This is a genomic window from Falsiroseomonas sp. HC035 (genome assembly GCF_050563525.1).
Classification (GTDB): Bacteria; Pseudomonadota; Alphaproteobacteria; order Acetobacterales; family Acetobacteraceae; genus Falsiroseomonas.
Window position 1 is genome coordinate 1 of the sequence record NZ_JBNXUN010000021.1, and the last position, 56,521, is coordinate 56,521.

At 67.1% G+C, this 56,521-nt stretch carries 51 protein-coding genes and 2 pseudogenes (1 of these 53 cut by a window edge); 40 read left to right on the top strand and 13 right to left on the bottom strand.

Annotated elements, in window-relative coordinates; all coding sequences use genetic code 11:
* The coding region (locus tag ACLF3G_RS25790; protein WP_430672272.1) for a tetratricopeptide repeat protein at positions 1-771 on the top strand (771 nt) is incomplete at its 5' end.
* A 470-nt stretch (positions 772-1,241) separates the two neighbouring features.
* Here the strand turns inward: ACLF3G_RS25790 and ACLF3G_RS25795 are convergent.
* Both ACLF3G_RS25795 and ACLF3G_RS25800 read right to left on the bottom strand, forming a co-directional pair.
* A complete protein-coding gene (locus ACLF3G_RS25795; protein WP_430672273.1) occupies positions 1,242-1,886 on the bottom strand; it encodes a hypothetical protein in 645 nt (214 codons plus the stop codon).
* Entirely contained in the window at positions 1,883-2,401 is a 519-nt protein-coding gene (locus tag ACLF3G_RS25800; protein WP_430672274.1) for a hypothetical protein, read from the bottom strand. Before ACLF3G_RS25800 ends, ACLF3G_RS25795 begins: the two co-directional genes overlap by 4 nt.
* A gap of 612 nt (positions 2,402-3,013) precedes the next feature.
* Here ACLF3G_RS25800 and ACLF3G_RS25805 point away from each other — a divergent pair.
* A complete protein-coding gene (locus ACLF3G_RS25805; protein ID WP_430672275.1) occupies positions 3,014-4,054 on the top strand; it encodes an AraC family transcriptional regulator in 1,041 nt (346 codons plus the stop codon).
* A gap of 536 nt (positions 4,055-4,590) precedes the next feature.
* Complete coding sequence (locus tag ACLF3G_RS25810; protein WP_430672276.1) at positions 4,591-5,451, top strand: helix-turn-helix domain-containing protein; 861 nt, start codon at positions 4,591-4,593, stop codon at positions 5,449-5,451.
* Between the two features lie 333 nt (positions 5,452-5,784).
* Here ACLF3G_RS25810 and ACLF3G_RS25815 read toward each other — a convergent pair.
* Positions 5,785-6,874, bottom strand: a pseudogene (locus tag ACLF3G_RS25815) (IS3 family transposase).
* Between the two features lie 832 nt (positions 6,875-7,706).
* Between ACLF3G_RS25815 and ACLF3G_RS25820 the strand changes: the two are divergent.
* The 13 genes from ACLF3G_RS25820 (at position 7,707) to ACLF3G_RS25880 (ending at position 21,178) form a co-directional block, all read left to right on the top strand.
* Positions 7,707-8,909 carry an MFS transporter gene (locus tag ACLF3G_RS25820; protein ID WP_430672277.1) on the top strand — a complete coding sequence of 401 codons (1,203 nt, stop codon included), beginning with the start codon at positions 7,707-7,709 and terminating at the stop codon, positions 8,907-8,909.
* Positions 8,910-9,028: 119 nt separating this feature from the next.
* The gene (locus ACLF3G_RS25825; RefSeq protein ID WP_430672278.1) at positions 9,029-10,726 is read left to right on the top strand and encodes an efflux RND transporter periplasmic adaptor subunit; all 1,698 of its coding nucleotides are present in this window, start codon (positions 9,029-9,031) and stop codon (positions 10,724-10,726) included.
* Between the two features lie 2 nt (positions 10,727-10,728).
* Positions 10,729-13,842 carry an efflux RND transporter permease subunit gene (locus ACLF3G_RS25830; RefSeq protein ID WP_430672279.1) on the top strand — a complete coding sequence of 1,038 codons (3,114 nt, stop codon included), beginning with the start codon at positions 10,729-10,731 and terminating at the stop codon, positions 13,840-13,842.
* Positions 13,843-13,860: 18 nt separating this feature from the next.
* Complete coding sequence (locus tag ACLF3G_RS25835) at positions 13,861-14,256, top strand: hypothetical protein (RefSeq protein WP_430672280.1); 396 nt, start codon at positions 13,861-13,863, stop codon at positions 14,254-14,256.
* A gap of 10 nt (positions 14,257-14,266) precedes the next feature.
* Positions 14,267-14,818, top strand: coding sequence for a hypothetical protein (locus ACLF3G_RS25840; protein WP_430672281.1), 552 nt, complete (start codon positions 14,267-14,269; stop codon positions 14,816-14,818).
* Positions 14,781-15,566, top strand: a complete 786-nt coding sequence (locus tag ACLF3G_RS25845) for a response regulator transcription factor (RefSeq protein WP_430672282.1) — start codon at positions 14,781-14,783, stop codon at positions 15,564-15,566. Before ACLF3G_RS25840 ends, ACLF3G_RS25845 begins: the two co-directional genes overlap by 38 nt.
* Positions 15,563-16,912, top strand: a complete 1,350-nt coding sequence (locus ACLF3G_RS25850; RefSeq protein ID WP_430672283.1) for an ATP-binding protein — start codon at positions 15,563-15,565, stop codon at positions 16,910-16,912. Before ACLF3G_RS25845 ends, ACLF3G_RS25850 begins: the two co-directional genes overlap by 4 nt.
* A gap of 134 nt (positions 16,913-17,046) precedes the next feature.
* Entirely contained in the window at positions 17,047-17,379 is a 333-nt protein-coding gene (locus ACLF3G_RS25855; RefSeq protein ID WP_430672284.1) for a DUF411 domain-containing protein, read from the top strand.
* A gap of 99 nt (positions 17,380-17,478) precedes the next feature.
* Complete coding sequence (locus ACLF3G_RS25860) at positions 17,479-17,682, top strand: heavy-metal-associated domain-containing protein (protein ID WP_430672285.1); 204 nt, start codon at positions 17,479-17,481, stop codon at positions 17,680-17,682.
* Positions 17,683-17,888: 206 nt separating this feature from the next.
* Positions 17,889-18,296, top strand: a complete 408-nt coding sequence (copM, locus tag ACLF3G_RS25865; protein WP_430672323.1) for a CopM family metallochaperone — start codon at positions 17,889-17,891, stop codon at positions 18,294-18,296.
* A gap of 1 nt (position 18,297) precedes the next feature.
* Positions 18,298-18,489 carry a hypothetical protein gene (locus ACLF3G_RS25870; protein ID WP_430672327.1) on the top strand — a complete coding sequence of 64 codons (192 nt, stop codon included), beginning with the start codon at positions 18,298-18,300 and terminating at the stop codon, positions 18,487-18,489.
* Positions 18,468-18,890, top strand: a complete 423-nt coding sequence (locus ACLF3G_RS25875; RefSeq protein ID WP_430672324.1) for a DUF2933 domain-containing protein — start codon at positions 18,468-18,470, stop codon at positions 18,888-18,890. Before ACLF3G_RS25870 ends, ACLF3G_RS25875 begins: the two co-directional genes overlap by 22 nt.
* Positions 18,809-21,178, top strand: coding sequence for a heavy metal translocating P-type ATPase (locus ACLF3G_RS25880; RefSeq protein ID WP_430672286.1), 2,370 nt, complete (start codon positions 18,809-18,811; stop codon positions 21,176-21,178). Before ACLF3G_RS25875 ends, ACLF3G_RS25880 begins: the two co-directional genes overlap by 82 nt.
* A gap of 159 nt (positions 21,179-21,337) precedes the next feature.
* Here ACLF3G_RS25880 and ACLF3G_RS25885 read toward each other — a convergent pair whose 3' ends face one another.
* Positions 21,338-21,673 (bottom strand): hypothetical protein, encoded by a 336-nt coding sequence (locus ACLF3G_RS25885; protein WP_430672287.1) that lies wholly within the window; start codon positions 21,671-21,673, stop codon positions 21,338-21,340.
* A 262-nt stretch (positions 21,674-21,935) separates the two neighbouring features.
* Here ACLF3G_RS25885 and ACLF3G_RS25890 point away from each other — a divergent pair, with 262 nt between their 5' ends.
* The 4 genes from ACLF3G_RS25890 (at position 21,936) to ACLF3G_RS25905 (ending at position 24,727) form a co-directional block, all read left to right on the top strand.
* On the top strand, positions 21,936-22,919 hold the full coding sequence (locus ACLF3G_RS25890) for a Bug family tripartite tricarboxylate transporter substrate binding protein (RefSeq protein ID WP_430672288.1): 984 nt from the start codon (positions 21,936-21,938) through the stop codon (positions 22,917-22,919).
* 316 nt (positions 22,920-23,235) lie between these two features.
* Complete coding sequence (locus ACLF3G_RS25895) at positions 23,236-24,030, top strand: DUF3489 domain-containing protein (RefSeq protein ID WP_430672289.1); 795 nt, start codon at positions 23,236-23,238, stop codon at positions 24,028-24,030.
* A complete protein-coding gene (locus ACLF3G_RS25900) occupies positions 24,030-24,377 on the top strand; it encodes a recombinase family protein (protein ID WP_430672290.1) in 348 nt (115 codons plus the stop codon). Before ACLF3G_RS25895 ends, ACLF3G_RS25900 begins: the two co-directional genes overlap by 1 nt.
* The gene (locus ACLF3G_RS25905) at positions 24,377-24,727 is read left to right on the top strand and encodes a recombinase family protein (protein WP_430672291.1); all 351 of its coding nucleotides are present in this window, start codon (positions 24,377-24,379) and stop codon (positions 24,725-24,727) included. Before ACLF3G_RS25900 ends, ACLF3G_RS25905 begins: the two co-directional genes overlap by 1 nt.
* 548 nt (positions 24,728-25,275) lie before the next feature.
* On the opposite strand, the gene ACLF3G_RS25910 is transcribed toward ACLF3G_RS25905, so the two are convergent.
* The gene (locus ACLF3G_RS25910) at positions 25,276-25,704 is read right to left on the bottom strand and encodes a response regulator (RefSeq protein ID WP_430672292.1); all 429 of its coding nucleotides are present in this window, start codon (positions 25,702-25,704) and stop codon (positions 25,276-25,278) included.
* A gap of 328 nt (positions 25,705-26,032) precedes the next feature.
* On the opposite strand from ACLF3G_RS25910, the pseudogene ACLF3G_RS25915 reads away from it, so the two are divergent.
* Positions 26,033-26,197: pseudogene (locus ACLF3G_RS25915) on the top strand (helix-turn-helix domain-containing protein); the annotation flags it as partial.
* Between the two features lie 23 nt (positions 26,198-26,220).
* On the top strand, positions 26,221-27,351 hold the full coding sequence (locus tag ACLF3G_RS25920) for a tyrosine-type recombinase/integrase (RefSeq protein ID WP_430672293.1): 1,131 nt from the start codon (positions 26,221-26,223) through the stop codon (positions 27,349-27,351).
* A 426-nt stretch (positions 27,352-27,777) separates the two neighbouring features.
* Here the strand turns inward: ACLF3G_RS25920 and ACLF3G_RS25925 are convergent, their stop codons facing one another.
* The 5 genes from ACLF3G_RS25925 to ACLF3G_RS25945 all read right to left on the bottom strand — a co-directional run bounded on the left by ACLF3G_RS25925 (position 27,778) and on the right by ACLF3G_RS25945 (position 34,459).
* Positions 27,778-30,696, bottom strand: a complete 2,919-nt coding sequence (locus ACLF3G_RS25925) for a PAS domain-containing protein (RefSeq protein WP_430672294.1) — start codon at positions 30,694-30,696, stop codon at positions 27,778-27,780.
* Between the two features lie 308 nt (positions 30,697-31,004).
* Complete coding sequence (locus tag ACLF3G_RS25930; protein WP_430672325.1) at positions 31,005-31,877, bottom strand: isocitrate lyase/PEP mutase family protein; 873 nt, start codon at positions 31,875-31,877, stop codon at positions 31,005-31,007.
* A gap of 19 nt (positions 31,878-31,896) precedes the next feature.
* Positions 31,897-32,859: a tripartite tricarboxylate transporter substrate binding protein gene (locus ACLF3G_RS25935; RefSeq protein ID WP_430672295.1), complete on the bottom strand. Its 963-nt coding sequence runs from the start codon at positions 32,857-32,859 to the stop codon at positions 31,897-31,899.
* Between the two features lie 71 nt (positions 32,860-32,930).
* Positions 32,931-33,605 carry an RraA family protein gene (locus tag ACLF3G_RS25940; RefSeq protein ID WP_430672296.1) on the bottom strand — a complete coding sequence of 225 codons (675 nt, stop codon included), beginning with the start codon at positions 33,603-33,605 and terminating at the stop codon, positions 32,931-32,933.
* A gap of 14 nt (positions 33,606-33,619) precedes the next feature.
* Positions 33,620-34,459, bottom strand: coding sequence for a Bug family tripartite tricarboxylate transporter substrate binding protein (locus tag ACLF3G_RS25945; RefSeq protein WP_430672297.1), 840 nt, complete (start codon positions 34,457-34,459; stop codon positions 33,620-33,622).
* 277 nt (positions 34,460-34,736) lie between these two features.
* Here ACLF3G_RS25945 and ACLF3G_RS25950 point away from each other — a divergent pair, with 277 nt between their 5' ends.
* Both ACLF3G_RS25950 and ACLF3G_RS25955 read left to right on the top strand, forming a co-directional pair.
* Positions 34,737-35,846: a LacI family DNA-binding transcriptional regulator gene (locus ACLF3G_RS25950; RefSeq protein WP_430672298.1), complete on the top strand. Its 1,110-nt coding sequence runs from the start codon at positions 34,737-34,739 to the stop codon at positions 35,844-35,846.
* Positions 35,847-36,088: 242 nt separating this feature from the next.
* Positions 36,089-37,066 (top strand): Bug family tripartite tricarboxylate transporter substrate binding protein, encoded by a 978-nt coding sequence (locus ACLF3G_RS25955; protein ID WP_430672299.1) that lies wholly within the window; start codon positions 36,089-36,091, stop codon positions 37,064-37,066.
* Between the two features lie 59 nt (positions 37,067-37,125).
* On the opposite strand, the gene ACLF3G_RS25960 is transcribed toward ACLF3G_RS25955, so the two are convergent.
* Positions 37,126-38,169 carry a LacI family DNA-binding transcriptional regulator gene (locus ACLF3G_RS25960; protein ID WP_430672300.1) on the bottom strand — a complete coding sequence of 348 codons (1,044 nt, stop codon included), beginning with the start codon at positions 38,167-38,169 and terminating at the stop codon, positions 37,126-37,128.
* Positions 38,170-38,384: 215 nt separating this feature from the next.
* Here ACLF3G_RS25960 and ACLF3G_RS25965 point away from each other — a divergent pair, with 215 nt between their 5' ends.
* The 12 genes from ACLF3G_RS25965 (at position 38,385) to ACLF3G_RS26020 (ending at position 48,946) form a co-directional block, all read left to right on the top strand.
* On the top strand, positions 38,385-39,362 hold the full coding sequence (locus ACLF3G_RS25965) for an ABC transporter substrate-binding protein (RefSeq protein ID WP_430672301.1): 978 nt from the start codon (positions 38,385-38,387) through the stop codon (positions 39,360-39,362).
* Between the two features lie 12 nt (positions 39,363-39,374).
* On the top strand, positions 39,375-40,127 hold the full coding sequence (locus ACLF3G_RS25970) for an ABC transporter permease (RefSeq protein ID WP_430672302.1): 753 nt from the start codon (positions 39,375-39,377) through the stop codon (positions 40,125-40,127).
* Positions 40,124-40,894, top strand: a complete 771-nt coding sequence (locus ACLF3G_RS25975; RefSeq protein ID WP_430672303.1) for an ABC transporter ATP-binding protein — start codon at positions 40,124-40,126, stop codon at positions 40,892-40,894. Before ACLF3G_RS25970 ends, ACLF3G_RS25975 begins: the two co-directional genes overlap by 4 nt.
* Positions 40,891-41,667: an ABC transporter permease gene (locus ACLF3G_RS25980; RefSeq protein WP_430672304.1), complete on the top strand. Its 777-nt coding sequence runs from the start codon at positions 40,891-40,893 to the stop codon at positions 41,665-41,667. Before ACLF3G_RS25975 ends, ACLF3G_RS25980 begins: the two co-directional genes overlap by 4 nt.
* Positions 41,660-42,544 carry an isocitrate lyase/PEP mutase family protein gene (locus tag ACLF3G_RS25985; RefSeq protein ID WP_430672305.1) on the top strand — a complete coding sequence of 295 codons (885 nt, stop codon included), beginning with the start codon at positions 41,660-41,662 and terminating at the stop codon, positions 42,542-42,544. The genes ACLF3G_RS25980 and ACLF3G_RS25985 overlap by 8 nt, the downstream gene beginning before the upstream one ends.
* A gap of 1 nt (position 42,545) precedes the next feature.
* Positions 42,546-43,466, top strand: coding sequence for a DUF6282 family protein (locus ACLF3G_RS25990; protein ID WP_430672306.1), 921 nt, complete (start codon positions 42,546-42,548; stop codon positions 43,464-43,466).
* A gap of 3 nt (positions 43,467-43,469) precedes the next feature.
* Positions 43,470-44,744: an aconitase/3-isopropylmalate dehydratase large subunit family protein gene (locus ACLF3G_RS25995; protein WP_430672307.1), complete on the top strand. Its 1,275-nt coding sequence runs from the start codon at positions 43,470-43,472 to the stop codon at positions 44,742-44,744.
* Entirely contained in the window at positions 44,741-45,250 is a 510-nt protein-coding gene (locus ACLF3G_RS26000; protein ID WP_430672308.1) for a 3-isopropylmalate dehydratase small subunit, read from the top strand. Before ACLF3G_RS25995 ends, ACLF3G_RS26000 begins: the two co-directional genes overlap by 4 nt.
* 127 nt (positions 45,251-45,377) lie before the next feature.
* A complete protein-coding gene (locus ACLF3G_RS26005; protein ID WP_430672326.1) occupies positions 45,378-46,352 on the top strand; it encodes a Bug family tripartite tricarboxylate transporter substrate binding protein in 975 nt (324 codons plus the stop codon).
* 5 nt (positions 46,353-46,357) lie between these two features.
* Positions 46,358-47,089, top strand: coding sequence for a Sua5/YciO/YrdC/YwlC family protein (locus ACLF3G_RS26010; protein ID WP_430672309.1), 732 nt, complete (start codon positions 46,358-46,360; stop codon positions 47,087-47,089).
* Between the two features lie 367 nt (positions 47,090-47,456).
* Positions 47,457-48,254, top strand: a complete 798-nt coding sequence (locus ACLF3G_RS26015) for a DUF3489 domain-containing protein (protein WP_430672310.1) — start codon at positions 47,457-47,459, stop codon at positions 48,252-48,254.
* Positions 48,254-48,946, top strand: a complete 693-nt coding sequence (locus ACLF3G_RS26020) for a recombinase family protein (RefSeq protein WP_430672311.1) — start codon at positions 48,254-48,256, stop codon at positions 48,944-48,946. The genes ACLF3G_RS26015 and ACLF3G_RS26020 overlap by 1 nt, the downstream gene beginning before the upstream one ends.
* Before the next feature lie 102 nt (positions 48,947-49,048).
* Here ACLF3G_RS26020 and ACLF3G_RS26025 read toward each other — a convergent pair whose 3' ends face one another.
* Both ACLF3G_RS26025 and ACLF3G_RS26030 read right to left on the bottom strand, forming a co-directional pair.
* Entirely contained in the window at positions 49,049-50,890 is a 1,842-nt protein-coding gene (locus ACLF3G_RS26025) for an NAD(P)-binding protein (protein WP_430672312.1), read from the bottom strand.
* 572 nt (positions 50,891-51,462) lie between these two features.
* Positions 51,463-52,086, bottom strand: coding sequence for a GntR family transcriptional regulator (locus ACLF3G_RS26030; RefSeq protein ID WP_430672313.1), 624 nt, complete (start codon positions 52,084-52,086; stop codon positions 51,463-51,465).
* A gap of 190 nt (positions 52,087-52,276) precedes the next feature.
* Here ACLF3G_RS26030 and ACLF3G_RS26035 point away from each other — a divergent pair, with 190 nt between their 5' ends.
* The 4 genes in view from ACLF3G_RS26035 to ACLF3G_RS26050 are tightly spaced (at most 4 nt apart) and all read left to right on the top strand, a layout consistent with a single transcriptional unit that may run on beyond the window.
* The gene (locus ACLF3G_RS26035) at positions 52,277-53,392 is read left to right on the top strand and encodes an ABC transporter substrate-binding protein (RefSeq protein WP_430672314.1); all 1,116 of its coding nucleotides are present in this window, start codon (positions 52,277-52,279) and stop codon (positions 53,390-53,392) included.
* Between the two features lie 4 nt (positions 53,393-53,396).
* Positions 53,397-55,121: an ABC transporter permease gene (locus ACLF3G_RS26040; protein WP_430672315.1), complete on the top strand. Its 1,725-nt coding sequence runs from the start codon at positions 53,397-53,399 to the stop codon at positions 55,119-55,121.
* Positions 55,114-56,214, top strand: a complete 1,101-nt coding sequence (locus ACLF3G_RS26045) for an ABC transporter ATP-binding protein (protein ID WP_430672316.1) — start codon at positions 55,114-55,116, stop codon at positions 56,212-56,214. The genes ACLF3G_RS26040 and ACLF3G_RS26045 overlap by 8 nt, the downstream gene beginning before the upstream one ends.
* Positions 56,201-56,521, top strand: partial view of a CaiB/BaiF CoA transferase family protein gene (locus tag ACLF3G_RS26050; protein WP_430672317.1) — the beginning only. The gene runs 915 nt beyond the window's last position; only the first 321 of its 1,236 coding nucleotides appear in the window; its start codon is at positions 56,201-56,203; its stop codon lies off the right edge, out of view. The genes ACLF3G_RS26045 and ACLF3G_RS26050 overlap by 14 nt, the downstream gene beginning before the upstream one ends.

Consider the following 56,521-nt stretch of genomic DNA (forward strand, 5'->3'; position numbering starts at 1 on the left):
ATTGAGGCCGACCCTGGCGACGCCTGGTGCCAGTTCCAGGTGTCGAATGTGCTGCTGGCGGCCGGCGACCTCGATGGGGCCGACCAGGCGGCGCAGGAGGCGATCCGGCTGGCGCGGGTGCCGTCCGTGCATTTCTACCGCCGCCGTGCCGAGATTGAGGCCCGCCGGCGCAACTACACGGCCGGTCTGGAGTTCCTCGACCAGGCGCTGGTGATCGATCCGAAGGATCCTTGGGTCCTGCTGGAACTGTCGTCGCAGCGCATGGCCCAAGGCGACCTGAACGGCGCCGAGGAGGCCGTGACGAAAGCCCTGGCAGGACCGCTCACCAACCCCGTGCATTTCCTGCGCCGGCAGTCCGAGATTGCGTTCCGCCGCAACGACACCGCGGCCGCAACCGACTGGCTCAATCAGGCGATGGTCGCCGACCCGAACGACCCGTGGTGCCGGATGGAGGCTGCGAACCAGCTGATGCTCCAGGGTTCCAACGAGGAGGCGCTGGCCAAGGTCCAGGAGGCAATGGCCCTGCGGCCGGAGCCTTCGCCGGTGTTCCTGCGCCGCGCCGCTGAAATCGAAATCCGCCGCGGCAACTTCGACATGGCGCGCGACTACCTGACGCAGGCCATGGCGGCCGCGCCCGAGGACCCGCAACCTTGGATGGACCTGTCCAACCTGCTGACTGGCCGCGGCGACCTGACCGGGGCCCAGGCGGCCGCGGAAAAGGCCATGGAGCTGACCACCGAGGCGCGCGAGCGCATGCTGTCCGCGGCGTAGGACAAGGCTCCGGCGTTCCGTCCCGGCACCGGCAGGTGCTTCTGCCGGCACGCCAAGGTGGCTGCACTCCGCGGACTCGTGCAGCACCGGGCGATCTTGGGGATGGGCCGACCAGAAGGCAGGATCCTTGGCGGCGTCGGTTGCGTGCTGCCCATTGCAACGCAACCGGCTCCGCCATCACTGCGGAGGACCTGCGAGGCGCTGTCATGCCGCACCGCGCAAGAATCGTTCAACAACGCCATGTCCAACACGCCCACCGCATCTGCCCGCAAGGCCGAGGCCAAAATCCGGACATGGATCAGGTCCGAGTGGCAGCTTTGCCCCGAACCGGGTGAGTTCTCGGCAGCGCTCAACGCGGTGGACCATCTGCGACGTCGCATCCGGGCGGCGGCGTGGATGGCGGCCACAGCGACGTTCCTGGCGATGATCGTCGTGGCCCTTCGGCACGGTGTTGTCGCCTTCCACCTGGATCAACCGAACCACCGGAGGCGCAGCATTCCCGCCGCCATCCCAACAAGCACCGCCGCCGACACCAGGCAGGCAAGCCGGTAGCGGCGCCGCATCAACTGCCGCACGGCGGGCCGCGCGAACAACGCGGCGAGGAGTCCGTTGCCGACCAGCGCCAGCAGCGGCACCAGGGCCAGGACCATGGGCATCGCCTGTCCGGCGCCCACGGCGCCAAGGAACTGCGCTGTGAAGAAGGTGGCGGTGGCGGGATTGCAGGCGGCGACGAAGAGCCCGGTCACGAAGGCGAGCGCACCGTCGCGTGCGGACGGGGCTGCCGCACCCGGGCCGTCGCAGACTGCCGGTGCTGGTGCCAGCGCCACCCGGATCGCCACCAGCAACAGAAGCAGCGCGGCGATCTTTCGCCCCGCATCCTCCCATCCGGAGTCGTGGCCCAGGAGGTCGAAAGCCAGGGCCAGGGCCACGGCCAGCGCACCCGCGCCCGCGGCGATGCCCAGGCACAGCGGCAGCGCGCCCTGGAAACCGCGGAGTGACGCGATCGAGCCGATGGCGAACATGTTCGGCCCCGGCGCCGCGATCAAGGCAAGGTATCCAAGCGCGAAGCCGACCAGCGCAGCAGCCGGGCCGAGCGTGACATCCCCCTGGATCATCGCCCGCCCCCCTGCGGACCGGTCCATGCCAGCAGCGGCGACCCGGCCATGCCAAGCGCCGCGATGAGGGCGAGCGGCAGCGCCTGCCCGGCGAGACTGGCTACGCCGTGGACAGGCAATGGCGGTCGCCACCGAAACGCGACGGCAAGCGCGAAGCGCCCGGTGATGGCGCCGAGCCCAAGAAGGGCGAGCAGCGCGAGCGCGTCCTGCCGCGCCAGCCCGATGTCCAGCGCCGTCGCCACCAGCAGCACGTGCGCCAGCACCCGCGCACCGAAGCCGTCGGCCAGCTGGCCTGTCAGCGTGCTGACGACGAAGCAACTGCTTCCGCTCAGCACGCAGATGATCATGGCCGAGGTGCGGGAGGAGCCAAGGATAGCAGCCATCTCCTCGGTGAAGGCAGCATGGGATTGGATCGCGCCATGACCGGCGATCAGCACGACGATGCTGCCGGTCACGGCCGGGCGGACCTGCAAGCCGGCAGGTTGCGCCCCGCGCCGCACCGATGCCGGCGGCATCGACGCCAGATCGTGGGCGGCGGGCGCCGGCCGCTTGCTGAGAGGGTGGGTCAGGACGCCACCTGCCGCGGCTTCGCCGAGCCGCGTCCTGCCAGGCCAGCCGGCGCAGGCAGCGCAATCAGGCAATGGCCACGGCATGGCAAGGCGACGGGGTGGGCGGCATGCATATGCGTTTCCGGCGCCGCGATCGGCGCAGCGCATGCACATCGGAAGCCCGCCAGCGCCGCAGCGGGGCTGGGCGCCCTGCCTGGCGGCATCACGGCCGAAACCCGCTCCACGTTGGTGCGCGACAGCGGCAGCACTCCGGCAGGGCACTGCGATGGCCATCAGCGGCAGGGCAGCGCCACGCGGGGCTGGACCTGTGGGGCTGGCCTGCGTTGGCCGATGGGTTGCGGGCTGCGCGGAAGTAAGGGTTCAGGCCCAGTTCGCTCATGGCTGGCGTGCTCCGGAGACCACCCCTGATTGCATGCCCCGGACACGCGGATGAGGCCCGACTCAGCGACGGCATCGGCTTTCCCGCCGGAATTGTCCTGCCGATGCCGAAACTGTCCAGGATGGGCGTGAGCCAGGGCTGGCGCGCGTGCATGGTTGCGCCTTACGAGGGAGCCAGCCATGCCCCTGACCGCACTGCCGACGCACTTCGACAGGCTCACGACGTTCAGCGTCGTTCGTACGAACGACCCGGCGGAGCTTGATGGCCGTTCGCGCGTCAGCAATCGTCTTGCTGGATCAGGCCGTGCCTACCGGTATCAGCTTCGCGACCGTTCGCTCTGGCGCATGCGCTTCAACGAGCCGATCTTCAGCCTCGCGACACGCAGCGCCGGTGCGATCGTCGCGAGCCACGGTGGAAGCCGCTTCGCGACGGAGGTGTCGATCGAGGGCGATGGCGACTTCTTCTGCTTCGCCACGCTTCTCCACGGCGACGTGACGCTGATCGGGCAGGGGCAAGCGGCAACCGGCACCGCATCGCGCGGCCTCGTCTTCCGTCCCGGCCAGGACACGCGCCTGGTGACCAGCGACGACAGCCTGCGCACCAATGTCTTCATCAAGGTCGCGGAGGTCGAGCAGGCGCTGGAACACATGCTCGACGCCCGCCTTCGCAAGCCCCTCGAGTTCCGGCCCAGCCTGGCCTGGAGCGATGGGCTCGCGGGAAGTCTAAAGTTCCAACTCGATCTGGTGATGCGAGAATTTGAGCGGCCCGACGGCATCGCCGACAACGTCGTCGCCCTCGCCTCGACGACCGACCTCCTCGTCGCGCTGATCCTGCGCGGCGCACCGCACAGCCATTCCGAGCATTTGCATCTTGGCGCTGATGGCGCTGCGCCCGCCTATGTCCAGCGTGCCGAGGAGTTCATGCGCGTGCACGGCGCCGAGCCGCTGCGTATACCCGACATAGCGGCCGCGGCAGGATGCAGCGTACGGACCCTGGGCGCCGTGTTCAAGCGGTTCCGCGGCCGCACGCCGCTGGCGGCGTTGCACGCCATTCGGCTGGAACAGGTGCATGCCGAACTGTGTCGCGACGCGGCCGATACCCAGGTCGGGGCCGTCGCGCGCCGATACGGTTTCACCAACGCGTCCCGGTTCGCCAGTGCATTTCGTCGCCGCTTCGGCGAAACGCCACTGGACGCAATGCGCCGCGCTTCCAGGGCATGATCCGCTGCGCTTCGGCGGACTGCCAAAACGGGTTGCGAGCCAGGAAATGCAGGATGGCGCAGATTCCGCGGTCGATCGAGAGGGTCCGGCGCCGGATCGGAGGGCACGGAAGACCCACCAGCAGCCGCACCTGGCATGCACTGGCTGTGCGCTTCGTATCGTAGGGGATCACCACCGGCTAGGATCGTATTACAGGTCGACAAACATGGTCGCCTTTGCACGGAGGGTGACGGATTCGGTGACTCGAATCAGGCCCGTCGCAGTGTTCGTACGGTCCAATCCCGCGGTTCAATGAGCAGGTCTGTATTTTCAAGTTTCCGAAGGGCCAGCATTCACGCACAATCAGTGTTCATTCGTTTTGGATCGCTGCCATGCTGCTTTCCGCGCTTCCCCCCCATGCTGCCTCGCGGACCATGTTTCACACCACTCACGTCAGCGATCCGGCCGAGCTTGATCATCGGTCCAGGGTGAGCAGTCGCCTTCCGGGCTCGAGCCGGCACCTCCGGTACGAACTCCGGGACCGCGCTCTGCTGCGAATGCAGTTTGGCGAGCCCATCTTTGGCGTGGCCATCCGCTCCGCGGGGGCCATCATGGCCAGCTACGGTGAGAGTTGCTTCGAGACAGCCGTCTCCGTCGAGGGGGAGGACGATGAGTTCTTCGGCTTCCGGATGCCGTCGAAGGGCACACTGACGCTGATCCGGCGCGGTGATCGCACGACGGTGACCGCATCCGGCGGGCTCGTCTACCGGCTTGGCCCCGACACGCGTCTGGTGACCAGCGACGAGAGCGTCCGAACCAATGTCTTCGTCAAGGCCACGCAAATCGAGGGGGCGCTGGAGCAGATGCTGGACAGGCGCCTGCGCCAGCCCATCGAGTTCCGCGCTTCGGTGGGATGGGATGGCGGCCTGGCGGTCAGCCTCAAGGCGCAGCTCGACTTCGTCGTCCACGAGTTTGGGCGGCTGGACGGCGTGGCCGGGAACCCGATCGCGCTTGCCGCAACCACCGACCACCTGCTGGCGCTGATCCTGCGCGCCGTGCCGCACAACTACACGGACCAGTTGGACGTCGGACAGGGAGCGGCGGTGTCCGCCTATGTCCGGCGCGCGGAGGACTTCATGCGCGAGCGCGCTGCCCATCCGGTTCGCATCGCCGAGGTCGCAGCGGCAGCGGGATGCAGCGTGCGAACGCTGAACGCAGCATTCAGGAAGTTCCGGGGGCTGACGCCGCTTGCCGTGCTGCACGGGTTTCGCCTGGAGGCAGCCCACGCGGAGCTGAGCCGCCACAGGGGCGCCGTGCCTGTCGGGCTGGTCGCAAATCGATACGGCTTTACCAATTCCGCCCGTTTCGCTGCGGCATTCCGCCGCCGGTTTGGCAAAGCGCCGGCCGATTTTGGCTGAGCGACATTGAGCCGATAGGGGACTCGCGCTCGTTGCTCGCCTCGGCGCGGTCACGCGTCCCGGCATGTGGTGGTACGGTTCATGAGCGCTGCGGCTTGATCGCCCGGGCCTTGCAGATGAACTTCTCAGCTTTAATGCCGCGGAGGCAACTGAGCCTGCAGCCGAAGTTGTAGGCCGCGGCGAAGTCGCTGGCGTGCGTTGGAGTTGCTCGCCAATACCGGCACGGCACATCCGCTGGGCGCCGATGACCTGCCTCCGATCGGGGGCCACGGACTATGAGAGACTTGGCCCGTGTTGTGGCCTGGGGCCGGCTAGCCCTGCCGGAGCGGCAGCCTAGGCGGGGCCAGACGGCCAGGGCAACACCGCTTCCGGCGCCGGCGGCCGGTAGCCCAGCGCGCTGTGCGGCCTGACCGTGTTGTAGTGCCGTCGCCAACGCTCGATCAGCACCTCCGCCTCTCGCAAGGAATAGAAGATTTCCCTGTCCAGCAGCTCATCCCGCAGCTTGCCGTTAAATGACTCGTTGTAGCCGTTCTCCCAGGGGCTGCCGGGCTCGATGAACAGCGTCGTCACACCGACGCGGCCGAGCCAACCGCGCACCACCTTCGCCACGAACTCCGGCCCGTTGTCAGAGCGGATGTGCCCAGGCGGTCCGCGCTCGACAGACAGATCCGTCAGCACCTGCAGCACGCCGCCTGACGTCAGTCGCCGCGCCACCACGATCACCAGGCACCCACGCGTGTACTCGTCGATCACCGTCAGCATGCGGAACCGCCGGCCGTCATGCCTCCGGTCCTGCACGAAGTCATACGCCCAGACATGTCCCGGCCAGCACGGCCGCAGCCGAACGCAGGACCCGTCGTTCAACCATAGCCGGCCCCGCTTCGGCTGCCGCCGCGGCACCTTCAGCCCCTCGCGCCGCCAGATGCGCTCCACGCGCTTGGCGTTCACCCGCCAGCCCTCCGCCCGCAGCAGCGCGGTGATCCGGCGGTAGCCGTAGCGGCCATACTACGCCGCCAACGACACTACCGCATCAGTCAGCGCGGTCTCGTCGGATCGCACATCCGAACCTTGCGCTGCGTCAAGCGTGGCTGGCCCAGCGTGCGGCAGGCCCGACGCTCCGATACCCCGAGCGCCGACTGCACATGCCGCACGCCAGCACGCCAGCGCTCGGGGCCTAGAAGTTTCCCTCCGCAGCTTCTTTCAGGATCTGCTTGTCGAGCGTCAGCTCCGCTACCGCACGCTTCAGCCGCGCGTTCTCGCGCTCAAGGTCCTTCAGTCGCCGCGCCTAATCCACGTTCAGGCCGCCGTACTCAGATCGCCAGCGATAGAAGCTCGCCTCCGACACCCCAAGCCCGCGACAGATCTCGCCCATCGGCCGGCCCTGCGCCAGTTCCACCTCCGCCTGCCGCAACAGCCTGATGATCTGCTCCTCCGTACCTGGGCATTCCTGCCTCCTTCCAAGAAGGCCAACTCTCTCATCACAGGTGGATCCCGGTCAGGGGGAAAGGTCAGGCTGGTGCATGCCGAGCTTGAGGGCGAGGAGAAAGTTGAGCGGTACCACCCCCATCAGTGAGAAGGCACAACACTGCAGCAGGTTCCGCCAGGAACGATTCGCGATCAAGGGTTTAAGCTTGTTGGGTAAATCGCCCAACCCTCAAGGTCCGGAGAGTCTCCGGCATTGCGGAGAGATAGCAAGCCCTCGTTCCGAATTCGCACCATCAAGGTGGCGGCCGGAAACCGCAGAAAACCTGCGCCTTAGCGCGATGGCCTGATCAGGAGAGACAGGTTGTGATGAGGCCGAATGGAGCAGCGGTAGGAACCGGAATCCAACCTGCTCTGGTGTTCGTGAGACGCATCTCGTCGGCCGACAACATTTGCCTGCGGTGACGCAACTCGACCTTGACCCTGAATTTCGTGCTGCGCATCATCTCCGTGAGGGGGTCATCCGCGATCGCCCCGTGCGGCTTGGCCCAAGAATCGCGTCCAAGCTCCCGCGCTTCGCGCATCAGGAGGGGACGCATTGTGCCAAGTCCCGAAGCCATAACATTTGCGCAACTCAAGCGACTGGCCGGGACACCCTGTTTACGCGACGGCGTTCGCGCTGGCGCAAAGCGCGTGGAGGTGGACCCGTGGGATGATACCGCGCTCTGCTTCGGCTTAGGCAAATCGTCGAAGCGCATCGCCGCCACGGCGCTCGGCATGTTGTGGCCCACCGCGCCATGACCCCGTTTCCGGAGCACGAAGCCAGACCCGCCATGCGCCGCATTCTTTGGGCGCGCGGCTTCCGCGATTTTGGTGACGGCCTGGTCGCCGTGTTGCTGCCGGCCTGGTTCTTGGCGCTGGGCTATGGCGCGGCGGAGATCGGCGCGGTTTCGACCGTGGCGCTACTCGGATCGGCGCTGATGACGCTGGGGGTGGGTCTGCTCGGAGCGCGGGCTGATCCGCGCGTGCTGTTGCTGCTCGCAGCCGGGCTGATGACAGCGACGGGCCTGGGCTTCGTCTTCGCGACCGGCCTCGGCGTGCTGATGGTCATTGCCCTGGTCGGCACCATCAACCCCTCGGCGGGCAGCGTGAGCATCTTCGCGCCGCTGGAGCAGACGATGCTGACGCGAGCAGCACAGGACGGCACGCGCACCGCCGTCTTCGCACGCTACAGCTTCGTGGGATCCTTCGCCGCTGCCGGCGGCGCCCTGTCCGCAGGCGGGGCGGATGGTCTCAAGGCGCTTGGCCTGGGTGAGCCAGCGGCATTCCGTTCCGCCTTCCTGCTCTACGCCGTGCTCGGCCTTGCCTGTTGGTTAGCCTATCGGGCGCTGCCGCGCCTGGCGCCCGAGGCGCGGCAGGCCGCCCATGCACCGCTCGGCCCTTCGCGAGGTATCGTGCTGCGGCTCGCGGCCCTGTTCAGCGTGGACAGCTTCGCTGGCGGCCTTGCCGTTCAGGCGCTGCTGGCGCTGTGGCTCTTCGAGCGCTTCGACCTCTCGCTGGCCCAGGCGGGCCTATTCTTCTTCTGGGCGGGGGTGCTGTCGGCCTTCTCATTCCCGGTGGCGGCATGGCTCGCCGGGCGGATCGGGCTGATCAACACCATGGTCTTCACCCACATCCCGTCCAGCCTTTGCCTGATCGCGGCTATGTTCGCGCCTGGCGTGGAGTGGGCGCTGGGGCTTCTGCTGCTCCGCTCGGCGCTGTCGCAGATGGATGTGCCGACGCGGACCTCCTACGTCATGGCCGTGGTAACGCCGGCAGAGCGCACCGCTGCGGCCAGTTTCACGGCCGTGCCGCGCAGCTTGGCGGCGGCGGTGGGCCCGGCGATGGCCGGAGCGATCTTCGCGGCCGGCTGGCAGGCGACGCCCTTCATCATCTGTGGCGTGCTCAAAATCGCCTATGATTTCGCACTGCTCTGGGCCTTCCGGCACATTCGCCCACCGGAGGAGCAGGCGAGAACTGCTGGGGGTGTCCGATAGGCAGGGCTCCCCAGGTCAGGCCCTTACCGTTGCAATGTTTTGTCGTAATCGGGCAACGCCCACGACGCCCTGCGCCGCCAGATTGAAGTGGTCGTGGTTCGGACTCAGGGGGCGCGCGCGTGCTGATTCGTATCTTGTTGCTCTTCGCGCTGCTGGTCGCACCGGGCCTTCGCCCTACCTTGAGCCACGAAGGCCATGCGCACGGCGACGAACCCGCGCCGCCGGCCGCCGCCGCACCGCGCGCCGAAGCGCACTCCGACCTGTTCGAGATCGTGGCGGTGCTGGGACCGGATCGACGCCTCTGGCTTTACCTCGACCGGCACGCAACGTCGGAGCCAATCGACGGCGCCACGGTGCAAGTCACTGTTGATGGCGAGGCCATCGGAACGGCCACCCGCGCGAGCGAGGCGGTGTATGGCCTCGCGGCTCCGGCGTTGGAGCGTCCTGGCCAGCGGAACCTGATCTTCACCATCACCGCCGGCGAAGATATGGACCTGCTGCCGGCCACGCTTGTGATTCCCCCGGTGGCCGCCGCTGCGACAGCGGCATCGGGTTCGGCAGATTTACTCGCGATCGCGTTGCGCGAGCCTTACTTCTGGGCGGCGGGGCTGTCCCTGCTGCTGCTTGGTGCCGCCATCGGCCGTGCCGCCGCACCTCGACCACTTCCGCCGCTCGTCGTCGTTGAGCCGCCCTCAATCGCCACGCGCCCCCATGCCTTGCCCTCCGCCGCGCCGATGCCTGAGCGCGTGGCTGCCGCGCCGGCCGTGGTGGTGCTATTGGGGATCCTGCTCGTGCCGATGCTTGCCGGCGCGCAGCCGATGGACGCGCCCCGGCGGCAACCCGATGGCAGCGTCTTCGTGCCGAAACCCTCGCAACGCCTGTTGGGACTGCGCACTGGCCCCGCCGAGCTTGGCGAGGCTTCCATTGCCATCACCCTCACCGGACAAGTCGTAGCGGACCCCAACGCCTCCGGCCGCGTCCAGGCCTCCGAAGCCGGCCGTATCGAGCCCCCGGAAGGAGGCTTCCCGGTGCTTGGGCAGCGCGTGGCGCGCGGCGAGATTCTGGGCTTCGTCGTGCCCATCATGGCGGCCCGGGATCGGGTAGGCGTGCGCTCCAACATCGCCGAGCTCGACGCCCTCATCGTGATCGGTGAGGCACGGGTCCGCCGCCTCACCGCGCTGACCGGCACCGTCTCCGCGCGCGAGATCAGCGACGCCCGTGCCGAATTGGAAGGGCTGCGCCAGCGCCGCGCCGCGAACCTGCCGGCGGTGACAGGACGGGAGCCGATTGTGGCCCCCTCCGCCGGCCTGATTAGCGTGGTGCGCGTCGCCGCCGGCCAGGTGATCCAGGCGCAGGAGCCGCTGTTCGACATTGTCGATCCCGCCCGGCTTTGGGTCGAGGCCATCACCTTCGACCCGGCCGCCGTCGCCGAGGTTTCGGCCGCTTCGGCCGTCACGGCAAGCGGCCAGGCGCTGCGGGTTGGCTTCGTGGGCCGCGGCATGACGCTCCGCCAGCAGGGTCTGCCCCTACATTTCCGCATTGAGGGCGGCGCGACGGGCCTCGCTGTGGGGCAGCCCGTGACCGTGCTGGTGGAGACCCCGCGCCGCACCCCAGGCATCGTGCTGCCTGCCGAAGCTGTGGTGCGCAACCCCGAGGGGGGCCAGGTGGTCTATGAGATGCCGAGCGCAGAGCGCTTCCTGCCGCGACCTGTGCGGGTCCAGCCCCTCGACGGCCAGCGTGTGCTGGTCACCGCGGGGCTGGAGCGTGGGGCGCGGGTGGTGACCAGTGGCGCAGGACTGATCGCGCAGGTCCGCTAGCCGTGTTCAACATCCTCGTCACCGCCAGCCTGCGGAACCGGATCTTCGTGTTGGTCGCGGCGGCGATCCTCGTGGTCTATGGCGCCTTCACGCTGCAGCGCCTGCCGGTCGATGTCTTCCCCGACCTCAACAAGCCCGTCATCACCCTGATGACGGAGGCCGAGGGCCTGGCGCCGGAGGAGGTGGAGCTTCTCGTCTCCTATCCTATCGAGACGGCGATGAACGGTATGCCAGGTGTGACGCGCGTCCGCTCCGTGTCCGGTGTCGGGCTCTCCATCGTGTTCGTCGAGTTCGATTGGGGTACAGACATCTGGGTGAACCGCCAGCAGGTGGCGGAGCGCCTCTCGCTGGTGCGGGCGCAGCTGCCGGCGAATGTCGCGCCCCAAATGGCGCCGATCTCCTCCATCATGGGCGAGATCATGCTGGTGGCGATGTCGACCGATGGCCGCGCCAGCCCGATGGAGCTACGGGAGCTGGCGGATTGGGTGGTGCGGCCGCGGCTACTGACCATCCCCGGCATTTCGCAGGTGATCCCGATCGGCGGCGAGGTGCGGCAGTATCGCGTGACACCGGATGTCGCGCGGATGCATGCACTGGACGTGACCGAGGCGCAGGTGGTCGCTGCCCTTCGGCAGTTCGGCGGGAACACCGGGGGCGGCTACGTGGATCAGGCTGGGCGGGAGTACCTGATCCGCAACATCGGCCGCACCACGCGGCTGGCCGACTTGGCCAATACGCCAGTGGCCGTGCGGGCTGGCCAGCCAATCCCGCTGCGCCAGGTCGCCACGATCGATTACGCCGCGCGCCTCAAGCGGGGCGAAGCCGGCAGCATGGGCCGGCCGGCTGTGATCCTGTCGATCCAGAAGCAGCCCGCAGCCGACACGGTGGCACTGACGCGGCAGGTCGAGGCGGCACTTGCAGAGTTGCAGCGCGCCATGCCGCCGGGCGTCACCGCCAACAACGTGCAGTTCCGCCAAGCCGATTTCATCGCCGCGTCGATCGGAAATGTGGAGAAGGTACTGCTGGAGGCGGTGGCGGTGGTAGCCGTGGTGCTGTTCCTCTTCCTGCTGAACGGACGCACCACCTTCATCTCACTCACCGCGATTCCGCTGTCGGTACTGATCACGGTCGTGGTTTTCCAGCTGCTCGGCCTTTCGATCAACACCATGACGCTGGGCGGCCTTGCCATCGCCATCGGCGAGCTGGTCGATGACGCGGTGGTGGATGTGGAGAACGTCTTCCGCCGCCTACGTGAAAATCGAGCGCGGCCGGACCCGCTCCCCGCTATCGTCGTGGTCGCGAAGGCGAGCCAGGAAGTCCGCTCAGGTATCGTCTATGCGACGATGATCGTGATCCTGGTCTTCGTGCCGCTGTTCGCGTTGACCGGCATCGAGGGCCGCTTGTTCGCGCCGCTCGGCATCGCCTACATCGTCTCGATCCTGGCGAGCCTCATCGTCTCCATCACCGTCACCCCCGTGCTCTGTTACTACCTGTTGCCGCGCATGAAACGGATGGACCACGGCGACAGCGCGCTGGTGCGCGTGCTCAAGCGCTGGAATGAGCGTGCGCTGCTGTGGGCCTTTGCCCGCACGCGTCTGGTGTATCTGATGGCAGGCGTTGGCGTGGCGGGCGCACTGGGGACCGTGCCCCTCCTGCCGCGCTCCTTCCTGCCGCCCTTCAACGAGGGCACTCTGACCATCAGCCTGCAATTCCAGCCGGGCATCAGCCTGGCTGAAGCCAACCGGCTCGGCCGCGAGGCCGAATTGCTGATCATGCAGGTGCCGGAGGTCCGCACCGTGGGCCGCCGCACCGGCCGCGCCGAGCTGGATGAACATGCCGAGGGTGTGCATTCCTCGGAGATCGACGTCTCGCTCCACACATCCCAGCGCGGCAAGCAGGCGATCTCGGCCGATATCCGCGCGCGCCTCAGTGTGCTGCCCGGCAGTGCCAATGTCGGCCAGCCGATCGGGCACCGCCTGGACCACATGCTTTCCGGCGTGCGCGCCGAAATTGCGCTCAAGATTTCCGGCGACGACCTGGACACCCTTCGCGCCCTGGCCGAAGGGATGCAGCAGCGCCTGGCCGCCATCCCCGGCCTGACGGATCTGCAGGTGGAGCGCCAGGTGCGTGTGCCGCAGCTTCAGGTGGCGGTGAATCATGAGCGGGCGGCGCTGTATGGCGTCTCCGCCGCCTCGGTGGCCGAAGCCCTGCAATCCCTGTCGGGCGGCCAGGTCGTCAGCCAGGTCGTGGACGGCGCGCGGCGCTTCGACGTTGTGCTGCGCCTCGGCGATGCCGACCGCACCGGCGCCGGACTTGCCGCCGTGATGATCGAGACGCCGGGCGGGCGCGTGCCGCTGTCCCTGTTGGCGGAGCTGCGCGACACCGATGGCCCAAACCAGATCCTGCGGGAGAATGGCCGCCGCCGCATCGTGGTGCTGGCCAACACCGATGGCAGCGACATGGCTGCGATCGTGGCGCGCATCCGGACCGAGATGGAGCCGGCAACCTTGCCGCCCGGCTATTTCTTCACGCTGGAAGGCACCTTCCAGGCGCAGGAGGAGACGGCACGGCTGATCGCGGGCCTCTCGCTCGTATCCTTGGCGCTGATCTTCATGGTGCTCTACAGCCGCTACAAGTCGGCGGTACTGGCGCTGATCATCATGGGCAATGTGCCGCTCGCGCTGGTGGGCGGCATCGCGGCGCTGTGGATCGCCGGCCAGCCGCTCTCCGTCGCTTCGATGATCGGCTTCATCACACTGGCCGGCATCGCATCGCGCAACGGCATCCTGAAAGTCAGCCACTATCTGAACCTGGCCTTGCTGGAAGGCGAGCGTTGGGGGCTGGCGTTGGTGATCCGCGGCAGCCTAGAACGCCTGACGCCAGTGCTGATGACCGCGCTCTCGGCCGGTTTCGCGCTCATCCCCCTGATGATCGGCGCGAGCGCGCCGGGCAAGGAGATCCTGCACCCCGTCGCCGTGACCATCTTCGGCGGGCTGATCACCGCGACGCTGCTCGACACCTTCCTGACGCCGCTGCTGTTCCATCGCTTCGGTCGCCCGGCCCTGGAGCGCCTGCGCGTCGTGCAGCAGGAGCTGAAGGTGGCCGAGGCCTATTGATCCATGAGGAGCCCGACCATGATTACACGCCGCCTGCTGCTCGCCAGCCTGACCCTCGCCCTCTTGGGCGCCCCCTTCGCCGCGCGCGCGCATGAGCCGCGGCGTGGCCCGAATGGCGGGCAGAAGGTGGATATCGGAACCAACCATGCCGAACTGCTGGCGGCAGGGAACATGCTGCGGCTGTTCCTCTTCGACGGCGCCGACCGGCCGATCCCAGCCACAGGAGCGACGGCGCAGGTGGTGATTCTTGCAGGCGGGCGCCAGGCCACCGTGGCACTCGCGCCCTCCGGCGATAACGTGCTGGCCGGCACCGGCGACTTCCTGGCCGCGCGCGGCATCCGCGCGGTTGTCACGCTGACGCTCCCCGGCCAACGTCCCGTTCAGGCGCGCTTCACGCCCATGGACCAGAACTGAGGAGACCCCGATGCGCAGGATACTGATGGCCTTGGCCCTGCTCGTCGCGGGCCCGGCCTGGGCCAATACACCCTCGCCCCATGCCGGCATGACGGACCGCCCGATCCGCGCGCTGTCGGAGGAGCAGCAGGCCGATCTGCTGGCCGGTCGCGGCATGGGCTTGGCGCTGGCCGCCGAGCTCAATGGCTGGCCTGGCCCGGCCCATGTCATGAAACTGGCTGGTGCGGTGCAGCTCACACCCAGGCAGCTCGCGGCCACGCAGCGCCTCACAGCGGAGATGCAAACCGCGGCAAGTGCGCTTGGCGCCCGCGTGATCGAGGTGGAGCGCGCCCTCGATATCGCCTTCCGCGACCGCAGTGTCACACCATCCGACCTTTCGGCGCGCACGGCCCGCATCGCGGTCCTGCCGGGCGAGATCCGGGACGTGCATCTGCGCACGCATCTGGCGCAGGTGGCGTTGCTGACCGCCGGGCAGATCGCGGCCTATTCGCGCTTGCGAGGCTATGCCGGCAACGCGCCGCAGCATGGCGGCCCGATGCCGGACGGCCACCGGCATCATTGACGTGACGCCACCCGACGGCCTGCCGCAGGAAGCCCATATCCTCGTCGTCGAGGATGATGGGGAGATGCGCACGCTGATCGCCAAATTCCTGCGCCAGAACGGCTTTCGCGTCACCGGCGCGCGTGACGGCCGCGAGATGTGGGAGGTGCTGGCCGGCGCGCCGGTCGATCTCGTGCTGCTCGATGTGATGCTGCCCGGCGCCTCCGGCCTCGATCTGTGCCGGGCGCTGCGTGCCAAGTCGGGTGTGCCGATCATCATGGTGACGGCGCGCGGCGAGGAGACCGATCGCGTCCTCGGGCTAGAACTCGGCGCCGACGACTACATCCCGAAACCCTTCGGCCGCGCCGAGTTGCTGGCCCGGGTGCGCGCGCTGCTGCGGCGCTCGCGCGGCGAGGCGGGTGAGCCGATGGCGGGCCAGGCGGGCGAGCGCATCCTCTTCGCCGGCTGGAGCCTGGACACGCGGCGCCGCGAACTCAGTGCGCCCGATGGCACGGCGGTGGATCTTTCGGGCGGCGAGTACGACCTGCTGCTGGCCTTCTGCGAACATGCGCAGCGCGTGCTGAACCGCGACCAACTCCTCGATCTCGCCCGCAACCGTATGGCCTTCAACGGCACCGAACGCTCAGTCGATGTCATGGTCAGCCGGCTTCGGCGCAAGCTGGAGCCGACCGACGAGAGCCCTTCCATCATCAAGACGGTGCGTGGCGCTGGCTACATGCTGGTCCCTCCCGTGAAGCGCGGGGCATGAAACAGCTGCGCCGCCCGCTGCCGGACACGTTAGGCGGGCGCATCGTTCTTGTGCTGCTGGTCGGTTTGATGGCCTTCCATCTCGGCAGCTTATGGCTGCACCAGATCGGCACCGAAGCGGTACTTGGCACCACGCGGGAAGCGCAACTCGCAGAGCGCTTGGTGGCAGCCAAGCGCGCGGTCGCCGAACTGCCGACCGAGGAACGTGACCGAACCGCGCATGCGCTCTCCACCGCGAGCCTCGACATGCACTGGACTCGCGCGGCGACCGTGCAACCGATGCAGGCCAGCAGCGCCCGTATCGAGGCGTTGCGCAGCCGGCTCGGCGAGCTGGTGCCGGAATTCGACATCACAGGCCTGCGGCTCGGCTATGGCGAGGATGGCGTGGCGGGGCACCAGCTGCTAGGCGCGCTGCCGCTGCCGGATGGCAGCTGGCTCAATTTCTCCGCCGCCTTGTTCCGCCCGCCTGCGCCGGAGCACGCCACGCTGCTCTCCACCACGGCCATGGGAGTCGGGATCCTACTGCTCGGGCTGCTTGTGGTACGACTGATCGGGCGGCCCTTGCGGGCGCTCTCCGATGCGGCGGATCGCTTTGGCGGCCCGGGCTCCGTGGTGCCCGTGCCCGAGGAGGGTCCACGCGAGGTGCGCCACGCCGCGCAGGCCTTCAACCGCATGCAGGGCCGTATCGACCGCCTGATCGCCGACCGCACCCAGGCCTTGGCTGCGGTCAGTCATGATCTGCGCACGCCGATCGCGCGGCTGCGACTGCGGGCCGGCTTTGTCGAGGATGGCGAGGCGGCGCGTGCCATCGATGCCGACCTCGACGAGATGGAGGCCATGATCGATTCGACGCTGGCCTATCTGCGTGGCGAGACCGAGAGCGAGCCCCGCAAGCCGGCCGATCTTGTCGCGATGATCGAGACGTTATGCGATGCGGCCGCCGACGCGGGCGCGGACGTTGTCTACGCCGGCCCTTCGCAGGCCAAGTTGGTCTGCAGCCCGGTGGCGCTGAAACGTGCCTTCTCGAATCTGATTGATAACGCCGTGAAATATGGGGGCGGCGCGCGGGTCAGCCTCGACGACCAGGGGGATGAACTGCTGGTGCGGATCGAGGATGACGGTCCGGGCATTCCGGAGGCTGACATGGAGGCAGTGTTCGAGCCATTCCGGCGTCTCGAGACGTCTCGCAATCGCGGCACGGGCGGGAGCGGGCTGGGTCTTACCATCGCGCTACGCGCCGTCGAACAGCTCGGCGGTACGTTGCAGTTGAGCAGCAAACCAGGCGGCGGACTGCAAGCCTTGGTCTACCTGCCGAGGCCACAGAACGGAGGGAGCATATCGCGATGATGGTTCGACGGAATTTTCTGATGGCAGGCTTGGCTGCGATGACTCTGCCCACGAGGGCTTGGGCGGAGGGACTTCCACGCCTACAGGTTTGGCGTGACGCAGATTGTGAATGCTGTGTCGGGTGGGTGCACCACATGCGGGCGGCCGGCTTTCCGATCGAAGACAATGTCGTGCGCTCGGTTGCGGCTGCGCGACGCCTGCTCGGCACGCCGCCTGATCTGCTGTCCTGCCATGCGGGCCTTGTCGGAGGCTATGCGCTTGAGGGTCATGTTCCGGCAGCGGCGGTGACACGTCTGCTGGCGGAGCGACCTGCTGGAATCCGCGGGCTCGCAGTGCCGGGCATGCCGGTGGGCTCGCCGGGTATGGAGGTCCCTGGTCAGGCGCCTGACAGCTATGACGTCCTGGCCTTCGATGCCCGCGGTGGTCGCTCGGTGTTCATGCGCTTCCGCGGCGGCACGCCGACGTAAGGCGGCCCCGGAGCCAATAACGGCCGCTGTGAAGCCCTTGACCCTCCCATAGGGGGAATCACCACCTCCTTGGTCACACAAACCCATGAGGAGGGCGTGATGCATCGCTTTCGGATCGCGAACATGAACTGCGGCGGCTGCGCGAAGGGCGTTACGGCGTCACTCCGCCAGGCCGATCCGCACGCGGAGATCGACATCAAGCTGGACATGAGGGAAGCGGCCGTGACGTCGGCCTTGGACGCCGCGCGCCTGGAGCAGGTGCTGCGCGATGGCGGTTGGCAGGTCGAGCGTATCTCAGCCTGATCCCGCGCTGACATCCTTTGTCATGACGGCGTGACCCTACCGAAATGCTGGGGAGTCGCTGTTGGTGGAGTCAAACCATAGGAACTCAGCACATGACCCGCATCGCTCGCTCACTTGCCCTTGCTGCCAGTATCGCAAGCGTCTCCGCGGCAGGCTTCGCCCTCGCCCAGGGCACCGCGCCACAACCGCAGCCGGCGCAGTCCGGCATGATGGGCCAGATGCCCGGCATGCAGCAGCACATGCAGCAGATGCAGCAGCGGATGATGCCTGGCGCGCAGGCACCTGGGGCTGGTGCTGCACAGCCGCCGGCGGCAGCTGACCCGCATCAACATGGCGCAGCGGCTCCTGCGACTGGGGCGCAATCCCCCTCGACCGCCGCCTTCATGGCCGCGAACGAGAAGATGCATCGCGACATGGCCATCACCTATACGGGCGATGCGGATCGCGATTTTGCCGCCTCCATGATCCCCCACCATGAGGGCGCGATCGCTATGGCGCGGGTCGAGCTTGCGCATGGTCGTGACCCGGAGATGCGCCGTTTGGCCGAAGCCGTGATCCGCGAGCAGGAGCGTGAGATCGCCGAACTCCGCGCCTTCCTTTCACAGCCGCGCTGATATGGTCGACGAGACCAACCTGGGCTCGCCGGCGAAGCATCTCAAGCCAGGCAGTCGGCCAGTTTGGTGGCGCACACGCGCGGGAAGCGCCGTGATCGGCTTCGCGCTGATCGCGGCCTTCTACGTGCTACGGAATATTCAGGGCACGCGTTCGGAGCGCTTCCCCATCTCATCCTCCTCGCCTGCCCGCTGATGCACCTGTACATGCACCACGGGCACGGCCACGGCGAAGGCGGGCAGAACGCTGGTTCAGATCCTGGCACTGGCCGAACCAAGGATGGGGGGGGCGTCACGATGGTCGCAACCCTGATTGGCGTTGGCTACACGACGTTCAGCGATTGGCTGAATGTCGATCTGCGTCAATCCTGGACCTACACCGCCGCCATGCCGCGCCTTCCCCCGTGGGGAACCGGGCTCGCGCCTTTCCTCCAGTGGCCGCTGTTGCCGCCACTGGCGATGCTGGCAGCGCAGGCCGCCTGCGCGAGCTTTCGAGCGCTGAGGAGTAGACGGACATGGAACATCACAGCGCCCACACAGCCCACGGCAACCACGATCCTGAGCTTGACGGGACTGCGGCGGCAACGGGCACCGTGAAGGATCCGGTCTGCGGCATGACGGTTGACCCGGCAAAGACGGCTCACCACGCCGATCATGCGGGGCATGCCTACCATTTCTGCTCAGCCGGTTGCCGCACCAAGTTCGTCGCCGAACCGGTCAAGTATCTGCAGGCGCGTGCGCCTTTGCGCGCTGAGGCGGTGGCGCCAGGCACCATCTACACCTGTCCGATGCACCCTCAGATCCGGCAGCCTAGCCCGGGCAGTTGCCCGATCTGCGGCATGGCACTCGAACCTGAAACCCCCTCGGCCGAGACGGGACCAAATCCGGAGCTGGTGGATTTCACCTGGCGCTTCTGGATCGGCCTTGTGCTCACCATCCCGGTCTTCCTGCTGGAGATGGGCGGTCACTTGACGGGCATGATGCACCTCTTCGGCGGCCCGCGCGTCGGCAACTGGCTACAACTGGCGCTGGCGACGCCCGTGGTGCTCTGGGCGGGCTGGCCATTCTTTGTTCGGGGCTGGCAGAGCCTGGTAAACCGCAGCCTCAACATGTTCACCCTGATCGCGCTCGGCACTGGCGTCGCCTGGGTGTTCAGCGTCGTGGCCACCCTCGCACCCGGCATCTTCCCCGCGGCCTTTCGCGCGGCCGATGGCTCGGTGGCGGTGTATTTCGAGGCCGCTGCAGTGATTGTTGTGCTGGTGCTGCTCGGGCAGGTGCTCGAATTGCGGGCACGGGAACAGACTGGCGGCGCCATCCGTGCGCTGCTCGACCTCGTGCCAGCGCAGGCGCGCCGGTTGCGCGATGATGGTTCGGATGAGGAAGTGCCGCTGGCCGCCGTCGTGGTTGGCGATCGGCTGCGTGTTCGTCCTGGTGACAAAGTACCGCTCGACGGCGCGGTTCTGGAGGGAGCCTCCAACGTCGATGAGAGCTTGGTGACGGGTGAGGCAGTGCCGGTTACCAAAACGGTGGGTGATCAGGTGGTGGGCGGCACGCTGAACGGCCAGGGCAGCTTCGTCATGCGTGCCGATCGCGTCGGCCAGGACACGGTGCTGGCGCAGATCGTCCGCATGGTGGCGGGCGCGCAGCGTTCCCGCGCGCCGATCCAGCGCCTGGCCGATAAGGTCAGCGGCTGGTTCGTGCCCGCCGTCGTGGGCATCGCGCTGGTCGCCTTCGCAGTCTGGGCGGTGTGGGGGCCAGAGCCGCGTCTCGCCTTCGCGCTGGTCGCCGCGGTGACGGTGCTGATCATCGCCTGCCCGTGTGCGCTGGGGCTGGCGACGCCGATGTCCATCATGGTCGGCGTGGGTCGAGGCGCGCAGGCGGGGGTGCTGATCAAGAACGCCGAGGCGCTTGAGCGCATGGAGCGGATCGACACGCTTGTCGTCGACAAAACCGGCACGCTCACCCAGGGGCGGCCGGACGTCGTGGCTGTGATCCCGGCAGCAGGCGTGGCCGAGGAGGAGGTGTTACGCCTCGCTGCGGGGTTGGAACGGCCGAGCCAGCATCCCCTCGCCGAAGCCGTTGTGCGGGCCGCGGAAAAGCGCGGGATCGTCGTGCCGTCAGTCGAGGGTTTCGATGCCCCTATCGGTCGCGGCGTGACCGGCACGGTCGAGGGAAGCCAGGTCGCGGTAGGCAACGCCCGGCTGATGGATGAGACCAAGGTGGATGTCGGCGCCCTATCGGCAGAGGCCGAGCGTCTTCGCAGTGATGGCGCCACGGTCTTCTTCGTGGCGGTGGATGGCCGCGCCTTTGGGATTGTCGCCGTGGCCGATCCGGTGAAAGAGACGACGGCGGCTGCCCTCGCAAGTCTTGCGAAGGAGGGCGTGCGGGTGGTGATGCTGACTGGCGATAACCGCACGACGGCCGAGGCCGTAGCGCGTCGCCTCAGCATTACAGAGGTCGAGGCGGAGGTCTTACCCGAGGACAAGCAGCGCATCATCGAAAAGCTGAAGGCCGAGGGGCGCCGCGTTGCCATGGCCGGCGATGGCGTGAACGACGCGCCGGCACTGGCGGCAGCCGAGGTTGGCATCGCCATGGGCACCGGCACGGCCGTGGCGATCGAGAGCGCGGGAATCACGCTGCTCGGCGGGGATCTGATGGGCATCGTGCGGGCGCGGCGGCTGTCGGAGGCTGTGATGGGCAATATCCGGCAGAACCTGTTCTTTGCCTTCGCCTACAATGCGGCCGGCGTACCGATCGCAGCGGGCGTGCTGTATCCGATGTTCGGCATCCTTTTGTCGCCCATCATCGCGGCGGCGGCCATGGCGCTGTCGTCGGTGAGCGTGGTCGGGAATGCACTTCGGCTGCGAACAACGCGGTTGGATTGACCTAGTCAGAGCGCATTGACGGTTCTGCGATGCGCCTCAAGGCACCCGTCGCTTGGCAACCCCAACAGACAGCGTGGCTGCCGCCAGGTCGAACGTCGCCGCGGAGATGTTCCGCGCCATCACCCGCACCGTGTTGTTCGACCACACCGCGGCATCAAGCTAGATGAAGCGCGCCGACGACACCAGTGGCGCCTCTGCCAGGTCTCCCGCCCGTGCTCCGTTCACCGTGACGTCGAGCAGTGCCGTCGCCCCCGGCGCCGGGCTCGACAGGTCCCGGGAGACCTCCGCCGCGAACTCCCGCCGCCCTGAGCCGAACAGCGCTCCCGTCAGCAACGGCGTGCCATTCAGTACGGCCGGCGCGGCCTCCGGCAGCCCGTAGAGCCAGAGCGATTGCAGGTCGATCGGCTCGTCGAACCCGGTCACGCCCACCTGCGCATAGGCCACGGACGCACCGACGCGGATCGTCTGCCGCCGATTGAAATTGGCATCATCCATCGGCGCGCCGGCATTCCAGCCCTTCGCCGGTCCGTTCCCCTGCATGGTTGTAATTGAGGCGAGGACATCACCTACGATGCGCTGCAAGCTGAACAGGCTCGAACAGCCACTTTACGTGCGGGAGAGGCCGGGCGACGGGGGGAAGGTGCCGATTCGTTAGCAAGGTGTCGCATTGCGGGCGTTTTGGGTATCGTGCGCTGGCTAATATGGCGCCCCGGCCAAGGCAGGCCGGGCAGCGCTGAACGACAGGGAGACGTCTTCGATGCCTTCACGCCGGCAAACCCTTGCTCTTGGCCTCGCGGGACTATGCGCGCCCGCCATCCTGTCCTCTGGCGCGCTGGCGCAGGCCTGGCGCCCGAGCCGGTCGGTGCGGCTGATCGTGCCCTTCGCGCCCGGCGGGTCGAACGACATCGTAGCGCGCATCATCGCCGAGCCGGTGGGCCAGATCCTAGGCCAGAGCGTGGTGATCGAGAATCGCTCGGGCGCCGGCAGCGTCATCGGCAGCGAGGCGGCGGCACGCTCGCCTGCGGATGGGTACACGCTGCTGATCAACAGCGCGCATGCCACCGTGCCGGCGATCGTCGCCCGCATGCCCTACAACGCGGTGACGGATTTCGAAGGCGTGGCGGTGGCCGGCTTCTCGCCGCACACGCTGGTGGTCAATCCAGGTGTCCAGGCGCGGACCGCGGCGGAGCTGGTGGCGCTGCTGCGGGCTAATCCGGGCCGCTACAACTTCGCCACGGCCGGCATCGGATCGGGCGTGCACCTGGCGGGGCTGGTGCTACTCAGCCGGATGAACATCCAGGCCGAGATGGTGCATTACCGGGGCGGCGGACCGGGCGTGGCCGCACTGGTCTCAGGCGAGGCGCAGTTCGGAACGCCGACGATGGCGTCCTCGCTCGGGCAGATCCGCGGCAACGGAGTGCGGGTTCTGGCGGTACTCTCGGAGCAGCGCAGCCCGGCCCTGCCGGACACGCCCTCCGCCACCGAGGCTGGTATTCCGGGCGTGGTGCATGAGGAATTTTTCCCGATCACGACGCCGAAGAATACGCCGCCGGAGATCGTCGCCGCCCTCGGCGCCGCCTTCCGCCAGGGGATCCAGCAGAGCGCCGCGCGGCTGAACGAGCTCGCTGGCGTGACGCCGCGCGAGGGCTTCGACACCTCGGCAAAGGTAATGGACCTCGTGCGCGAGGGGGTCGAGAGCTACACGCGCATCCTGCGCGCGGCAGGCGTGCAGGCGGAATAGTAAGGCGAACGCCTGCGGCGCGACGGTGGTTCGGCCGCCGCGCCGTGCTGTTTCTTTGGGGCTCAGTTCCACTGCAGGATTGTGCCAGAGGCCAGCACATCACCGGCGATGTTCGCGCGGACATTCCCGGGCCTGACGGCAATCTGCGAGAACAGCCGCTCGCGAAGCCGGCTGCGAGCAATGGCCTCTTCGATGCCGCGCGAATGGTCGCAGAAGGCGCTTGGCTTTGCTCGCGCTCAGAGCGAAGCGTTGCTCACGCCCGACCGGGTTCTGCCCGGCGGGGCGCCTGGTGGTAGGGGCCAATCCTCGACGCCCGATGCCGGAGACCACCACCATGACGCTGTCCGACACCCAGTCCCAGATTCTGCTCGAGGCAGCGCAGCACGAGGCGGGGATCGCGCCGCTCCCGAAGATTCCCGCGGCCGCTCGCAACGCCGTGTTCCGCAGCATGCTGAAGACTGGGCTGCTGGAGGAGCTGACGGCGCCGGCTGAGCATGTCGGGCGCGGCTGGCGCCGGGACGAGACGGGTGCCTGGATCGCGCTCCAGATCACCGACGGCTTGACAGCCATCGACCTGGAGCCCCGCCAGGCGGGCCAGCAGGCCGTTGTGGCGCCCGCGGCCGTTGACGTGGCGCAACAGGGCGCCGAGGCACCCGGCAGCGCGGACAGCCCGCCTCAGGCCCACCGGGCCGCACCCTTGCCCCAGCATGCGAGCCCCAGCCGTGCGACCTTGCGCGACGCTGCCGCGGCAGTGCTTTCGGCCTGGAACGCCTCCCAGCCGCTCGACGCCGCGCTGGCCTCCCTTCGCGCCATCCTCGTCGGCCGGCCGCCCCGCGCGCCACGAGCAGCCAACACATCCCGCAGCCCGCGCGAGGGCACCAAGCAGGCGGCGGTGCTGGCGCTGCTGCGCCGGCCGGAAGGCGCGACGGTGGCCCAGGTGGTCGAGGCGACCGGCTGGGCGCCGCACACCGTCCGCGGCTTCTTCGCCGGCCTCCGGACCCGGCACGGCATCGAGGTGACGGTGCAGGAGCGGGTGCGTCAGGTCGGCCCGAACAAGACCGGCGTTAAGGGTAGCGACAGCGTCTACCATGTCGCGGCGGTGCCGGCCTGATGCGCGCCACGCAGTACAGCGTCCTGCGCCTGGCGGTCGGCCTCTACCGGGTCTCGACTGCCGAGCAGGGACAGAGCGGGCTGGGCCTGGAGGCGCAGCAGGCCAGCGTGCGGACCTTCGTGGCGGTGCAGGGGTGGACGCTGGTGGCGGAGTTTTCCGACATCGCCAGCGGCAAGAATGACCGCCGGCCGGGCTTCCAGGCGGCGCTGGCGCGGTGTCGGCAGCTGGGGGACGTGCTGGTGGCGGCGCGGCTCGACCGGATCACCAGATGGGCGCACACGCTGTCGCAGTTGCTGGAGGACGGCACAGCCATTCGCGCGGCGGACATTCCAGGGGCGATGAGCTGATGCTGCGGATCTACGCGGCGATGGCGCAGAAGGAGCGGGAACTGATCAGCGAGCGGACCACGGCTGCGCTGGCGGCCGCCAAGGCGCGTGGGGCGGTGTTGGGCGGCGACAGGGGCTACCGGCCCGCAGCAGGGCCGGACAGCGCCGCAGCGGCCTATGCGCGTCGTGAGGCCGCGATCCGGGCAGCCTATCGGCTGGTGCTCGAGGTGGAGCACCTACGTGCCCGGGGTGTCGCGGGGCAGGCGGCGTTGGCGCGGGCGCTGAATGAGCGGGGCGTGCCGACGCCCCACGGCACAGGAGCCTGGACGCACACAACCGTCGCGCGGGTAATGGCAAGAGCTATCGCATGAGGCGCGCCAGCATAACGCCAGCACCGGTGTGTTATTTTGGCGAGCGCCCGTGCGGCTTGGCACCGCCTAGCCCATCCAAAGGATCATCGTCTGACGGCGGAACAGCCGTGATCCTGCCGCCCCGCGCGTGGAACTCCGCAATCAGGCGTGCTGCCTGTTCCTCAGTCGGCTTCCCGCCTGCCGCCTTGGCACGGGCAACCTGAGCTGCAATGGCCTGCGACTGACGAAAACGCTCCCGAGATGCATCTGCTCGCGCCGAGGCTACTGGCGCAGCATTCCTCGTCTCGGCGCCTGAGGGCTCATTGCTGCTGTCGCTGCCGGTGGAGTCGCCGTTGGTATCCATTCAGTCCCAGTATCAGCCAGTTGACGTTGCATCCACCAGCCGGACTGTCACTTTGCCGTCTTCACGAGTTCTTTCCCGCCGATCAACGACAGGTGCCGACGCCTCGAGTAAGCGGGACCTGGACTCGCACGGTCGTGGCGCGGCTCTACCCATGCAGGTGAGGGGCAAGCCCTCGCGTAGCAACAGCGCCCTCTGCCTGAGTGCGCTACAAGCACAGGCTAGCTCGCGCCGATAGTTCCGGCGCTTGCTGCCGCGCGACGTGCAAGATGCGGGTCGGCAGCCCGACTTCGCGCACCGCTGCAACAAGTTCGTGGGGCGTGAACGGCTTGGCCACGACGCAGTCCCGCGAGCTGAGCGGCTGGCCCACGAGGCATTCCGGGTTGCCTGTTGCATAAACGACCGGCAGTCCCGGAAACCGCCGCCGGCAGGCACGGGCGACTGCCACGCCGTCAGGCCCTGGGCCAAGATTGTAGTCGGTGACCAGAAGGTCTGGTTGCCAGCCGCTGTTGTCGTCGAGGATGGCGGTAACCGCGTCCACGTCGCCGGCGTCCCTGCAGTCAAAGCCGAATTCCTCGAGTAGATCACGGACTAACATCCGGATCAGCTCCTCATCTTCGACAATCAGTACGCGCATGAAAGCCCCTCACCTTCGTGAAGCCTCCCCCGAGGCGTTCATTCGGTATGCGAGAAGAATGCGCTAAACCTCTGCGAAATTGTTTCACCAAAGCGTGACAACGCCTGGATATCGCTTCTTAGGCCGGACTGTGTCGTCTAGGCAACAAGTGCCGCGCCAGGGGCCGCTACAGCCGGATAGTTCCGTCCCGGCACCCCTGGCTATTTCGGAGAGTGGCCCAAAACCTCCGAAAGCCTGTGGCGGGTCTCCCCCTGCGCGGTGGGCAACGGGGCGGCCTGGACCACGGATGTACTGGCCGGGCCGCCTTTTCCTAAACCAAGAAGGCATGATGACGCACCCCCTCCCGCGGCCCGAATTGCTGACTGAGGCCGAGGCCGCAAAGCGGCTTGGCGTCTCGGCGGCGGCCATGCAGCGCGAGCGGAAGCGCCGTCACATCCGGCATGTCATGATCGCCGGCCGACCACGCTACACGGCGGCACACTTGGCCGAGTATCTGACCGCTCAGGAGGTTGCGCCTTGCCGCGAAGCCGACACCGACACCCCGGCCAGATCGCCGGCTATTGGCTCAGCCAAAGGCCGAACAGCGGGCAGTGGTGCCGGACCTGGTTCGACGCTGACACTCGACAGACGCGCCGAGCATCGCTCGGCACTGACGAGGTTGCAGCCGCAGAAATCGCGCTTGCCGAGTGGATCACCAAGAACGTCGCCACGGTCCGCGCCGAGCCTTGCGACATCACCCTCGCCCGCGTGTTCGTCCGCTACCGAGATCGGCACGGCAAGCACCTCGTCGGCGCCGGATCGCAGCGGATCAGCCTCGCCATGATGCTGCGCCACCTGCCGGAGGGGATCAGCGTTGGAGAATTGACCCTGGACGCGCAGAACGTCGCGGTGCGCGCCATGCCGGCGGCAGGCTACGGCAACGGTACGATCAAGCGGGCGCTGGGGGCTGCGAAGGCGGCGGTGAATTGGGCCTGGAACAACGGCGAGTTGGAGCGGCCGGTGCCGTTCCTGAAGGTTCCGGAGGGCGCAGGGCGGGAGCGCGTGCTGTCCGTGGCGGAGTTGGTCCGCCTTTGGTCGGAGGACATGCCGGACCACGTGCGGGTGTTCCTCGCGCTGCTGATCGGGACGGCGGCACGGCCGGAGGCGGCGCTACAGCTTAACCGGTTCCAATGCAACCTTGATCGCGGGACCATCAACCTGAACCCGCCGGGCCGCGTCCAGACCAAGAAGCGGCGCCCTGTACTGCCCATGGCTGCGTGGCTGCGAAGCTGGATCGAGGCGGCAGACCGGCCGCTGGTCGCCTATCGCGGCAAGCCGGTGCAGAAGATCGCCGGAGCCTTCCAAACCCTCCGGGATGCGGCCGGCTTTGGGCCAGACGTGACCGCTTACACGGTGCGGCATACCGTCGCGCCCGAGCTTATGGCGCGCGGCGTGCCGGAGTTGGAAAGTGCCTTCATCATGGGGCATCGGGGGCTTAACAGCAGAACCACGGGGAGATACCTGCATGTAGCACCCGAACGGCTCGCCAGCGCCCACAAGGCCCTGGATGCCCTCGCAAATGACATCGCCCGGGCGGCAACCCTGGCGATGGTATCAGATCCATTGCGTGTCAGTGACTCAGCGGGAGGACGGCAATCCAATCGCTAAGTCTTTGAAAACTGGAGCAGCGGTGGGAACCGGGATCCAACCTTCTCTGGACGTCGTGAGGCAAACCTATGTTTTTGCGACGTTGCAGGCCCCGGTTGGCGCAACCAGAAACGTCCACGCGGCATAGGCCAGGATAACGCCCATCGCCGCGTCTCTACCGCCCACCAGGTCCCAGCCCCGATATCCGTGCCAACGCTTCATGGTCAAATACCCAGGGCGGGAGCTGAGTGCGCTTCAAAAACTTGCCCCGATCTGCCCGTTGGGCGCGAGGGAACCGGCGTTCCTGCCGGGATGACAAGAATGACGCTGCAATCCAGATCGCCATCTCAATGTTACCAGTGGATAAAGCAGGTTAGGATGCGCCGGCGGCATCCAGCGGGCTGGAGTGCGCTGACGACGGCGCCTGGACCGAAACTCGGCGCTCGTTCAGATGCTCCCCTCCATCTCGATCGCGCAATCAAGCGGGACGGTCATCTTGCAGACCAGACCCGAGCTGTTCCAATGGAACTGAAGGGTACCGCCGAGTTGGTTCTTGATGGTCCCTTCGAGAACGCGCGTGCCGAACCCCCGGCGCGACGGGGGCGCCGTGATCGGTGGCCCGCAATGTTCTTGCCACTGCAGTGCGAGCAGGCCAGCCGCGCGGTCAACCGACCAGCCGACGGTTAGCCGGCCGCCTGGAACGGAAAGCGCTCCGTGCTTCGTCGCGTTCGTCGCCAGCTCATGGAGCGCCATTGCAAGCCCTTGCGCCGCTGCGGAGGAGACCTGGACCTCGGGACCGCCGACTGTAACCACCAGCACCTTCGTGCCGTCAGCAGGCAGCAGGAATGGCGCCAGTTCACCACGCACCAGCGTTAGTAGGTCGGCACCGGTCCACCGCCCCTCCGCAAGCAGCGTATGAGCGCGGGCCAGCGCCGTTATCCTGCCTTCGATGGCCTGCGCATAGGCCGCGCTGTCGTGGCTGGGCGTCAGGCGCACCGCCGCCTGCACGACTGCGAGGGCGTTTTTGGCCCGGTGATCGATTTCCCGAATCAGCAGACGCTGCAACTCCTCGACCGCCTTTTGCGGCGTCACGTCGAGGGCGATGCCGCGGAAGCGCAGCGCCCGGCCAGTAGCCGCCTCGCGCTCGACAGTGCCCCTTCCGGAGATCCATCGTAGTGCGCCGTCTGACGCCCGCGTGAAGCGGAACTCCGTGGCCCACTCCTTTGCCTCGCCCTTGAGCGTCGCCTCGATCCCAGCGGCTACCGCCACCCAGTCATCTAGATGGATGCCGTTGCGCCAGGTTTCCAACGTGGGCGGGACCGAGGGGTCTGTGCCGTGCAGACGGTGGCAGCTCTCTGACCAGTAAACTTCGCCGGTCTCGATCGTCCATTCCCAGGAGCCGACGCCACCAGCGTCCTGAGCCAAGCGCAAGCGTTCCTCGCTGGTCCGCAGCGCCGCGTCGGCCGCGTACTTTTCGCTGAGGTCCTGCACCACGCCGGCAAGCCGCACTCCATGGCCGGTGACCAAGTCGCGCTCTACCACAGAGCCGTGTACCACGAGCCAGTTGTAGCCCCCGTCGTCGCGCCTGAACCGGAACTCCACGTCGTAATTGTCAGGCCCACCCGGTGCCGTTGCGCCCTCAATCGTGGCCAACCTTGCGGCTCGGTCATCCGGATGGATCCGATCGCGCCACTCCGCCAGGCTGGGCAAAGCGCGGTCGGGGGTGAGCCCGCAATATATCTCGGCCGCGCGAACATCCCAGCGTGCCGAGGCGGTCGGCAGGTGACGCTCCCACACGCCGAAGCGCGCCCCGCGTAGCGCAGCGCGAAGCCGGGCAGCCCCCTCGGCCGCCTCTGTTTGCGCGGCCTTCAGGTCGGTAATGTCCAGATGAGCGCCGACCATGCGCACCGCACGTCCGGCGGCATCGCGTTCCACCTCGGCGCGCGCGGCGATCCAGCGCGTCTGCCCGTCGGGAGTGACAATGCGGTATTCCTGCGCGTAGTCGACAATGTCAGTCTCGTCTGAGACCGAGCTCAGGAACTTCTGCTCGACGCGGTCCCGGTCGTCCGGATGGAGCCGCGCGACCCAGTCGGCATGCTGCTCCGTCCTGGCCACGGCAGCGCGACCATGCAGTTCCATATATTCGGAAGATCGAAAGTTCTCGCCGCTGCGCAGGTCGATCTCGAACCCGCCGACCCGCCCGATATGCTGCACTCGGCGCAGGCGTGCCGCGCTCTCGGCCAGTTCCGCCGTTCGCTGCGCAACCCGGTCTTCGAGCACTGCGTTCGCGGTCGCGAGGTCGCGTTGGCGGCGCCGGACCATCAGGGCAAGCGCCGACATCACAAGCGTGGTCACACCGCCGGTTGCCAGCAGGGGCAGCATCGCCGTCGTCCACCGCCGGAAAATGGCCGCACGCGGTCGCGCTGCAGAGGCATAAACCGGATAGCCTGCGACACGCCGGTAAGCTGCGATGCGTTGCCCTCCGCTCTCGTCGAGGCTCGACAGCGCCACGACGAGAGCGGAGGGCTGTCCGGTCCGCATGGCCTCAAGCAAAGGGCTATTCTCGCCAAGCCGGGCTTTGATAGGAACCGGAACGGACCTTGCCAGCACTGCGCCATCCACGCGGATCAGGCTGAGGACATCCCCCTGCCGCGTCGACGCTAAGCGACGTAATGCGGTCTCCGCCTCGCTGACATAGATCGAGGCGTTGATTACGCCGTCATAAGAGCTCGACGGTAGGCCATTGCCAGTACGATCGCGCCGGCGAGAAACGGTGAAGGATGCTTCGTCGGTCACACTCGCAACATAAGCCGCACTGACATGCAGTGTTGGCGACGCAGGATTACGAAGGGCCTGATTAAACTCTCGCTGACCAAAGGAGCGACCTCGCGGCACTGGTAGCAAAATACCCGATGCAAGCGGATGGGCGTCTCGGTCGTAAACGGAAATGTAGGGCTCCCGCTGTCCATCCTGTCGCGGTCCGGCAGTGGCAGCGCGTCTGAGCATCTCGTGCAGCTCGGGTTCCCGGGCTGTGATCTGCTCATCACTAAGGCCGGCGAGAGCGTTACCTGCGCGTTCAATACGAAGCACTAAGCCGTCGAACACCCGTAGCGCGTACTCAGCCGAGGCATCAGCGGCGTGGGCGATTTCCAGTTCGGCTTCCCGCCAGGATTGCCGCCAAGACAACCAACCAGCGGCAGCCGTCATGAGCATCGGCAGGATTACCGCGGCAGGCAGCACCAGGCGGATGGAGAGCGGGTGGCGGACCTGCTTAGACAATGCGGCTTGGCCACCTTGCAGGTTGACCTCCCGCGACTGAGAGGCGGGCGGCCCGGAGACTGGATTCATTTTGAAGGCATTTTGCATACGCGGCTGAATGAGGCTTGTTGCACCTAATCATTCCCGTAGGGCACTACCATGCTCTTCTGGTGCTGCGAAGGTTACCTGGCCAGGTCATGTCGGTTCGGCAGCCACGCGCGAACACGTTGATTCGCAGGTTGCATTGATACAGAGCGGACAATACAGAGAATTGGCGGAGCGAGAGGGACCCGGATCGAACGATCTCTGGGTAGTGAGGGCAGAGATCAATCCTGAATGCACCATTGCAGGTAGAATTCCTATACGAGAGCCTCTAAATGCGGGCCTGTGCACGACCGAGGCGCTGTCCTCCCAGATTAACGCGCCACCAAGAACCGTTTCGCATTTGCCTCATATTCGCCATAGCCAAGCGTCTCGCTAATCTCCTTTGGAGCAAGGGCATTCGGCGCCGCGGACTCACCGGCGGCAATGGCCGCCAAGCCCGCTTTCATCCCCGCGATCGCCGGCGATAGCGTGCCGGTGGGGAAGGTGCCGATCTTCAGGCCGAGTTCCGCCGCCCGCCTCTGCGTCGGCGTTTCGCGTGGGGCGCCCGGTGACAGCACGGCGAAATGCGGTCGTCCCTTCGATGCCGCGACAGCCAGCCGAACCTCATCCTCGTCCTTTGGGCTGTCGAGGAACAGGATGTCGGCGCCCTCCTGAACGTACATCGTGATCCGAGCGATGGCTTCTTCGATCCCCGCCGTCGGGCGGCAATCTGTCCGCGCCATGACCAGGATGCCGCTGTCCTTCGCCGCCTCGACAGCGGCCCGAATCTTCATCCGCACCTCCTCTCGCGGCATGCAGGGCTTGCCGTCGGAGGTCAGGGCGCGCGGTGTGATCTTGTCTTCAATCAGCACGGCGGCGGCGCCGGCCCGGCCATAGGCGCGCACCGTGCGCTGTACGTTCATGGCATTGCCATAGCCATGGTCGCCATCGGCCAGGACCAGCAGATCTGGCGCGGCGCCCCGCACCATCTCCAGGCTGTTCAGCATCTCAGCGAAAGAAATCAGGTCCAGGTCGGGCCCACCCAGACGGCTCGCCGCCACGCAGGAGCCGGAGACAAAGGCCGTCTTGAACCCGGCGGCAAAAGTCAGCCTGGCGGTCAGGCCATCCCAGACGGCCGGCATCGCGACGAAGCCCGGCTGGGCAAGCAGGGCACGCATTCTCTCGGGTGGAGTCATGAACGTCATCTCCAGCAAGGTTGGCCGATTACTCACGCCAGGGTTTGCGCGCCCACAGCGCGCGCAGGCGAGCATCCTCATCCAGGAAGAGCTTCTCCTGGTCGGCGGCGCTCATCGGCCGGCGTGGCATGTTGAGGCGCTCAGCATCGGCCATCCAAGCCGGATCAGCATTCGCATCGGCAATGGCGGCCCGCAGCGTGTCCCGGGTCTGCGACGGAAGGTTAGCTGGCGCGACAAGACCGCGCGTGGAACCGCCGAGCACGGCGAAGCCCTGCTCGCGAAAGGTCGGTACCTGGCCTGCCACGGGCCAGCGCTCGGGCCCGCCCTGTGCCAGGGCGCGCATCTGGCCATCACGCATCAGCGCCAAGCCTTCGCTCATGTTCAGGGAGCCGACGTCGACGCTGCCCGACAGCAGATTGGTGATGATGGGCGGCGTGCCGTTGAAGGGCACATGCAGATACTCGGTGTTCGTCGCTTCCTGAAGCGAGAGCTGCAGCATGTGATCATCGCTGCCCACGCCGGCGGTGCCGATGGTCACCTGCGCCGGACGCGCACGTGCGGCCGTGACGAGGTCGGCGATGGTGCGGAGCGGACTGTCCGCTCGGACCCAGAGGCCGCAGGGATCGTCGATGACGTTACCGAGGAAGGTGAAGTCCTGCACGCGATAGCGGACCGTGCGCTCAATCGGCACAGTGATGGAATTGGGAGCCTGTGCGGCGCCGACCGTGAAACCATCGGGAGCTGCCTGCGCGATACCCTCGAAAGCCTGCTGGCCGCCAGCGGCCGGACGGTTGATGACGACGAAATTGGCGCCAGGCAGGCGACGCTGGACGAAGGGCAGGAAGGTTCGGGCCAGCATGTCCATCCCGCCGCCGGCCGGCCCAGGGACGAAGACCTGAATGGGTCGGTCAGCCGGCCAAGCGGCAAGCGCCATCCGCGGCATGCCGAAGGTCGTGGCCGCGGCCACCCCAAGCATCATTCGTCGTTTCATCGTTGTTTCCTCCCTGGAATCTCAAGCCGCGGAACGCCCGGCCTGCGATGCAAGATCACGCAGTGCGAAATCTAGTTCCGCGTCACGTTTTTGCCGGTTAACAGCTTGCCGACCCAGCCGCGATCGGCGCGATCCTCGTCGATGCTGCGGATCGTGTCGTGCTCCATGCGTGAATGTGCCTCCGCGGCCGTCACCACGCTCACGGCATCCGCGTGCGGGATCACCACGATGCCGTCCTCGTCGGCGGCGATGAGGTCGCCCGGCATCACGACGAGACCCCCGCAGGAAACCGGGTAGCCAATTTCCCCGGGGCCATCCTTGTAGGGACCAGCCGGCGTCACGCTGCGGGCCCAGACTCCGAGGTGCAGCTTCGCCAGGCCCACGATGTCGCGCACGGCACCGTCGATGATGATCGCGGCGATACCGCGCTTCGCGGCGTGGCGCGCCATGATGCCGCCCATGATCGCGGTGCCGAAGTCGCCGCCCGCGTCGCACACCACCACGTCGCCCGGCTGCGCCAGGTCCAGTGCCTCATGCAGCATCAGATTATCGCCAGCCCTGGCGCGTACTGTGTAGGCAGGACCGGCAAGCGCCCGTCGTCCGCCATAGGCCTTGAAGCCGCCACGCATCGCCTGCATGCGGTTCACGACATCGCCGATATTGGCGACGGGTACCGCGGCGGCGCGTTCTGCCAATGCGGCATCGACGCGCTTGAAGTCCGCCTTGATCCTGAATCCGACTGTCACTGTCTTCTTCCCATCTATTCGGCTGTGATGCGCGCGTTGCGCACGATCGTTGTCCACTGAGCAATCTCGGCGCGCACGAAGTTGGCGAATTCCTCTGGGCCGGCATGAAATGGCTCATTGCCGAGCGGTGCCAGGCGTTGGATCGTCTGCGGATCCTCCAAGGCGATCCGCGCGCCATCGTTCAGCCGCATGATGATCGGCGCCGGCGTGCCGGCCGGCGCGAACAGGCCGCTCCAGGTGGACATCTCGAAGCCCGGCAGGGTCTCGGCGACGGCGGGAACATCCGGCATGCCTGGCCGGCGAGTGGGTGCGCAGGTTCCCAACAGCCGCAATTGTCCCTGACGGACAAGCGGCAGCGCTGAGGTCGAGGTGTCGAACATCAGTTGGATGTCATTCGACAGCAGCGCCGCGGTGGCGGGTGAGGTGCTGCGGAATGGCACCATTAGGATGTCCACGCTCGCCGCGGCTTTGAACATCTCGCCGGCCAGATGGGTCGATGTGCCGTTGCCGCCATGGCCATAAGCCAGGGCGCCCGGCCGCGCCTTGGCCAGCGCGACGAGTTCGGCCACGTTGCGGGCCGGCACGTCCGGATGCGTGACGAGAACGTTGAAGCCAGTGGAGACGCGCGTCACCGGCGCGAAGTCGCGCAACGGGTCGTAGCTCAGCCTTGCGCCGTACATCGGCACATTGACGGCATGGGTTGTCACCGAACCCATCAGGATCGTGTAGCCGTCCGGCGCGGCGCGGGCCACTGCCTCCGTGCCAATGATACCGGAAGCGCCGGCGCGATTTTCCACCACCAGGGCCTGGCCGAGTTCCGTTTGCATCCGAGCCGCCATGATGCGAGCCAGCACGTCGGTCGCACCGCCCGGGGCGAAGGGCACGACCATGCGGATCGCCCTGGTCGGCCAGGCCGACTGGGCCTGTACTGGCTGCGCCAAGCCCGCAAGGGCAAGGGCGGAGAGGTGACGACGCGTGACCTTCATGTCCGCATTCTCCCTATGGGCACAGCGGCTCCGTGGCCACTGGCATCCTGTTTAGATCCATTGAATATTGGATCGATCTAACACGCAAGTGGCGAACCTTATAATCACAGTTTTCATGCAACGGCTTTGTCGTTAGACCTGTCCAATGGCGGACCGTATCACCCTGATTGACGTTGCCCAGCACGCCGGTGTGTCACGGGCCACCGTGTCCTTGGTCCTGCGTGACAGCCCGCTGATCGCGTCGGCGACCAAGGCGCGCGTGCGGCGATCACTTAAAGCCCTGGGCTACCTCTACAATCGTGGTGCGGCGACGATGCGCGCCAGCGGGACGAAGACCATCGGCCTGCTGGTCAACCAAATCGATAACCCGTTTTTCGCCGAGCTCACTGATGGCATCAGCGCAGCGCTCGATGCCGCAGGCTACATCGCCTTTCTGTCGGTCGTTCAGGATTCCGTGGAGCGGCAGCAGCGGGCGATCCTGCGACTGCGCGAACATCGCGTGGACGGATTGATCCTGTGTCCTGCCGTCGGCACTGAGCCGGAGCAGATCGCGCAGCTCGGCAAGTTTGGCCTGCCTGTCGTGCAGACTATGCGCATGGTCCCAGGCAGCGTGGGCGACTACGCTGGCCCGGACAATGAACCCGGAACCGCACTGCTCGCCGAGCATCTGATCGGGCTCGGCCATCGCAGCTTTGCCTATGCTGGCGGAGTCGCGCCGCATTCGGGAAATCGGGAGCGTGTCGCCGGCGTGGTGGGCGCGTTGCGACGCCATGGCCTCGCACCCTTGGAAATCCTGCGCACCGAGGGCACCCGCGTCGGAGGCATGGAGGCCGCGGCGCAGATCGACGCGATGGATCGGCGGCCGACGGCTCTCATTTGCGGCAATGACATCGTGGCATTGGGCGCCATATTGGGACTGCAGCAGCGCGGCGTGGTGATCGGCCGCGACATCGCTGTCACCGGAATTGGCAATGTACCCGAAGCCGCGATCTGCCAACCCGGCCTGACTACCCTGGCGACCAACCCGCGCATCGTCGGACAGGAGGCGGTGCGATTGCTGCTCCGCCGTATCGTCAATCCTGCGGTGGCCGCGGAGGCGGTGGCGGTGCCCGTGCGACTGGTGGTGCGGGCATCCTGCGGCGCGGTGACGAAAGCCAGTCGATCAGTAGCTCCGGATACGTCTCGCGATCAGCGTCATGGTGCCGACAACCTCGAAGTTGACGAGGCACATGATGATCGAGAAGGGATGGGATGATCGGCACGATGAAGCCCCAGCCGGCGCGAAGGGCGGCTACAGCGTCAATCAGTTCGTGATGTCGTTACGATGAGGATCAAGTACCAGAACGGGCCACACCCCGCGCTCGGCCGGTACCGCTGCACCTCATCCGGTGACCTCAGGGACGGCTTCGCGTCCCGGGAACGCGGCCGTGAACTTGGCTGCTCTTCCACCGGCCGCCTTCAAGTGTAGCGTGAGCGCCATAGACACGTGAGGCGAGCATGACCCTACTTCGACGCAACCTGCTCTTCGCCAGTTCACTTGCTGGTTTGGCTACCCCTCGACTTGCTCGTTCCCAAGGCGGTGCATCCACCAGCGCTATTCGTCTGGTGGTCCCTTGGCCGGTGGGTGGCAGCACGGACCTGATCGCACGCAGCTTTCAGCCTCAACTGCAGCAGGTTTTGGGCCGCACGGTTACAATCGAGAACCGGCCGGGCTTGGCAGGGGCTGCTGGCGCGCAGGAGGTGTCTCGCGCTTCACCAGACGGATCGACCTGGCTTCTCGCGTTCGATACGGAAGCCACAAACCAGACAACGATGCGACTTCCTTATCGGACCCTTGAGGCCCTCAGCCCGATCACCCTGGTGGCAACGGGGCCACTGGCTCTCGTAGCGCATCAGTTTGCACCCTATGCGGCTTATGCAGATGTGGCTCGGGAAGCCAGGCGGAACCCAAACACAGTGCGCTTTGCAACCAGTGGCGTGGGCGGCGTTGCCCATGTCGCGGCGACACTGCTTCAGCAGGCCGGGGGCTACAGAATGAACCACGAGCCCTACCCAGGCGGAGGCCCTGCCGCACAGGCCACAGTGGCCGGGCGTGTCCCCCTACTGTTTTCCAATGTGGTCGCGATACGAGAACATGTTCGATCCGGGGCTTTGCGGCCACTTGGTGTGACAACCCGCGATGAGACTCGCCACCTTCCGGGTGCGCGGCCGTTCGCACGGCAGGGCGCCGGCGATTTCGAAGCGGTGACTTGGTGGGCTTTTTTGGGCGTGGCTGGCACACCCGAGCCGCTCTTACGCGAAATGGGCGATGCCATGATGCGTGTACTGGGCGAGCCCGGCGTCAAGTCCAGGATCGAAGATCTGGGTGCTGACGTGATCGCAGCGCCTGCCGACGAATGCGCAGCCTTCCTCCAGGCCGAGATTGAGAAATGGGGGCGAGTGATCCGCGACAACAACATTCGCGTGGATGGATGATTGGGTGGACCAGCGGAGACTCGCCGCCAGGAGACGCGCTCCTGCCACGCTCGGGCCGCCTATGATGCCCTGCTGGGCGGTTGAACAGAGCCTCGAACTACCAATCGCCCGCGCAGCATCACCACCTCATCTGGAAGGTCGGCACGAGCGATGCGGGCCAGCAGCAGGCCGAGGCCGCGATCCACCATCTCCGCGATGGGCTGTGCCACCGTGGTCAGGTCATAGGGCGGGCGGGCGGCGGCCTGGATGTCGTCGAAGCCGACCACGCTGATCGCCCCGGGCACCGGAAGGCCGGCCATCCGGAAGCCATCAATGGCGCCCATCGCCATGGCGTCGTTGATGGCGAAGACGGCGGTCGGACGGCCTGGCGACGGCAGCGCACTGATCAGCGCCGCAGCCGCATAGCCCCCTTCATAGGTCGAGCCGCCCTCGAAGGTCGCGGGCGGCGCCGCGCCGGATTCGGCAAGGGCATCGAGAAAGCCTCGCTCCCGGTCCAGGCTGGTCGAGGTGCCGGCGCGGCCGCGGATCACGGCAAAGCGGCGATGCCCCTGTCGCCACAGAAAATGCCCCACCTCCTGCCCGCCCGCCGCGTTGTCGCAGGCCACCGCGCTGGCGTGCAGCCGCGGCACGCGGTTGACCATCACCACCGGCACGCCGCGCCCGGCGCATATGGCGGCGGCGCGGGATGACAGCTCGGCCGAGGTGATCAGCGCGCCATCGACGCGGTACTGCACCAGGGCCTCGGCGGTGGCGTCCTCGATCGGGCCATGGCCGACATGCAGCAGCAGCAGCCGGATGCCGCGGCGGGCGGCCTGGGCAACGATGTCCTGCAGCAGTTCCGGATAGAACGGATTGGCGACATCGCCGAGCACGAGCCCGATGAGCCCGCTGCGCCCGCCTGACAGCGTGCGTGCCAGTGCGTCGGGCATATATCCGGCCTCGGCTGCAAGCGCGGCTATGCGCTGGCGCGTCTCGGGCGAGATGCGGGCGTCGCCCTTCAGCGCGCGGGAGATGGTGGAGGTCGAGACGCCCGCGGCGCGTGCGAGGGACAGCAGGGTCGGTCGCGGAAGCGTGGCGTCGGGACCGCGCGGCAGTTTCAGCATGCGGCCCTGTCTAACGGGCGCGACCGGCGTGCGCAAACGATGTCTCCATTCATCGCCTCCAGGGCCGATCCATCGGGCCGATCCCGTGCCATACGCTTTATGCCAACGCTTGCACAAAAGCCTCGACCCGGCCGCGCCTGTCGCGCTAGCTTCCGCGCAACATCGATCCGGGAAACCAGCCCGGGCCGTCCCGGAACGACACAAGGGAGACACACATGTCCACATCGCGCCTCACGCGTCGCGGCGTCATGGCGGCCGGCGCCGCCACCCTCGGCGGCTTCGCCTTGTCCCGCCCGGCGCTCGCGCAGGCCCGGCCGATGCGTATTGGCGGCACGCCGAATTACGGGCCGGTGCTGCCGGTGATCGCCGCCGAGCGGCTCGGCCTGTTCGCCAAGGCCGGCGTCGCCGTGGAATTCACCGGCTATGCCGGCGGCTCCGCCTCGATGGAGGGCATGGCGGCCGGCGAGGCCGACCTGATCAATTTCTTCCCGCCTGGCGCCGCGCTCGCCCGCGCCCGCGGGGTGCGCAGCACCATCGTCTCCGCCGGTACGCTGACGCCGCGCGGCTGGAAGGTCATGGTCGCGAAATCCAGCCCGGTGACGGAAATGCGCCAGCTTGCCGGCAAGAAGATCGGCATCACCGCGAATGGCTCGACCACCGACTTCTTCGCGCTCTGGGTCGGCCAGCAGGCAGGCGGCACGGTGGCACGGATCCCGCTGGGCGGCGGTGGGCTGATCCCCTCGCTGATCGCCGGCAATGTCGACGCCATCGTCGCCTATCCGCCGCTGTCCTATCAGCTGGAATCCAGCGGCGACGGCCGAGTGCTGGTCGATCTCGGCACCGCCATGCAGCCCAACCTGCCGGATGTCTGGATCGCGTCGGAGAAGGTAGTGGCGGAGCGGCCGGACGATGTGCGGCGCGCCCTGGTCGGGCTGTATTCCGCGATCCGCCACATGAAGCGCAATCCGGAATGGGCGATCCGGTTCATCCAGGACCAGAACCGCTTCACGCCGGAGATCGCCAGGCTGGAATTCGAGAACACCATCATGGGCCTTTCCGACGACGGCGAACTGCGGGAGGAATGGGTGGAGGCCTCGCTTGGCCTCGGCCGCCTTGCCGGGCTGCAGAACCTGCCGGCGGCGAAGGACATGTTCACCACGCGCTTCGTCCCGGTGACGCCGATCGACGCCTGATCGGCCGACACGATGCAGGGCAAGGTCAGGATCATCCAGCTGGCGGTGGTCGGCGGTCTGCTGCTGGCGTGGGAGTTGTCGAGCCGGACCGGCTTCGTCGATGCGCGCCTGCTGCCGTCACCCTCGGTCGTGGTGCCGACGGCGCTGGCGCTGCTCGGCGAGCCGGGTTTCCAGCGGCACCTTTTCACTACCATCTGGCAGGTGCTGACGGCGATCGCGATCGCCACGCCACTCGGCGCGCTGATCGGCGTGGTGCTGGCCGAGAGCCCCTATCTCGGCCGAGCCTTCCAGCCCTTTTTCAACTTCATCGCGGCGGTGCCGAAATCGGTCTTCCTGCCGGTCTTCATCCTGCTGTTCGGCACCGGCTTCGACCAGAAGGTCGCCTTCGGCGTGTTCCAGGCGATCTTCGTCATCGTCATCACCACCGGCGCCGCGGTCACCGCCGTGCCCTCCGACCTGCTGCGCCTGGCGCGCGCCTATGGCGCGAGCCGCTGGCAGACTTGGTCCGAGGTGCATTGGCACGCGATGCTGCCGGTCCTGCTCGAAGGGCTTCGCCTTGGCATGATCTTTAACATCACCGGCGTGATCTTCGCCGAAATGTATGTGGCGCGCCTCGGCCTCGGCCAACGGCTGGCGACCTGGGGGCAGTCCTTCCAGATGCCGGAGCTGTATGCCGGCATCCTGATCGCCGCGGCGCTGAGCATCGCGGTGAATGAATCGCTGCGCTTGGTGGAACGTCGCGTCGGCGTCTGGCGCACCGCATGAGCCGCGAACCGGAAATCCGCATCGACGGGCTGAGCCACAGCTACGATGCCCGCGAAGGCCCGCTGCTGGCCTTGCAGGATATCGCGCTGGAGGTGCCGCGCGGCCGCTTCGTCGGCCTGGTCGGACCCTCGGGCTGCGGCAAATCGTCGCTGCTGATGATGCTGGCCGGGCTGGTCACGCCGAGCCAGGGGCGCATCACCGTGGCTGGCCAGCCGGTTGCCGGCCCGGCGCCGGAACGCATCGGCGTGGTCTTCCAGGACCCCAGCCTGCTGCCCTGGCGCAGCGCGCTCGACAATGTCGCCTTTCCGCTGAAGCTGCGCGGCATGGCGCGGGCGGAGCGCGAGGCGCGGGCCGCCGAGCTGCTCGAACTGGTCGGGCTGCGCGGCTTCGAGACCCGCTACCCGCACGAGTTGTCCGGCGGCATGAAGCAGCGCGTCGCCATCGCCCGAGGGTTCTGCCAGGACCCGCCGGTGCTGCTGATGGACGAGCCCTTCGCGGCGCTCGACGAACAGACCCGCATGACGCTGGGCGACGAATTACTGCGCATCTGGGATGCGCATCGCAAGACCGTCGTCTTCGTCACCCATGGCCTGACCGAGGCGGTGTACCTTTGCGACGAGGTTGTGGTGTTGTCGGGACGCCCCGGTCGTATCCTGGAGCGGGTGGAGATCGACCTGCCGCGCCCCCGCACCTGGGAGGTGATGGCCAGCGAACGCTTCGGCCAGTTGCGCGAACGCATCTGGCGACTGATCCGGACGCAGCCATGACGCCGCCGATCGGCCCGGTCGCTCTGCGCTGGATCGTGCTAGGCGCCATCCTGCTGCTGTGGGAGGCGGCGCCGCGGCTAGGCTGGGTGCCGCCAGTGATCCTGGCGACGCCGAGTGCCACGCTGCTGGCGGGCCTGGCCGATCCCGGTACCTTCGCCCGCGCGCTGCTGTTCACGCTGACCGAGATCGCCGCCGCACTGGGGCTGGCCTATGGGCTGGGCGGGCTGGCCGGGGTGGTCATTGGCACCTCGCCGCTGCTGCGGCAGGCACTGCTGCCGCTGGTCTCCTCGGTCTATGCGATTCCCTTCGTGGTGATCTACCCGGTGATGACGGCCTGGCTCGGCATCGGCCCCAGCAGCAAGATATGGTTCGCCGGATTCTACGGGTTCTTCCCCGTGCTGCTGTCGGTTGCGGCCGGCGTGCAATTGGTGGACCGCAACCTGGTGCTGATGGCCCGCTCGGCGGGTGCCAGTCCCCGGCAGATGGCGCTGGAGGTGCTGCTGCCGGCGGCGCTGCCGGCCATCATCTCCGGGCTGCGGATCGGTGGCGCCTTGACGACCATTGGCGTGGTGGTGGCGGAGATGCTGGCGGCGACCGACGGCATCGGATTCCTGATCACCCAGAACCGCACCATGTTCCGCACGCCGGAGGTGTATTTCGGGATCCTACTGGTGCTGCTGCTGGCCGGGACGCTGGATACGGCCATTGGTCGGCTGGAGCGCCGCACGGCGCGCTGGCGGCCACTTCGCGAAGGAGAGATGCGACATGATTAGCCCGGGATCGCGGCTGCGCGCCTTGCTGGCCACCGCGAAGCCGCTGGTGGTGCCGGGTGGCGGCTCGCCGCTCGACCTGGTGCTGGCCGAGCAGGCCGGCTTCGAGGCCGGCTATATCAGCGGCTACGCCACATCGGCGCAGCGCTTCGCGTTGCCCGATATCGGCCAGATCGCCTTTGGCGAAATCATGGACATGGCGCGCGCTTGCACCGCCGTGGTGGGGATTCCGCTGATCGTCGATGCCGATACCGGCTATGGCGACGTCACCAACATGGCGCGAACCGTCCGCGGGCTGGAGGCGGCCGGCGTGGCGGCGATCCAAATCGAGGATCAGGTCTGGCCGAAGAAATGCGGCCACATGGACGGCCGCGTGGTTGAACCGCGCGATGTTGCGCTTCGCAAGCTGGCCGCCGCGCTCGCCGCCCGCCGCGACCCTGACACCGTCATCATCGCCCGCACGGATTCGCGCGACCCGCATGGCCTGGATGAGGCGTTGGAACGCTGCCGCCTGTTCAAGCGCGAGGGCGCGGACGTGGTCTTCGTCGATGGTCCGACCTCGACCGAGGAGTTGCGCATCATCGCCCGCGAGTTGCCCGGGCCGACCATGGCGAACATGTCGGAATCCGGGAAGACCCCGCTGCATACGGCGGAGGAGTTGGGCGCCATGGGCTTCGGGATCGTGATCTTCCCCTCATCCCTGGCACGCATCACCCTGGCCACCGCGCGGGGCTTCCTAGCGGAGCTGCGCAGCAAGGGCGACAGCCGCGGCTGGCTCGACCGCATGGCAACGCTCGAGGACACCAACCAAGCGCTCGGCCTGGACCGCATCCGTGGCTTCGAGGCGGCCATTTTGGAGCGCCCCGGCCATGGCGCCTGACATGACGGGCTTTCCGCCCCAGGCTGTCGACGCGCTGCTGCAGGGTGCCGTCGACCTGCACCATCACGGCTTCCCGGAATTCAGTTTCGCGCATCCGACGCGGCATGACGATGCCGCCGAACTGATGCATGCCCGTGACGCCGGCATGGCCGGGATCGTGCTGAAGTCGCACATGTTTCCGACTACCGGCATCGCATACCGGCTGGCGCGGGAGGTGGAGGGGATCAGCGCCTTTCCCTCGATCACCTTGAACCCCTCGGCTGGCGGCTTCTCGCCGATCTGCCTGGAGGCGGCGGCGCGGCAGGGTGCCCGCGTGGTGTACATGCCGACCTGGGGCGCCGCCAACGACATCAGCCGCGGCGGCATCAGTCGCTACCTGTCGCAATGGATCAAGTCCGCCGCCGCGCTGACGCCGGACCAGGGCCTGACGGTGACCGATGCGCATGGCGCGGTGCGGGGCGAGGTTTCGGAATGCCTCGCCATCGCCGCCGAATTCGGCATGCTGGTCGCCACTGGTCATGTCTCGCCGAAGGAAAGCCTGGCGCTGGTGACGGAAGCGAAGCGCCTCGGCGTGCGCGACGTGATGTTCCAACACCCGGACAGCCATTCGATCGGCGCCAGCCGTGCCGAGATCCGCGAACTGGCGGCGGCCGGTGCCATGGTGGAATTCTGCGCGCTAGGCTTCCTGCCCGCCTTCCAGCGGCTGTCGATCCCCGATTGCCTGGAGATCATCGCGGAGGTGGGCGTGGACCGCGTGGTGCTGACCACCGACTGCTTCTTCGGCTGGATGCCGCCCGCCGCGGAACTGCTGCGCATCACGCTAGGCAGCCTGCTGTTCCATGGCATGTCGGAAGCCGATGCGGCGCTTGTGGTGCGCACCAATCCACGGCGTATGCTGGGCCTCGATGCCTGGGAGGGCTGAACCATGGCCGCGATGACCATCACCGAGAAGATCCTGGCAGCGCACGCCGTGGAAGGCGACATCACACCCGGTGCCATCGCCACCATCTGGCCGGATGTAGTGCTGCTGAACGATGTTTCCGGCCCGCTTGCCTTCAGCCAGTTCGATGCCATCGGCACCGGCCGGCCCTTCGATCCGGAACGTATCGTGCTGGTTGATGACCATTTCGCTCCGGCCAAGGATGTCGAAAGCGCCGAGGCGCTGCGCAGCACCCGCCGCTTCGCCGAGGCGCATGGGATCCGCCACCACTACGGCCCCGGCCGGGGCGGCATCGAGCATACGCTGCTGGCGGAAATCGGCATGGTCGGCCATGGCGACATCGTCTTCGGCGCGGATAGCCATACCTGCACGGCCGGCGCCTTCAACGCGCTGGGCATCGGTTTCGGCTCCACCGACCTGGCGGCCGCGCTGGCCGCCGGGCGGCTGTGGATGCGGGTGCCGGAGAGTATCCGTGTCGAACTCACCGGCACGCCGGCCCGCCATGTCACGGGCAAGGATGTGATCCTGGAGGTGATCCGGCGCATCGGATCAGACGGCGGGCTGGATGCCTCGCTGGAGTTCGGCGGGCCTGGGGTTTCGGCGCTTGGCATGGATGAACGGATGGCGGTGGCCAATATGGCCGTCGAGGCCGGCGCCGATGCCTGCGTCTTCGAGGGCGATGCCATTTCCCTCGATGACATGGGCAAGCGCGGCATGACGACCCGCGCGGCGACCATGGCGGATGCCGGCGCAACCTACCGGATGCGGATGGAGATCGACCTCGGCGCGCTGCCGCCGCTGGTGGCGAGGCCGCCCTCGCCCGCCAATGGCGTGCCTGTGGAGACACTGCGCGGCACCCGTGTGGATCAGGTCTACATTGGTAACTGCTCGAACGGCACGATGACCGACCTGCGCCAGGCGGCGGAGGTGCTGCGTGGCCGCAAGGTGGCACCGCATGTTCGGCTGGTCGTGGTGCCGGCAACGCAGCGGATCTGGCGGCAGGCGCTGGCGGAGGGCCTGCTCGACATCCTGGCCGAGGCCGGGGCGGCGGTTTCCACGCCGACCTGCGGCGCCTGCTTCGGCGGCCATATGGGCATCCTGGCGGCAGGCGAGACGGCCATCGCCACCACCAACCGCAATTTTCGCGGGCGCATGGGGCATCCGGAGGCCAGCGTGTTTCTCTCCAATGCCTGGGTCGCCGCCGCCGCTGCGGTGGCGGGCGAGATCGTGCCGCCCTCCGACATCCTGGGAAATGGATGATGCGCATCACCGGCCGCGTGCACCGCTTCGGCGACCATGTGAACACCGATGTCATCATCCCCGGACGCTATTTGACCCTGCGCACCAAGGCGGAACTCGGCAGGCACTGCATGGAGGGCCTGGACCCCGAATTCGCCGGACGCGCGAAGCCGGGAGACATCCTGGTGGCGGGCCGCAACTTCGGCTCCGGATCCTCCCGCGAGCACGCCATCCTTTCCCTGCAAGGTGCCGGCATCGCGGCCGTGGTCGTGGAGAGCGCAGCACGCATCTTCTTCCGCAACGCTATCAACCTCGCGCTGCCGGTGATCGTCTGCGCGGAGGCCGCGCGCGCGCTGCAGGAAGGCGAGGAAGCCACCATCGAACCGGTAACCGGCCTGATCGCCCAGGCCGGGCGAGCCTGGCAGGCCCCGCCCTTCCAGGGCGAGGTGGCTGCAATCCTCGCATCTGGAGGGTTGGTGGAATACCTAAGGCGGAGCTTCTCACCGCCGCCGATCTTGCAGGACTAGGTTGGCCGGCTGTCCTGGTCGAAGATCTTGAGACGCGGAAGCACGCAGCACAGCACCGCGTGGACTACGGCCCCGGATGACACAGCGGCTGCGCCTGCGCACGAGGCGACAGAAAAGGAGGCTCCCAATGCATCGCCGTAATGCCCTAGCCACCCTTCTCGCTGGCCTAATTCTACCCGCCGCTACGCATGCGCAGAACACTGGCTGGGCACCAAACAGGCCCGTACGACTGATCATCCCCTACCCGCCGGGCGGTGGCACCGATACTCTGGCGCGGCCTTGGGCGGAGCAGATGCGCGCGCGGCTTGGCCAGCCGTTCGTGATCGAGAACCGCGGCGGCGCGGCGACGACCATCGGAATGGAGGCTGCAAGCCGCGGGACCGCGGACGGCCACACACTGGTGATCAACGCCGACAACATTGCATATTTTCCGATGCTGTACCGGAACCTGCCCTACGATCTCTTCCGCGACTTAACGCCGATCTCCTATCTTGCGCAGACGCCGCTGGTTGCGGCGATCAACCCAAATGTGCAGGCGCGTTCGCTACGGGAATTTGTGGCGTTGGCCAAACAGAGCCCGGAGAAATACGCTTTCGCCAATCCCTCCCTCGGCTCGCCGCACCACTTGGGCTACGAGCTGCTGGCGCGTGAAGCCGGAATCCGGCTGGTGCAGGCCGAGTATCGCGGCGGCGGCCCGGCGATGAATGACGTACTGGCAGGCCATGTGCATCTTGGCGTGTTCAGCCTGGGCTCGGTGACGCAGCACTTTGCGGCTGGCACGCTGCGCCCACTCGCCGTCCTGTCGGCGCAGCGGTCGCCTGCGGCTCCCGACGTGCCAACCACGGCGGAAGAGGGTCTGCCAAGTGTGGTCAACGCGCTACGCTTCCTGGTGCTGGCACCTGCCGCGACGCCGCGGGAGGCAATCGCCGCGCTGCACGTCGCGACGCTGGAAAGCCTACGCGATGCAGGGCTGCGCGAGCAGTTGACACGTGCAGGCTTCGAGATCACGCCGAGCTCTCCGGAGGAAGCGGCCGCCATGCTTCGCGCAGAGCACGACCGGTGGGCACCGATCCTGCCGGCGCTGAACCTGAACCTAGGGTGAGCCGGATGAGCAGGCTAGATATTCGGGGCGACGCGCGCCGAGTGGTCCAGGCGGTGAAGGCTGGCGGCGTGGCAATCATCCCAATGGACGTGGGCTATGCCGGCATCGGTGGCTGCCACGACGCGCTGATGCGCTTCTTCCGCGCCAAGGGCCGGGGCGCGCATAAGCGCAACGCCATGCTCGGCAATCTCGAACTGCATGACGAGCTGCACCTGCTGGATGCACGCGGCCGCGACATGGTGCGCTGCCTGGTGGAGGATCACGATCTACCAGTTGCGGTGGTCGCTGGCTTCAAGGATCAGCATCCTCTGCTGCGTGCGCTTGGCGACGAGGCTCTGGCTGCCAGTACCGACGGCGGCACCTTGGCGATGCTACTGAACGCCGGCAACTTCCTGCGCGATGTGACGCGTGAGGCCACCCAACAGGGCCAGCCGCTGTTTGGCTCATCTGCCAATCTTACCGGCACAGGTACGCGCTTCCGCGCCACCGACATCCAGCAGGAGATTCGGGCGGTGGCGGATGCGGTGGTGGATTACGGCCTGCAGAAGTTTCACCGCTACCGGCGGTCGTCGACCATGATCGACTTCCGCACTATGGAGGTGGTGCGCATTGGGTCCTGCTACGAAGTAATCGCGGAAGTGCTGCAGCGACATTTCGGGGTGGAGCTACCGCCAGACCCGGGGTTGGAAGCGCTTCCCTCCGGACATCTCAGGGAGGCGCAGCGGAGCTACAACTGAGCAACTACGCGAGGCCGTTGCTGCGGAGTCGGCGGTATCAGCGACAGGCTGGCATCGGCCGCCCTTCCCGGGGACCAAGTCGAACGCTTGTGCCCGCATCGGCCTCAACTGCGCGGCGATCGCCACAGACGAGGAATGTGGGTACGCACGCGTACCGCGCATACGTTCACCAGCAGGCTAATCTTGTGCCTCATCAGGGAGGGTCTCGCACCTTCCATTACATCCACAACACCGTCCCGGCCGATCATGAGGAATTCCTGCAGAAGGCGCTTGGCTTTGGTCGGCTTCAGAGCAAAGCGTTGGCCGCGCCCCGACCGGTTTCATCCCGGCGGGGCGCCTGGTGGTAGGGCCCGATCCTCGGCGCCCGATGCGGGAAACCATCACCATGATCCTGTCCGACACACAGACCTGGATCCTGCGCCAGGCCGCCGAACACGAGGCGGGACTTGCCCCGCTGCCGAAGATCCCTGCCGCGGCGCGCAACGCCGTCTTCCGCAGCATGCTGAAGGGAGGACTGCTTGCCGAGATGCCAGCGCCGTCGGTGCATGCCGGTCGCGGCTGGCACCAGGACGAGCAGGGCAGCTGGATCGCGCTCCGGATCACCGACGAAGGATTGGCCGCAATTGGTCTGGATCCCGCGCCGAGTATCCAGGCTGGCGCGCAGAAGGACTCAGCGCCATTGTTGCCTCTCCGCGATACTGACGCGGCCATCACCCACGACAGCCCGCTCCAGAGCCCGGAGCCGGTACGCGCTGCGCCAACCGCCCGCGGCAGCCGCGCCACATTGCGAGCCGCCGCCGCCGCGCTCATCACGGCCTTGGAGGCTTCGCAGCCAATCGAGGCACCGCTGGCGTCCCTGCGGGCGATCCTCGCCAGCCGGCCGGCCGGCGCACCACGAGCAGCCAACACTCCCCGCAGGCCGCGTGAGGGCACCAAGCAGGCCGCGGTGCTGGCCCTGCTTCGCCGGCCGGAGGGCGCGACCGTGGCGCAGGTGGTCGAGGCGACCGGCTGGGCGCCGCACACCGTCCGCGGCTTCTTCGCCGGCCTCCGGACCCGGCACGGCATCGAGGTCACGGTGCTGGAGCGGGTGCGGCAGATCGGCCCGAACAAGACCGGCGCAAAGGGCAGTTACAGCGTCTACCGGATCGCCGCGGTGACGGCCTGATGCGCGCGACGCAGCACGGCGTCTCGCGGCTGGCAGTCGGCCTCTACCGGGTCTCGACCGCCGAGCAGGGGCAGAGCGGGCTGGGCCTGGAGGCGCAGCAGGCCAGCGTGCGGGCCTTCGTGGCGGGGCAGGGCTGGACGCTGGTGGCGGAGTTCTCCGCCAGCGGCAAGGACGACCGCCGACCAGGCTTCCAGGCCGCCCTGGCGCGGTGCCGGCAGCTTGGCGCGGTGCTGGTCCCGGCGCGGCTGGATCGGATCACCAGGCGGGCGCACACGCTGTCGCAGCTGCTGGAGGACGGATACTCGATCCGGGCGGCTGATATGCCAGGCGCCGACGAGCTCATGCTGCGGATCTACGCCGCAATGGCACAGAAGGAGCGGGAGCTAATCTCGGAGCGCACCCGGGCGGCGCTGGCGGCCGCCAAAGCGCGTGGGAAGGCGCTGGGCGGCGACCGAGGCTACCGGCCGGTAGTAGGCCCGGACGCCGCTGCGGCGGCCTTGGCGCGCCGCCAGGTGGCCGAGCAGGCGGCACATCGGCTGGCGCTGGAGGTGGAGCGATTGCGCGAAGCAGGCATCGTAGGGCAGGCGGCGGTGGCGCGAGCGCTGACCGAGCGTCGGGTGCCGACACCGCGTGGCAGCGCCACATGGACCCACACGACCGTGGCGCGAGTTCTGCAGCGCGCGGTGGGGTAACCCGGGCGCGTGGAATATTGACGCCGACCAATCGCGGGGCACGGACACTGTTAACGGTGGTTCGAGTGCTGGATGGGTCGGGCGGCGTGAAGCCTCTGCGCCTCAGCCAAGCTCTGTTACGGCGCGCCAAGCCTCATCAATTGCAGTCTGCAAATATGCGCTCCACCCAGCATCGGAGTTGGCGATCACCACCCGCCCGATCGGCTGGCGGGCGGTCTTCATCTCGGTTTCCGTAATCCCTGCTTCAGTCAGGCCCGTGGGGTCATAGGCATAGCCGTGGGACCAACGGTTGACGGTGATCCCAGCGATGTCCCGCTGGTCGAAGTCCGGGCCAAGCATGCGGCCCAGTTGGTCTCGGATGCTGTCCTCGATAACGTCAAAGGGTGTGCTCAGTAGTGTAGCCCGGCCCGCGCGGAACTGAGCGCGTGCGTCCATCCCCTGGTTCGATGCCACCGGAACCCAGACCATGTGAACCAGGATGGGCTCCTCTGGCTGACGCGCGCACCGATAGCCGCCGAGGTCCACCGCGAAGTCCAGATTGGTCCGGCACCAGGTAGCCATAGGCGCGTGGATCATATGCACGCCGCGCTCGACAAAGCGTTGCCAATTCCGCAGGGCCACATTGGCGTAGACGAGCGGCGCCTTCACGTTGCCCGCAAGCGCCGCCTTCTGATTTGCTGGAAGATCAGGCAACAGGTGCGGAACCATCATGTTCCAGCCCGCCAGCACGACACCTCGGGCCCGCACGCGTTGAAGGGCGCCGTTGCGGAGGTAGCCCAAATCCACAGGGCCGTAAGGCTGGCGCACTGCGACGACGGTGCTGTTGAGGCGCAACCTCACCGGCGTATCAGCGGTGTCGAGCTTCGTATAGTCGAAGTGGGCCAGAACGATGTCGTCCATCCCATGACCATCTGCGACGGCGGGAATTAGGTCTCGCACCAGCAGGCGCGCGATGGATGCGTTGCCGTCGGGAAAGTGGTGGATATATGGTTCATGAGCCTCGACGCGGTTCACCGGCGCTTCCAGTTGAAGGCCGGAGAAGCCGGGTAGCCCAAGCTCTTGCGCGGTGCGGGCTGTGATGAGGTCTGTACCGGCGGCATACAGGTCAAGACTACGATTCTGGAAGCATGCCGCAGCCGCGCCGCTCAGCCCGGCCTTGTCGATAAGGAAGTCGCGATAGCTGATCGTCTCCAGGAGTGCTTTCTTTTCCTCTGGTGTCAGCCCCGGAAGATAATCCTGCGGCGCTTCATAAAGGGTCTGTAGCGCGGCACGATCAGCCTCATTCAGAGGGAATTCGGCAATCAGGTCATGGATCGGTCGAGCAAGGGAGCGGCCCTCGCGCAGCCACTCGTCGGGCAAGGGGGTGGGGTCGCCGGTCACAAGCCGATCCTGGCTGAAGTGTTCACGGTCAAAGAAAATGCCCCGCCCCATGCCGTACGATGGATACAGCTCGCGGTCGAACGCAGTCTCGAACCGAGCAACGTCGACGCCCAGGTATCGTAGCATGTCCTTCACGATGGTGCTGTGGGACGCTGGCGAGTCCAGCGTCTCGCTGCCACCATAGCCGAGCAGCAGACGACCTCCGACGGTGAACTCGTTGCGTCGGGCGTGACCGCCAAAATCGTCATGGTTGTCGAGAATGAGGATACGTGCATCAGGATGGGCTCGCCGGTAGAACCACGCGGCCGAAAGGCCGCTAATGCCTGCACCCACGACGACCAAGTCGTAGGTCTCCTTTACCGGGTACTGATCCAAATCGAACTGCTCGCCAGACAGGCCAAGTCGATGACCTGCTTCATACGAGCCGTCGTGGCTGCCACGCAGGCCGGTCAGCGCTGGTGGGTACGGGAAGCGGCCTGTCTGCGCCTGCAGTGAGCCTGGGGCGAGCCCTGCCGCGATGGTTAAAGCAAACCCATTGAGAAAGTCGCGTCGGGTGATGTCCATCGCCAAAGCCTCCGCAGCGCAGGACGCCGCTGGGGCGCCGACATCCACCCCGCGATGCTATGACAAATCTGGTGATTCGCAATGAAAACTCGAACAACATTGCCCGTATCATCTGCTGCGTCTGGATCGACGCTGCCTGCCCATCCACCCCTTCTGATTTTTATCATTGCGCCGGAAGTCGTAACCTCTGCAGGGCTGTTCACCACCGATCAACGGTCGAAGGTCGATGGTGAACATGCGCTGCCGCGTCAGGCCACTCCTCAGCTGTGGACGACGCCTTTGCGCGTGCCATCGATAAGCCGTGTTCAGCCATATCCGCCGCCTCACTCACAACTTCGAGCGCCACTGCCGCATCACAGCCGCGTTCATGCGCATGGCCATGATTCGCGCCATGCTTCGACGGCTGAGCGTAAAGCCCTCAGCGAAAATCGAGACTTCGCGGATGGGCTTTCACATCAGACCAGGCAGAGCGGTAAGCAGAAAGTTTAGCATAATTGTTCCGCGGAGGTCGTGGAGAATCAGTCGATAAACCCATGCCACCCCAGACCGGTGCCGGTGCGGAAGTTCTGGCATTAGCGGACGACCGCCACGTCCGCGGCTTCCCCCGCCTCAACCGCTGGGTCATTGGCGGCGGAGCCCAGAATATGTTCGCGCACCCGCGCGGCCACCGCCTCCGGGTCGCGCGCCCGCAGCGCCGCGAGGATGTTGCGATGTCCCTCCGCGCTGCGCCGCAGGGCGCGAAGCGAGGGCCAGAGCACCATGGGCCAGAGCCTCGCGCGGTCACGTGTTTCGATCGCTAGTTCGACTAGGAAACGGTTCGGTGCGAAGCCGTAGAGTGTATCGTGGAAGTCGAGGTTCGTGGCGCTCTGGGCGGACGTACTGCCTTCTTCAACGGCGCGGTCGAAGGCATCGGCTTTGGAGTCCAGTAGGCGCAGTGCGGCGTCGCCCAGGGCAGGTAGGGCCTGAACGGCGGCTTCCGCTTCCAGCAATGCGCGCACGGCGAGCATGTCGCGTCGGCGCTGCCGGTCGGGTGTTGCCACGCGGTATCCGCGGTTGGGGACATGCTCCACCGTCTGGCGCTGCGCCAACTGGGCCAGGGCGGCTCGAACGTCGAAGCGGGTCGCGCTGAAGCGTTCTTCCAGATCGACCTGCCGCAGCCATTCGCCCGGCCGGTAGGCGCCGTCGCGGATGCTCATCGCGATCTCGACGTCGAGTTGCCGGCGGCCGCCAGGAGGTCGGGCCATTCTGCTGCTGTCCTCGCCGAAGGGGTTGCGGCGCCAAAGATGCTGCGTCTATCGTATTGGCGCCAATAATTGCGCCAATATGCGCCGGGGTCGAGCCTCTCGTGGGCCTTGACCCTGATAAGAGATAGGGAAGAAGCCGACCATGATTCGGATCGACCGGCGCACGACGCTTGCACTTCCAGCCTTGCTTCTGGCCAGCAGGGCCCATGCCCAAGGCGCGCCGGCCACCTATCCGCAGGGCTACCAGGATGTGGTGGCCGGGGCGGAGCGAGAGGGGAGCCTGCTGATCTATTCCATCATGTCGGCCGAGAACTGGCGCCCGGTTCTGGAAGGCTTCAACCGCCGGTATCCCAAGGTGCGCGTGGAAACCCTCGACCTGCCGAACTCGCGCGAGGTGTTCGAGCGCTACCTCGCCGAACGCGGCACCAACAGCCGCACGGCCGACCTGCTCGCCACCGCTGATCCGGGCGGCTGGATCGAGTTCCAGGAACGCGGCGAGGTGCTGCCCTACGAATCCGCGGAAAGCGCGGCCTGGCCCGCATGGGCCAAGCCCTGGCCGGGCGTTTACACTATCTCCGCCGACCCGCTGGTTTTCATCTTCAACAAGATGACCGTGCCGGAGGCGCAGCAGCCCAAGAGCTTCGCGCAGTTCGTGACGCTGGCGGGGCTGAACCAGTCTCGCTGGCGCAACAAGATCACCAGCTACGGCGCGCATAATGGTGGCTTCGGCTACTCCGCCAACTTCGGCTTTGTCCAGAAGCACGGCGAGAAGGCCTGGGACTGGTTCAAGGAACTGGCCCCGCTGCGTCCGCGCTGGGAGCGTTCGGGCGGCCCCATGACCGAGAAGGTGACCTCGGGCGAATATGCTGCAGGCTGGTTTGTGTCCGCCATCACCTTCTGGCCGCGCCTGAACGATCCTGCCCGCGCGCGCGTGCTCGGCTGGAACTTTATTGAAGACGGACAGCTGGTCATCCTGCGCGGCATGGCCATCGCCAAGGCGGCCCGCAACGTGAATGCGGCGAAGCTAATGATCGACTACATCGCCTCCGCTGAAGGCCAGAGCGCCTTCGGGCGTGGCGGGCTGACGCCGGCTCGGCCAGACGTGATGCCGGGCGACGGAATCCGCCACACCTACAGCTCCATCGTGCAAGCGGTGGGCGGCGAGCAGAACATCGCCTTCATCGACTACAACAAGGCGATGCTCGACGATTACCAGCCCTTCATCGACCGTTGGAAGACAGCCTACGGCGTGAGCTGAGGGGATGGATGCGACGGTAAACCGGGCGGAGGCTCCGCCCGTTCCCTCCGCCTTCCCGCGTGAAATCCCAATCCAGTACGGCACCGCGATCCTGGTGCTCGTGCTGGTGGCCGCACCACTCCTGCCCGTCCTGGTGCAATCGCTGCTGGACGGGGCGCTCTACGACGACACCTACAATTTCACACTGGGCAATTTCACGCGGCTGGCACGGACCGATGGTTTTGGCCTTGTATTGGTCAATACCGTCGTGCTGGCGGCGCTGACGACCATCGTCGCGCAGGGCCTCGGCACCGTCGCGGCCATTCTCTTCGGGCGCACCGACGTCCCCGGTGGACGGGTGCTAAGCGAGTTCTTCCTCTGGCCGCTCTACCTCTCCGCGCTGGTGTTGTCCTTCGGCTGGTATGCCTTCTACGGCCCCGCCGGCTACCTGACGCTGCTGTGGGAGTCGCTGCTCGGCGAAGCGCCCTGGACGCTCTATTCCCTCAGCGGTATGGCGGTGATCGCGGGAGTGTCGCAGGCGCCCCTCGCCTACATCTACTGCCTGTCTTCCGCGACCATCACCGACCCATCGCTGGAGGAAGCCGCGCGCGTCTCGGGCGCGGGCACGTTCCGGACGCTCTGGCGCATCACACTGCCGCTGATGAAGCCGGCGATCGCCTATAGCGCGGTGCTAAACTTCACCATCGGGCTGGAACTGCTGTCGATCCCGCTGATCTTCGGCGACCCCGCCGGAATCACGGTGCTGACGACCTTTTTGTTCAACAATGGCATTTCCTCACCCCGGCCGGATCATGGGCTGGTGGCGACGGCGGCAGCGCTGATGCTCGTCGTCGTCTGCTTCCTGGTCTGGTTGCAGGGCAAGATGCTTGGCAACACGCGGCGCTTCGTCACCCTGGGCGGCAAGGCGACGCGGCCGCGTCCCTTCCGGCTCGGTGTGCTGCGCTGGCCGCTTTTCGCCATCGCTGTGCTCTACATCCTGGCAACCGTCATCGCGCCGATGGGGCTGCTGGTGCTGCGCGCCTTCACCAGCTTCCTCTCGCCGATGATTCCACTGTCCGAGGTGCTGACCCTGGGCAATTTCGTAACCATCTTCGACTACCCCATCTATTCCCGCGCGGTGTGGAACTCCTTCGTCGTCAGCCTGATTGGCGGCGCCCTGGCGACCGCCCTGATAGGCCTGATCGCGATTATCGTGCACCGTTCGGAATTCCGCTTCCGGGGCGCCCTGCATTATCTCGCGCTCTTCCCGCGCGCGGTGCCTGGCGTGGTCGCTGGGATCGGCTTCTTCTATGCCTTCGCGCTGGTGCCGGGGCTTGGCACCTTGCGGAACTCAATCTGGATTCTAGTGATCGCCTTCACCATGCGCTTCATCCCCGCCGGGCTCGGCGCCGTCGCTCCGATGCTCCTGCAGGTCAGCCAGGATCTGGACCGCGCGGCGCGGGTGCAGGGCGCGGATTGGTGGACGACGAGCCGACGCATCATGCTGCCGCTCATGCGGCCGGCACTGGTGGGCTGCTTCACCATCCTCTTCATCTCCTTCTTCAAGGAATACTCGACCGCCATCTTCCTGTTCGCACCAGGCAGCGAGGTCATCGGCACGGCACTGTTGCAGCTCTGGGTGCAGGGCGAGGTCGGTCTGGTCGCGGCACTGGCGACCATCCAGGTGGCGGTGATCGCCGTCTGCGTCGCAGCGGTGCGCGGCATCTTCGGGGTGAAACTGCATGGCTGAGCTCGTGATCGAAGGGCTGACCAAGCGCTTCGGCAATGTCACCGCCGTCGACAATGTCAGCCTGCACGTCAAGGACGGGGAATTCGTGACGCTGCTCGGGCCCTCGGGCTGCGGCAAGTCCACCACCCTCGCCGCGGTCGCGGGGCTGGACCGTGCTGATGGCGGGCGCATCCAGGTCGGCGAGACGGTATATTTCGATGCCGCGCGCGGCACCTACCTGCCGCCGGAGGCCCGCAGCTGCGGCCTGGTGTTCCAGAGCTACGCGCTCTGGCCCCACATGACCGTCGCCGACAACGTGGCCTTCCCGCTGACCCTGCGGAAGGTCACGACCGCCGATCGGAAGCGCCGGGTCAGCGAGGTGCTGGACCTGGTGGAAATGGGATCCTACGCGGCGCGCTTTCCGCATGAGCTTTCGGGCGGGCAGCAGCAGCGCGTCGCGCTTGCCCGTACCCTGGTCTATCACCCTGCCATCCTGTTGCTGGACGAGCCGCTGTCGAACCTCGACGCTAAGCTTCGGGACCGCGCGCGTGCCTGGCTCGCGGAATTGCGGACGCGGCTGCACCTGACGACCATCTACGTGACGCATGACCAGATCGAGGCGCTGTCGCTGTCCGATCGCATCGTGGTCATGAATGGTGGCCACATCGCGCAGATTGGCACGCCGCAGGAAATCTACGAACGCCCGGCCGATCCCTTCGTCGCCGATTTCATCGGAACCACGAATTTCCTTCCCGCGCGCGTCCGGCTCGGCGCCGCGGTCGGCGGGCTTGCGCAGTTGGAACTAAGCGATGGGCAGCGTCTGGACGTGCGGGTGGAAAGGCCGGCGCCGGAAGGCAGCAGCGTCACCATCGCCTTCCGCCCGGAGCAGATGCGCGCCGCGCCGGAAGCGCCGGCGGGCGAGGCCGGCTCCATTGTCGCCACGCGGGTCACCAGCCGATCCTATGTCGGAGGGCATTGGCAGGTCGGGCTCGATATCGGCGGCACACCGTTGCGGCTCGAGACGCCACAAGCACCACCGGGCGACGACCTGCAGATCTGGCTGCCACAGACCGGCGGCATCGTCTTTCCAGGAGCCGCCAATGTCGCTGCCTGAACCGCTGCCTCGCGCAGACTACACGCCGGGCGTGCGCGGGCCGCTGGAGGGCGTGCGGGTGCTCGACCTGTCCCGCCTGGTCGCGGGCAACACCGTCACCCAGCACCTGGCCGATTTCGGCGCCGTCGTGGACAAGGTGGAGCCGCGTGACGGTGACACGCTGCGTGGCTGGCGGGTGAAGGGCGTCGAGACCGCCTGGAAGGTGCATGGCCGCGGCAAGCGAAGCCTTTGCATGGACTTCCGCCACAAGGAGGCAATCCCGCTGATCCGCCGCCTGGTGCCGGAGGCCGCGATCCTGGTGGAGAGC

Excerpts from the sequence above, each read along its gene's own strand:
- ACLF3G_RS25795 (WP_430672273.1), bottom strand. The coding sequence starts at position 1,886 with ATGATCCAGGGGGATGTCACGCTCGGCCCGGCTGCTGCGCTGGTCGGC.
- ACLF3G_RS25800 (WP_430672274.1), bottom strand. The coding sequence starts at position 2,401 with ATGCCGCCGGCATCGGTGCGGCGCGGGGCGCAACCTGCCGGCTTGCAG.
- ACLF3G_RS25805 (WP_430672275.1), top strand. The coding sequence starts at position 3,014 with ATGCCCCTGACCGCACTGCCGACGCACTTCGACAGGCTCACGACGTTC.
- ACLF3G_RS25810 (WP_430672276.1), top strand. The coding sequence starts at position 4,591 with ATGCAGTTTGGCGAGCCCATCTTTGGCGTGGCCATCCGCTCCGCGGGG.
- ACLF3G_RS25820 (WP_430672277.1), top strand. The coding sequence starts at position 7,707 with ATGCGCCGCATTCTTTGGGCGCGCGGCTTCCGCGATTTTGGTGACGGC.
- ACLF3G_RS25835 (WP_430672280.1), top strand. The coding sequence starts at position 13,861 with ATGATTACACGCCGCCTGCTGCTCGCCAGCCTGACCCTCGCCCTCTTG.
- ACLF3G_RS25840 (WP_430672281.1), top strand. The coding sequence starts at position 14,267 with ATGCGCAGGATACTGATGGCCTTGGCCCTGCTCGTCGCGGGCCCGGCC.
- ACLF3G_RS25845 (WP_430672282.1), top strand. The coding sequence starts at position 14,781 with ATGGCGGCCCGATGCCGGACGGCCACCGGCATCATTGACGTGACGCCA.
- ACLF3G_RS25850 (WP_430672283.1), top strand. The coding sequence starts at position 15,563 with ATGAAACAGCTGCGCCGCCCGCTGCCGGACACGTTAGGCGGGCGCATC.
- ACLF3G_RS25855 (WP_430672284.1), top strand. The coding sequence starts at position 17,047 with ATGCGGGCGGCCGGCTTTCCGATCGAAGACAATGTCGTGCGCTCGGTT.
- ACLF3G_RS25860 (WP_430672285.1), top strand. The coding sequence starts at position 17,479 with ATGCATCGCTTTCGGATCGCGAACATGAACTGCGGCGGCTGCGCGAAG.
- copM (WP_430672323.1), top strand. The coding sequence starts at position 17,889 with ATGATGGGCCAGATGCCCGGCATGCAGCAGCACATGCAGCAGATGCAG.
- ACLF3G_RS25870 (WP_430672327.1), top strand. The coding sequence starts at position 18,298 with ATGGTCGACGAGACCAACCTGGGCTCGCCGGCGAAGCATCTCAAGCCA.
- ACLF3G_RS25880 (WP_430672286.1), top strand. The coding sequence starts at position 18,809 with ATGGAACATCACAGCGCCCACACAGCCCACGGCAACCACGATCCTGAG.
- ACLF3G_RS25885 (WP_430672287.1), bottom strand. The coding sequence starts at position 21,673 with ATGGATGATGCCAATTTCAATCGGCGGCAGACGATCCGCGTCGGTGCG.
- ACLF3G_RS25890 (WP_430672288.1), top strand. The coding sequence starts at position 21,936 with ATGCCTTCACGCCGGCAAACCCTTGCTCTTGGCCTCGCGGGACTATGC.
- ACLF3G_RS25895 (WP_430672289.1), top strand. The coding sequence starts at position 23,236 with ATGCCGGAGACCACCACCATGACGCTGTCCGACACCCAGTCCCAGATT.
- ACLF3G_RS25900 (WP_430672290.1), top strand. The coding sequence starts at position 24,030 with ATGCGCGCCACGCAGTACAGCGTCCTGCGCCTGGCGGTCGGCCTCTAC.
- ACLF3G_RS25905 (WP_430672291.1), top strand. The coding sequence starts at position 24,377 with ATGCTGCGGATCTACGCGGCGATGGCGCAGAAGGAGCGGGAACTGATC.
- ACLF3G_RS25910 (WP_430672292.1), bottom strand. The coding sequence starts at position 25,704 with ATGCGCGTACTGATTGTCGAAGATGAGGAGCTGATCCGGATGTTAGTC.
- ACLF3G_RS25925 (WP_430672294.1), bottom strand. The coding sequence starts at position 30,696 with ATGCAAAATGCCTTCAAAATGAATCCAGTCTCCGGGCCGCCCGCCTCT.
- ACLF3G_RS25930 (WP_430672325.1), bottom strand. The coding sequence starts at position 31,877 with ATGACGTTCATGACTCCACCCGAGAGAATGCGTGCCCTGCTTGCCCAG.
- ACLF3G_RS25935 (WP_430672295.1), bottom strand. The coding sequence starts at position 32,859 with ATGAAACGACGAATGATGCTTGGGGTGGCCGCGGCCACGACCTTCGGC.
- ACLF3G_RS25950 (WP_430672298.1), top strand. The coding sequence starts at position 34,737 with ATGGCGGACCGTATCACCCTGATTGACGTTGCCCAGCACGCCGGTGTG.
- ACLF3G_RS25955 (WP_430672299.1), top strand. The coding sequence starts at position 36,089 with ATGACCCTACTTCGACGCAACCTGCTCTTCGCCAGTTCACTTGCTGGT.
- ACLF3G_RS25960 (WP_430672300.1), bottom strand. The coding sequence starts at position 38,169 with ATGCTGAAACTGCCGCGCGGTCCCGACGCCACGCTTCCGCGACCGACC.
- ACLF3G_RS25965 (WP_430672301.1), top strand. The coding sequence starts at position 38,385 with ATGTCCACATCGCGCCTCACGCGTCGCGGCGTCATGGCGGCCGGCGCC.
- ACLF3G_RS25970 (WP_430672302.1), top strand. The coding sequence starts at position 39,375 with ATGCAGGGCAAGGTCAGGATCATCCAGCTGGCGGTGGTCGGCGGTCTG.
- ACLF3G_RS25975 (WP_430672303.1), top strand. The coding sequence starts at position 40,124 with ATGAGCCGCGAACCGGAAATCCGCATCGACGGGCTGAGCCACAGCTAC.
- ACLF3G_RS25980 (WP_430672304.1), top strand. The coding sequence starts at position 40,891 with ATGACGCCGCCGATCGGCCCGGTCGCTCTGCGCTGGATCGTGCTAGGC.
- ACLF3G_RS25985 (WP_430672305.1), top strand. The coding sequence starts at position 41,660 with ATGATTAGCCCGGGATCGCGGCTGCGCGCCTTGCTGGCCACCGCGAAG.
- ACLF3G_RS25990 (WP_430672306.1), top strand. The coding sequence starts at position 42,546 with ATGACGGGCTTTCCGCCCCAGGCTGTCGACGCGCTGCTGCAGGGTGCC.
- ACLF3G_RS25995 (WP_430672307.1), top strand. The coding sequence starts at position 43,470 with ATGGCCGCGATGACCATCACCGAGAAGATCCTGGCAGCGCACGCCGTG.
- ACLF3G_RS26000 (WP_430672308.1), top strand. The coding sequence starts at position 44,741 with ATGATGCGCATCACCGGCCGCGTGCACCGCTTCGGCGACCATGTGAAC.
- ACLF3G_RS26005 (WP_430672326.1), top strand. The coding sequence starts at position 45,378 with ATGCATCGCCGTAATGCCCTAGCCACCCTTCTCGCTGGCCTAATTCTA.
- ACLF3G_RS26010 (WP_430672309.1), top strand. The coding sequence starts at position 46,358 with ATGAGCAGGCTAGATATTCGGGGCGACGCGCGCCGAGTGGTCCAGGCG.
- ACLF3G_RS26015 (WP_430672310.1), top strand. The coding sequence starts at position 47,457 with ATGCGGGAAACCATCACCATGATCCTGTCCGACACACAGACCTGGATC.
- ACLF3G_RS26020 (WP_430672311.1), top strand. The coding sequence starts at position 48,254 with ATGCGCGCGACGCAGCACGGCGTCTCGCGGCTGGCAGTCGGCCTCTAC.
- ACLF3G_RS26025 (WP_430672312.1), bottom strand. The coding sequence starts at position 50,890 with ATGGACATCACCCGACGCGACTTTCTCAATGGGTTTGCTTTAACCATC.
- ACLF3G_RS26030 (WP_430672313.1), bottom strand. The coding sequence starts at position 52,086 with ATGAGCATCCGCGACGGCGCCTACCGGCCGGGCGAATGGCTGCGGCAG.
- ACLF3G_RS26035 (WP_430672314.1), top strand. The coding sequence starts at position 52,277 with ATGATTCGGATCGACCGGCGCACGACGCTTGCACTTCCAGCCTTGCTT.
- ACLF3G_RS26040 (WP_430672315.1), top strand. The coding sequence starts at position 53,397 with ATGGATGCGACGGTAAACCGGGCGGAGGCTCCGCCCGTTCCCTCCGCC.
- ACLF3G_RS26045 (WP_430672316.1), top strand. The coding sequence starts at position 55,114 with ATGGCTGAGCTCGTGATCGAAGGGCTGACCAAGCGCTTCGGCAATGTC.